At 39.3% G+C, this 57,671-nt stretch carries 58 protein-coding genes (1 of these 58 running past the window's edge); 15 read left to right on the forward strand and 43 right to left on the reverse strand.

Annotated elements, in window-relative coordinates:
• Positions 1 to 60 precede the first annotated feature (60 nt).
• The 10 genes from ABES03_RS07450 to ABES03_RS07495 form a co-directional block, all read right to left on the reverse strand.
• Entirely contained in the window at positions 61 to 345 is a 285-nt protein-coding gene (locus ABES03_RS07450) for a YokU family protein (protein WP_430116475.1), read from the reverse strand.
• Positions 346 to 356: 11 nt separating this feature from the next.
• On the reverse strand, positions 357 to 1,787 hold the full coding sequence (gene ablA / locus ABES03_RS07455; RefSeq protein WP_430116477.1) for a lysine 2,3-aminomutase: 1,431 nt from the start codon (positions 1,785 to 1,787) through the stop codon (positions 357 to 359).
• Between the two features lie 143 nt (positions 1,788 to 1,930).
• The gene (locus tag ABES03_RS07460; RefSeq protein WP_430116478.1) at positions 1,931 to 3,328 is read right to left on the reverse strand and encodes a sigma-54 interaction domain-containing protein; all 1,398 of its coding nucleotides are present in this window, start codon (positions 3,326 to 3,328) and stop codon (positions 1,931 to 1,933) included.
• A 64-nt stretch (positions 3,329 to 3,392) separates the two neighbouring features.
• The gene (gene ablB, locus ABES03_RS07465; protein ID WP_430116480.1) at positions 3,393 to 4,247 is read right to left on the reverse strand and encodes a putative beta-lysine N-acetyltransferase; all 855 of its coding nucleotides are present in this window, start codon (positions 4,245 to 4,247) and stop codon (positions 3,393 to 3,395) included.
• A gap of 96 nt (positions 4,248 to 4,343) precedes the next feature.
• Entirely contained in the window at positions 4,344 to 5,765 is a 1,422-nt protein-coding gene (locus ABES03_RS07470; protein ID WP_430116482.1) for an aldehyde dehydrogenase family protein, read from the reverse strand.
• Between the two features lie 76 nt (positions 5,766 to 5,841).
• Complete coding sequence (gabT, locus tag ABES03_RS07475) at positions 5,842 to 7,176, reverse strand: 4-aminobutyrate--2-oxoglutarate transaminase (protein ID WP_430116483.1); 1,335 nt, start codon at positions 7,174 to 7,176, stop codon at positions 5,842 to 5,844.
• Between the two features lie 15 nt (positions 7,177 to 7,191).
• The gene (locus tag ABES03_RS07480) at positions 7,192 to 8,460 is read right to left on the reverse strand and encodes a peptidase (RefSeq protein ID WP_430116485.1); all 1,269 of its coding nucleotides are present in this window, start codon (positions 8,458 to 8,460) and stop codon (positions 7,192 to 7,194) included.
• A gap of 30 nt (positions 8,461 to 8,490) precedes the next feature.
• Entirely contained in the window at positions 8,491 to 9,156 is a 666-nt protein-coding gene (locus tag ABES03_RS07485) for a 3-oxoacid CoA-transferase subunit B (RefSeq protein ID WP_430116487.1), read from the reverse strand.
• Complete coding sequence (locus ABES03_RS07490; protein WP_430116489.1) at positions 9,141 to 9,833, reverse strand: 3-oxoacid CoA-transferase subunit A; 693 nt, start codon at positions 9,831 to 9,833, stop codon at positions 9,141 to 9,143. The genes ABES03_RS07485 and ABES03_RS07490 overlap by 16 nt, the downstream gene beginning before the upstream one ends.
• Positions 9,834 to 11,255 carry an aspartate aminotransferase family protein gene (locus tag ABES03_RS07495; protein WP_430116491.1) on the reverse strand — a complete coding sequence of 474 codons (1,422 nt, stop codon included), beginning with the start codon at positions 11,253 to 11,255 and terminating at the stop codon, positions 9,834 to 9,836.
• Positions 11,256 to 11,367: 112 nt separating this feature from the next.
• On the opposite strand from ABES03_RS07495, the gene ABES03_RS07500 reads away from it, so the two are divergent.
• Positions 11,368 to 12,729: a TrkH family potassium uptake protein gene (locus ABES03_RS07500; protein ID WP_430116493.1), complete on the forward strand. Its 1,362-nt coding sequence runs from the start codon at positions 11,368 to 11,370 to the stop codon at positions 12,727 to 12,729.
• Positions 12,730 to 12,799: 70 nt separating this feature from the next.
• Here ABES03_RS07500 and ABES03_RS07505 read toward each other — a convergent pair whose 3' ends face one another.
• Positions 12,800 to 14,266, reverse strand: a complete 1,467-nt coding sequence (locus tag ABES03_RS07505) for an NAD(P)/FAD-dependent oxidoreductase (RefSeq protein WP_430116495.1) — start codon at positions 14,264 to 14,266, stop codon at positions 12,800 to 12,802.
• A 188-nt stretch (positions 14,267 to 14,454) separates the two neighbouring features.
• A complete protein-coding gene (locus ABES03_RS07510; protein WP_430116498.1) occupies positions 14,455 to 14,616 on the reverse strand; it encodes a YjcZ family sporulation protein in 162 nt (53 codons plus the stop codon).
• A gap of 118 nt (positions 14,617 to 14,734) precedes the next feature.
• On the opposite strand from ABES03_RS07510, the gene ABES03_RS07515 reads away from it, so the two are divergent.
• Positions 14,735 to 15,334 carry a DUF502 domain-containing protein gene (locus ABES03_RS07515; RefSeq protein ID WP_430116500.1) on the forward strand — a complete coding sequence of 200 codons (600 nt, stop codon included), beginning with the start codon at positions 14,735 to 14,737 and terminating at the stop codon, positions 15,332 to 15,334.
• An 83-nt stretch (positions 15,335 to 15,417) separates the two neighbouring features.
• Here ABES03_RS07515 and msrB read toward each other — a convergent pair whose 3' ends face one another.
• The 3 genes from msrB to rsgA all read right to left on the reverse strand — a co-directional run bounded on the left by msrB (position 15,418) and on the right by rsgA (position 17,577).
• Positions 15,418 to 15,858: a peptide-methionine (R)-S-oxide reductase MsrB gene (gene msrB / locus ABES03_RS07520; protein ID WP_430116502.1), complete on the reverse strand. Its 441-nt coding sequence runs from the start codon at positions 15,856 to 15,858 to the stop codon at positions 15,418 to 15,420.
• Positions 15,842 to 16,333, reverse strand: a complete 492-nt coding sequence (msrA, locus tag ABES03_RS07525) for a peptide-methionine (S)-S-oxide reductase MsrA (RefSeq protein WP_430116655.1) — start codon at positions 16,331 to 16,333, stop codon at positions 15,842 to 15,844. Before msrA ends, msrB begins: the two co-directional genes overlap by 17 nt.
• A 176-nt stretch (positions 16,334 to 16,509) precedes the next feature.
• Positions 16,510 to 17,577, reverse strand: a complete 1,068-nt coding sequence (gene rsgA, locus ABES03_RS07530) for a ribosome small subunit-dependent GTPase A (RefSeq protein WP_430116505.1) — start codon at positions 17,575 to 17,577, stop codon at positions 16,510 to 16,512.
• Between the two features lie 343 nt (positions 17,578 to 17,920).
• Here rsgA and ABES03_RS07535 point away from each other — a divergent pair, with 343 nt between their 5' ends.
• The gene (locus ABES03_RS07535) at positions 17,921 to 18,673 is read left to right on the forward strand and encodes a DUF4397 domain-containing protein (RefSeq protein ID WP_430116507.1); all 753 of its coding nucleotides are present in this window, start codon (positions 17,921 to 17,923) and stop codon (positions 18,671 to 18,673) included.
• A gap of 32 nt (positions 18,674 to 18,705) precedes the next feature.
• On the opposite strand, the gene ABES03_RS07540 is transcribed toward ABES03_RS07535, so the two are convergent.
• From ABES03_RS07540 to ABES03_RS07565, 6 genes are all read right to left on the reverse strand, one after another.
• Positions 18,706 to 19,284, reverse strand: a complete 579-nt coding sequence (locus ABES03_RS07540; RefSeq protein ID WP_430116509.1) for a YpmS family protein — start codon at positions 19,282 to 19,284, stop codon at positions 18,706 to 18,708.
• 6 nt (positions 19,285 to 19,290) lie between these two features.
• A complete protein-coding gene (locus tag ABES03_RS07545; RefSeq protein ID WP_430116511.1) occupies positions 19,291 to 20,115 on the reverse strand; it encodes an SGNH/GDSL hydrolase family protein in 825 nt (274 codons plus the stop codon).
• Between the two features lie 111 nt (positions 20,116 to 20,226).
• Positions 20,227 to 20,805 carry an SCO family protein gene (locus ABES03_RS07550; protein ID WP_430116513.1) on the reverse strand — a complete coding sequence of 193 codons (579 nt, stop codon included), beginning with the start codon at positions 20,803 to 20,805 and terminating at the stop codon, positions 20,227 to 20,229.
• A gap of 81 nt (positions 20,806 to 20,886) precedes the next feature.
• The gene (locus tag ABES03_RS07555) at positions 20,887 to 22,038 is read right to left on the reverse strand and encodes a Ger(x)C family spore germination protein (protein WP_430116515.1); all 1,152 of its coding nucleotides are present in this window, start codon (positions 22,036 to 22,038) and stop codon (positions 20,887 to 20,889) included.
• Positions 22,025 to 23,143, reverse strand: coding sequence for a GerAB/ArcD/ProY family transporter (locus tag ABES03_RS07560; RefSeq protein WP_430116517.1), 1,119 nt, complete (start codon positions 23,141 to 23,143; stop codon positions 22,025 to 22,027). Before ABES03_RS07560 ends, ABES03_RS07555 begins: the two co-directional genes overlap by 14 nt.
• Before the next feature lie 11 nt (positions 23,144 to 23,154).
• A complete protein-coding gene (locus ABES03_RS07565; RefSeq protein ID WP_430116519.1) occupies positions 23,155 to 24,675 on the reverse strand; it encodes a spore germination protein in 1,521 nt (506 codons plus the stop codon).
• Between the two features lie 188 nt (positions 24,676 to 24,863).
• Here ABES03_RS07565 and ABES03_RS07570 point away from each other — a divergent pair, with 188 nt between their 5' ends.
• The gene (locus tag ABES03_RS07570; protein WP_430116520.1) at positions 24,864 to 25,754 is read left to right on the forward strand and encodes an MBL fold metallo-hydrolase; all 891 of its coding nucleotides are present in this window, start codon (positions 24,864 to 24,866) and stop codon (positions 25,752 to 25,754) included.
• A 37-nt stretch (positions 25,755 to 25,791) separates the two neighbouring features.
• On the opposite strand, the gene ABES03_RS07575 is transcribed toward ABES03_RS07570, so the two are convergent.
• The 15 genes from ABES03_RS07575 to ABES03_RS07645 all read right to left on the reverse strand — a co-directional run bounded on the left by ABES03_RS07575 (position 25,792) and on the right by ABES03_RS07645 (position 39,170).
• Entirely contained in the window at positions 25,792 to 26,634 is an 843-nt protein-coding gene (locus tag ABES03_RS07575) for a DegV family protein (protein WP_430116522.1), read from the reverse strand.
• Positions 26,635 to 26,781: 147 nt separating this feature from the next.
• Entirely contained in the window at positions 26,782 to 27,033 is a 252-nt protein-coding gene (locus tag ABES03_RS07580) for a DUF2535 family protein (RefSeq protein WP_308083488.1), read from the reverse strand.
• Between the two features lie 555 nt (positions 27,034 to 27,588).
• Positions 27,589 to 28,590 carry a hydrogenase expression/formation protein HypE gene (gene hypE / locus ABES03_RS07585; RefSeq protein WP_430116523.1) on the reverse strand — a complete coding sequence of 334 codons (1,002 nt, stop codon included), beginning with the start codon at positions 28,588 to 28,590 and terminating at the stop codon, positions 27,589 to 27,591.
• A complete protein-coding gene (gene hypD / locus ABES03_RS07590; RefSeq protein WP_430116526.1) occupies positions 28,590 to 29,702 on the reverse strand; it encodes a hydrogenase formation protein HypD in 1,113 nt (370 codons plus the stop codon). The genes hypE and hypD overlap by 1 nt, the downstream gene beginning before the upstream one ends.
• Positions 29,674 to 29,910, reverse strand: a complete 237-nt coding sequence (locus ABES03_RS07595; RefSeq protein WP_430116529.1) for a HypC/HybG/HupF family hydrogenase formation chaperone — start codon at positions 29,908 to 29,910, stop codon at positions 29,674 to 29,676. The genes hypD and ABES03_RS07595 overlap by 29 nt, the downstream gene beginning before the upstream one ends.
• Complete coding sequence (gene hypF, locus ABES03_RS07600; protein ID WP_430116531.1) at positions 29,901 to 32,192, reverse strand: carbamoyltransferase HypF; 2,292 nt, start codon at positions 32,190 to 32,192, stop codon at positions 29,901 to 29,903. The genes ABES03_RS07595 and hypF overlap by 10 nt, the downstream gene beginning before the upstream one ends.
• Positions 32,177 to 32,836, reverse strand: coding sequence for a hydrogenase nickel incorporation protein HypB (gene hypB / locus ABES03_RS07605; RefSeq protein WP_430116534.1), 660 nt, complete (start codon positions 32,834 to 32,836; stop codon positions 32,177 to 32,179). Before hypB ends, hypF begins: the two co-directional genes overlap by 16 nt.
• Complete coding sequence (locus tag ABES03_RS07610) at positions 32,833 to 33,192, reverse strand: hydrogenase maturation nickel metallochaperone HypA (protein WP_430116535.1); 360 nt, start codon at positions 33,190 to 33,192, stop codon at positions 32,833 to 32,835. Before ABES03_RS07610 ends, hypB begins: the two co-directional genes overlap by 4 nt.
• A complete protein-coding gene (locus ABES03_RS07615; protein WP_430116537.1) occupies positions 33,185 to 33,631 on the reverse strand; it encodes a hypothetical protein in 447 nt (148 codons plus the stop codon). Before ABES03_RS07615 ends, ABES03_RS07610 begins: the two co-directional genes overlap by 8 nt.
• Positions 33,628 to 34,116 carry a HyaD/HybD family hydrogenase maturation endopeptidase gene (locus tag ABES03_RS07620; RefSeq protein ID WP_430116538.1) on the reverse strand — a complete coding sequence of 163 codons (489 nt, stop codon included), beginning with the start codon at positions 34,114 to 34,116 and terminating at the stop codon, positions 33,628 to 33,630. The genes ABES03_RS07615 and ABES03_RS07620 overlap by 4 nt, the downstream gene beginning before the upstream one ends.
• On the reverse strand, positions 34,106 to 34,900 hold the full coding sequence (gene cybH / locus ABES03_RS07625) for a Ni/Fe-hydrogenase, b-type cytochrome subunit (protein WP_430116539.1): 795 nt from the start codon (positions 34,898 to 34,900) through the stop codon (positions 34,106 to 34,108). Before cybH ends, ABES03_RS07620 begins: the two co-directional genes overlap by 11 nt.
• A gap of 11 nt (positions 34,901 to 34,911) precedes the next feature.
• A complete protein-coding gene (locus tag ABES03_RS07630) occupies positions 34,912 to 36,633 on the reverse strand; it encodes a nickel-dependent hydrogenase large subunit (RefSeq protein WP_430116540.1) in 1,722 nt (573 codons plus the stop codon).
• Positions 36,630 to 37,706: a hydrogenase small subunit gene (locus tag ABES03_RS07635; RefSeq protein WP_430116541.1), complete on the reverse strand. Its 1,077-nt coding sequence runs from the start codon at positions 37,704 to 37,706 to the stop codon at positions 36,630 to 36,632. The genes ABES03_RS07630 and ABES03_RS07635 overlap by 4 nt, the downstream gene beginning before the upstream one ends.
• A 407-nt stretch (positions 37,707 to 38,113) precedes the next feature.
• Positions 38,114 to 38,851, reverse strand: coding sequence for a twin-arginine translocase subunit TatC (gene tatC / locus ABES03_RS07640; RefSeq protein ID WP_430116543.1), 738 nt, complete (start codon positions 38,849 to 38,851; stop codon positions 38,114 to 38,116).
• A 124-nt stretch (positions 38,852 to 38,975) separates the two neighbouring features.
• On the reverse strand, positions 38,976 to 39,170 hold the full coding sequence (locus tag ABES03_RS07645; protein WP_066256906.1) for a twin-arginine translocase TatA/TatE family subunit: 195 nt from the start codon (positions 39,168 to 39,170) through the stop codon (positions 38,976 to 38,978).
• Between the two features lie 313 nt (positions 39,171 to 39,483).
• On the opposite strand from ABES03_RS07645, the gene ABES03_RS07650 reads away from it, so the two are divergent.
• Positions 39,484 to 39,723, forward strand: a complete 240-nt coding sequence (locus tag ABES03_RS07650) for a hypothetical protein (RefSeq protein ID WP_430116544.1) — start codon at positions 39,484 to 39,486, stop codon at positions 39,721 to 39,723.
• Between the two features lie 281 nt (positions 39,724 to 40,004).
• Here the strand turns inward: ABES03_RS07650 and ABES03_RS07655 are convergent, their stop codons facing one another.
• From ABES03_RS07655 to fdhD, 4 genes are all read right to left on the reverse strand, one after another.
• Entirely contained in the window at positions 40,005 to 40,715 is a 711-nt protein-coding gene (locus ABES03_RS07655; protein ID WP_430116546.1) for a formate dehydrogenase subunit gamma, read from the reverse strand.
• The gene (locus ABES03_RS07660) at positions 40,708 to 41,535 is read right to left on the reverse strand and encodes a 4Fe-4S dicluster domain-containing protein (protein WP_430116548.1); all 828 of its coding nucleotides are present in this window, start codon (positions 41,533 to 41,535) and stop codon (positions 40,708 to 40,710) included. The genes ABES03_RS07655 and ABES03_RS07660 overlap by 8 nt, the downstream gene beginning before the upstream one ends.
• Entirely contained in the window at positions 41,535 to 44,513 is a 2,979-nt protein-coding gene (gene fdnG / locus ABES03_RS07665) for a formate dehydrogenase-N subunit alpha (RefSeq protein WP_430116657.1), read from the reverse strand. The genes ABES03_RS07660 and fdnG overlap by 1 nt, the downstream gene beginning before the upstream one ends.
• An 85-nt stretch (positions 44,514 to 44,598) precedes the next feature.
• Positions 44,599 to 45,378: a formate dehydrogenase accessory sulfurtransferase FdhD gene (gene fdhD / locus ABES03_RS07670; RefSeq protein ID WP_430116550.1), complete on the reverse strand. Its 780-nt coding sequence runs from the start codon at positions 45,376 to 45,378 to the stop codon at positions 44,599 to 44,601.
• A gap of 554 nt (positions 45,379 to 45,932) precedes the next feature.
• On the opposite strand from fdhD, the gene pdxK reads away from it, so the two are divergent.
• The 3 genes from pdxK to bshB2 all read left to right on the forward strand — a co-directional run bounded on the left by pdxK (position 45,933) and on the right by bshB2 (position 47,982).
• Entirely contained in the window at positions 45,933 to 46,769 is an 837-nt protein-coding gene (pdxK, locus tag ABES03_RS07675; protein ID WP_430116553.1) for a pyridoxine/pyridoxal/pyridoxamine kinase, read from the forward strand.
• A 155-nt stretch (positions 46,770 to 46,924) separates the two neighbouring features.
• Complete coding sequence (locus ABES03_RS07680) at positions 46,925 to 47,272, forward strand: YojF family protein (RefSeq protein ID WP_308081754.1); 348 nt, start codon at positions 46,925 to 46,927, stop codon at positions 47,270 to 47,272.
• A gap of 38 nt (positions 47,273 to 47,310) precedes the next feature.
• Entirely contained in the window at positions 47,311 to 47,982 is a 672-nt protein-coding gene (gene bshB2 / locus ABES03_RS07685; RefSeq protein ID WP_430116556.1) for a bacillithiol biosynthesis deacetylase BshB2, read from the forward strand.
• Positions 47,983 to 48,522: 540 nt separating this feature from the next.
• Here bshB2 and ABES03_RS07690 read toward each other — a convergent pair.
• The gene (locus ABES03_RS07690) at positions 48,523 to 49,266 is read right to left on the reverse strand and encodes a Crp/Fnr family transcriptional regulator (protein WP_430116558.1); all 744 of its coding nucleotides are present in this window, start codon (positions 49,264 to 49,266) and stop codon (positions 48,523 to 48,525) included.
• 240 nt (positions 49,267 to 49,506) lie between these two features.
• On the opposite strand from ABES03_RS07690, the gene ABES03_RS07695 reads away from it, so the two are divergent.
• From ABES03_RS07695 to ABES03_RS07725, 7 genes are all read left to right on the forward strand, one after another.
• The gene (locus tag ABES03_RS07695; protein WP_430116560.1) at positions 49,507 to 49,953 is read left to right on the forward strand and encodes a cytochrome C; all 447 of its coding nucleotides are present in this window, start codon (positions 49,507 to 49,509) and stop codon (positions 49,951 to 49,953) included.
• A 23-nt stretch (positions 49,954 to 49,976) separates the two neighbouring features.
• Positions 49,977 to 51,842: a Sec-dependent nitrous-oxide reductase gene (nosZ, locus tag ABES03_RS07700; protein WP_430116561.1), complete on the forward strand. Its 1,866-nt coding sequence runs from the start codon at positions 49,977 to 49,979 to the stop codon at positions 51,840 to 51,842.
• A gap of 87 nt (positions 51,843 to 51,929) precedes the next feature.
• Complete coding sequence (locus ABES03_RS07705; RefSeq protein WP_430116563.1) at positions 51,930 to 52,508, forward strand: hypothetical protein; 579 nt, start codon at positions 51,930 to 51,932, stop codon at positions 52,506 to 52,508.
• Positions 52,505 to 53,848 carry a nitrous oxide reductase family maturation protein NosD gene (nosD, locus tag ABES03_RS07710; protein WP_430116565.1) on the forward strand — a complete coding sequence of 448 codons (1,344 nt, stop codon included), beginning with the start codon at positions 52,505 to 52,507 and terminating at the stop codon, positions 53,846 to 53,848. Before ABES03_RS07705 ends, nosD begins: the two co-directional genes overlap by 4 nt.
• Positions 53,812 to 54,609, forward strand: coding sequence for an ABC transporter permease (locus ABES03_RS07715; protein ID WP_430116567.1), 798 nt, complete (start codon positions 53,812 to 53,814; stop codon positions 54,607 to 54,609). The genes nosD and ABES03_RS07715 overlap by 37 nt, the downstream gene beginning before the upstream one ends.
• Complete coding sequence (locus tag ABES03_RS07720; RefSeq protein ID WP_430116570.1) at positions 54,606 to 55,283, forward strand: ABC transporter ATP-binding protein; 678 nt, start codon at positions 54,606 to 54,608, stop codon at positions 55,281 to 55,283. Before ABES03_RS07715 ends, ABES03_RS07720 begins: the two co-directional genes overlap by 4 nt.
• Entirely contained in the window at positions 55,280 to 56,182 is a 903-nt protein-coding gene (locus ABES03_RS07725; protein WP_430116571.1) for a FixH family protein, read from the forward strand. Before ABES03_RS07720 ends, ABES03_RS07725 begins: the two co-directional genes overlap by 4 nt.
• Before the next feature lie 301 nt (positions 56,183 to 56,483).
• On the opposite strand, the gene ABES03_RS07730 is transcribed toward ABES03_RS07725, so the two are convergent.
• Both ABES03_RS07730 and ABES03_RS07735 read right to left on the reverse strand, forming a co-directional pair.
• Positions 56,484 to 57,353, reverse strand: coding sequence for a Cof-type HAD-IIB family hydrolase (locus tag ABES03_RS07730; RefSeq protein WP_430116573.1), 870 nt, complete (start codon positions 57,351 to 57,353; stop codon positions 56,484 to 56,486).
• Between the two features lie 72 nt (positions 57,354 to 57,425).
• A protein-coding gene (locus ABES03_RS07735) for a DNA alkylation repair protein (protein WP_430116575.1) crosses the window boundary here: on the reverse strand, positions 57,426 to 57,671 show its end. The gene runs 423 nt beyond the window's last position; the window shows 246 of its 669 coding nt (coding positions 424-669); its start codon lies beyond the right edge, outside the window; its stop codon occupies positions 57,426 to 57,428.

The raw sequence follows: 57,671 nt of genomic DNA on the forward strand, positions 1-57,671 counted from the left end.
CCCACGGAAAGCGAAGTGCCTGGAGCGGAAATCAACAGCCTAGTTAAACAAAGCCATTTATTAAGAGGAAAAATCAAAATAATTCCTTTTCAATAACCTTGGTATTTTCATTAAATCCTCAAAGGTAATTACTTTAGAAACCTGTTTACAATCAATTAAGAATAAGTGATTTTCTATTTCCTTTACTATTACCTCACTTTGGTAAGTCATAGAACAATCTCGACAGAAATAGGTAGGAGTATCTGAGATCTCGATTGCTCTCGTCCCATCAGGTAATTCCCAGTATACCGAGTCTACAATTCTATCTACGTTTGGACTAGCACACCATTCACATTCAATTTTCATACTCCCACCTCTTATTCTTTCATAACATCTACACTAGGTTGTGTTTCTGTGCTCCCCTTTTCCTTTTGGGTAACCGCTTTGAATTTTTTTTCTTTTAATTCATCTCGTTTACTCCGTTTATCCTTTAATGAAGTATGTGTAGGATCTTGATTGTAATCTTTACGGCGGTTTAGCCTTGTTATTCCTTCTGGAACAAGATTAAAATGCTGATCATTCATAATACCCGCAATTCCCGCAACAGATCTTTTTTCTTCCATCTCAGGATAAATTTCTTTAAAATAACCTTCCGCTCTTCCAGGGATGTAGTTTTCCGGCTCAGGATAAGAAGTAATCACACCCTCAAAATTACGAAGTACGACCTTTTCAGGACTTTGAGAAATTAAATAATTGGGCTGTAAAGCAATTTTTCCGCCTCCACCAGGTGCGTCAACCACGAATGTTGGTACTGCGTATCCAGACGTATGACCGCGGAGGCCCTCGATAATTTCAAGTCCTTTAGAGACAGGTGCCCGGAAGTGTCCAATGCCCTCTGAAAGATCACATTGATAAATATAGTATGGCCGTACTCGAATCTTTACAAGATCATGCATGAGTCTCTTCATGATTGGAACACTGTCATTAATACCTGCTAGAATGACAGATTGATTCCCTACAGGTACACCTGCATTGGCAAGCATTTCACAAGCTAGCTTAGAATCCTCTGTAATCTCAATAGATGTATTAAAATGGGTATTCAACCAAATTGGATGATACTTCTTTAGAATGTTGCAAAGGTTCTCTGTAATTCGTTGCGGGAAGACAACAGGTGCACGAGTCCCTATTCTAATTATTTCTACATGGTCAATTTCTCGTAAATTTTTAAGGATATATTCTAAAATATTATCATTTATTAATAACCCATCACCACCAGATATTAATACATCACGAACCTCTGGTGTTTGCCTAATATAGTTAATGGCTGCATCCAGTTGTTTTTTGGGGACACCCATTCCAATTTGACCTGAAAAGCGCCTCCTTGTACAATAGCGGCAATACATTGAACATTGATTGGTGACAAGAAAGAGAACACGATCGGGATAGCGGTGAGTTAATCCAGGGACAGGTGAATCTTCATCTTCATACAAAGGATCTTCAAGGTCATATTTTGTCTTATATATCTCTTTTGATATAGGCACTGATTGCATTCTGATTGGACAACGTGGGTCATCTGGATTCATTAATGATGCATAGTAAGGTGTAATATTTAAGGGGATTGTTTTAGTTGAGATTCTTACCCCCTCTTCTTCTTCTGGAGTTAAATTAATTACTTTCTTAAGATCATCTAAAGTACGAATCGTATTTGTTAATTGCCAGAGCCAATCATTCCATTGCTCTTCTGTTACATCTTTCCAAAGTTCTATATCCTTCCAGTACCTGCTTGGTTTATATAGGAATTGCTTCATATTCATTTCCCCCTATCTGGCTTTACTAAATAATATGCAAGTTTCATGCCAACGTTATAAAACCGCAAGGGAAGTGTTTTTTTCTAAAATTTCATAAATTTCAGTTTTTATAACATGAAAAAATGCCGAAAAATCGGCACTTATTATTCCATCCACTTCTTGATTTTGTATTGTAGTGTTTGTCTAGGAATCTCCAAAAGTTTCGCCGCTTGATTCACATTACCTTCACTCAATTCAAGAGCATTCATAATAAGTTCTCTTTCTAATTTCTCCATATTTTTTCTTAATGATAAACTTTCTAACTGGTGATTAGTCTTACCTTTTGAAGGGGCAGCATGATGTTTCAGCATCATAGGCAATTCTTCAACGCTTAACTGTGTCCCTTCACAAACATTCATCATATATTCAAGCGTATGTTTTAGTTCTCTTACATTTCCAGGCCATTGATATTCAATAAAAAACAACTCAAGTTTCTTTTCCAAACCATAAATATTTTTCTCGAGTTTACGGTTAAATTCCTTCATAAAAAAGTTTGTTAAAAATAAGATATCATCTTTTCTCTCTCTCAATGGGAGAAGAGAAAAAGTGAACACATTTAACCGGTAATAGAGATCAGATCGAAGTTTTTGGTCTTGAAGTGCTATACTCGGATGCACATTCATTGCTGCAATTACACGTACATCTACAGAAATGTTTTGCGAACTTCCGACCCTTCTAACAATTCCGTCCTCTAACACCCTTAACAGCTTTGCTTGTAGTTCAATGGGCATCGTATGTAATTCATCAAGAAATAAAGTTCCCCCATCAGCAAGTTCAAATAAGCCTTTACGGTCCACAGCACCAGTATAGCTTCCTTTAGCTGTACCAAAAAGAATACTTTCTAATAAAGTTTCCGGAATAGCTGCACAATTTTGAGCTATAAATGCACCTCCAGAACGGATGGATTCGTGATGAATCCCCTGTACGAATAACTCCTTACCCGTCCCGGATTCCCCATAAACAAGGATAGGAGAATCTGATTTTGCGAGTTTCTTCCCTTCCTCTTTCGTACTGATAAAAACGGGGTTTACCGTTTTTAAATCCGCAAATGTATAATTTACTTGCTTTATTACCTTTTTCTTGGTGCTCCTCTTTACACCTTTTTGTAAATCTAATAGCCTTTCGGCAAGGAGCTTCATCCGTGAATAGTCTTTTGCAATTTCAACTGCACCGATAATTTCTTTTCCTAAAAAAATTGGTAAAGTGGTATTAATGGTATCAATTCTAGTACCATGGACATTTAGATAAACCTGTGTTTGGTTGTAGATAGGCTTACCCGTTTTAATCACTTTTAATAGAGTACTAGATTCCTCTGTCAGGGAGGGAAATGCATCAATTAAATGCTTCCCTTGTACTTCCTTTACTCCCATGCCATCATGCTTAGCTGCTACTTCATTGTAAAAGATTGTTTTTCCTTCTGTGTTAACAACATGAATACCTTCATCTATACTTTTTAGAATTGCTGATAAAACTTCTTCTGTTAAAGCTGTTAATTGAACCATTAAATCACCTGCCCTTCTTGCCATTTTTCAAGGTGCCAAAAATTCGGCATATGCAGCCGAATTTTTAGCAGGTTGCCAGATTTTTCACCCACATATTCATATTTTCTAACTTATCATAAATATAACAATTATTCATTAATCTTCCACGATAGGAATATCCAAGCTGAAATAAAACAGCATTCATACCGAATGATAACGACCTCGCAATTGAATAAGAACAAAAGATTCCCCTTTTTTTCAATTCACCCTCAAGCTCTTGAAGGAGCATCTTCATTAATCCATACTTCCTGTGTTCGGTTAAGGTGGCACAATCTGTTAATTCTGCATTCTTATAAAAAGAATTTATTTCAGCAGAGGCTGCACTGACAATTTTGCCTTGATGGAAATAAACGTAATAAATCGTCCCATCTTCCATCGTCTTTTTTATATATTCCGGATCATGCAACGGTGTTGGGTAAACCTGAAAAACTTGGCGATACAACGTGGATAACTCATCGACACAATTATCATCTGCCTTCTTCAACTCATATTCCTTAGGTGGAAAAATTTTTTCCATGGTGGGGTCTAATTGATAAATACTATGAATCATTCCATCCTCGGTTATCCAATGATCGTTTTTTTTACGGTCCTGTGAATAAAACTTTGAAAAGAAAAAAGCATCAGAACCCAAAAAATAACGATCTACCATCGCTTCAGGCTGAAGACCATTTTCCATTAATGCCAAAAAATCATTAGTCCTCCCTTTCATGATAAGCTTTTCTGCTTGATGCTGCTGAACTAGCTTCTCTACTTCTTTAAGAATTAATTTTACATTTCCACGATAATCATCAACCCGGATCCTTTTATTAAAAGGGTCTAGACAGACTTCGATAAAATACTTGTTTTCCTTAAGATAAATTGTGGATGCAGTCTGTTTCATTAATCTCTCTCCTTCACCACATAATACCTTCATTATTCCGTTTGTAGACCTATTTGAAAAAATGCCTGGCTTTGGAAGTAGCCAGACATTTTATATTTACTCCATCTTAAAGCTAATTAACTTTAATTCTGTCATTTCTTCAACAGCATACTTAATTCCTTCCCTCCCCATTCCACTAAGCTTTACTCCCCCATATGGCATTTGATCCACACGGAAGGTCGGGATTTCGTTAATCATAACCCCGCCTACTTCGAGTTTTTTAGCTGCTTTCAGCCCATAATGTATATCATTTGTAAAGATTCCTGCCTGTAGACCGTATTTTGAGTCATTTACAAGGTTAATGGCTTCCTCCATTGAGGTGAAGCGGTTAATATGAACAACAGGAGCAAAGACTTCTTCGCAAGAAATCTTCTCGCTAACTGGAACATCTACTAGAACAGTAGGCTGAAAGATTCCATCCTTAAAATTACCACCTGATTTAAGATCTGCCCCATTGGCAATTGCCTCATCAACCCATTCTTTTGTACGTTGAACATCCGCTCTAGTTATAAGTGCGGATACATCAGTTTGTTCGTCAAGTGGATCTCCCGCTTTTAACTTTTTCGTTTCTTCAATAAACTGTTCGACAAACTGATCTATCATTTTTTCATGTACAAAAACACGTTGAATGCTTATACATACTTGACCTTGATAGGAAAATGCCCCCGTAACGATTCTTGGAATGATTTTTTCCAAGCTAACTCCATCATCGACAATAACAGCGGAGTTGGAACCTAATTCAAGGGTTACTTTCTTTAGCCCTGAATTTTCACGAATATATTTCCCCACCTGGGGACTGCCGGTAAAAGTAATCATCTTAATTCTTTCGTCTTTCATCAATAAATCTCCCACCACACGGCCGCTTCCTGTGACCACATTTAAAGCACCCGATGGCAGTCCAGCACGTTTAAAATATTCAGCAATTTTATAAGCGGATAATGGTGTCTGACTCGCTGGTTTTAAGACAACTGTATTTCCTGCAGCAATGGCCGGACCAACTTTATGTGCTACAAGATTCATAGGAAAATTAAATGGAGTAATGGCTGCAATTACTCCAAGGGGTTCCCTAATTGTAAAAGCAAGTCTGCCTTCCCCACCAGGTGCTGCATCCATCGGAACCGTTTCTCCATGGATTCTTCTAGCCTCATGGGCAGCGAACGTGTAGGTCATAATGGTCCGGTCGACTTCAGCTCTCGCAGCTTTAAGAGGTTTTGCTGCTTCCTGAGAAATCAGCCTTGCACACTCTTCTCTTTCGCTTTTTAGAAGACTAGCTACTTTTTCTAATATTTCGGCACGTTTATAGGCAGGGATTTCTTGCATATCTACAGTAGCCTCATGCGCTGCAGTGATGGCTGCCACAACATCTTCCTGTTCAGCAACAGCAATATCAGCTATATGCTCCAGGTTATATGGGTTTTTTAATTTTACATAAGAAAGGGTTGGTCGATATTCACCGCCAATCCACAGTGACTGTTTCAAAAGACATCCTCCAATCTTTTTGTATCTAAATAAAATATTACAGTCTATTCATGCCAAATTAAGGATAGTCTACTAGCTAATCTTGACAACATTCTCCGATGGCATCTTCCAATACATCTAAACCTTCCTTTAATTGGTCATCTGTGATGACAAGCGGCGTTAGTAGTCGAATGATGTTCCCGAACAATCCAGCTGTCATAATAATAAGGCCATTTTGATGTGCTTTATGAATAATTTGTTGAACTAGTTCTTTATTTGGTGTTTTTGAATTTGAATCTGTAACAAACTCGATGGCACACATAGCACCAATATGCCGAACATCACCGACCTGAGGATATTGTTTCTTAAGAGCAGAAAATCGTTCTTGAAAAACCTTCCCTATCATTTCGGCCCGACTTAATAAATTTCCTTCTTCAATCGCTTTTATCACCTCAAGTGCTGCCACACAACCGAGCGGACTACCCCCATATGTTCCTCCAATTTCTCCAACATTTGGTGAGTCCATAATTTCCGCTCTACCTGTTACTGCACTAATTGGTAGACCTGCCCCCAATGACTTTGACATAGTCATTAAGTCAGGAACCACATCAAAATGCTCTATAGCAAACATTTTACCCGTTCTACCAAAGCCAGTTTGAACTTCATCAGCGATAAATAAGATTCCATGTTTTTCACATAGCTCCTTAACCCCTTTTACAAACTGCTTCGACGGGATGACAAAACCGCCTTCCCCTTGTATCGGTTCCATGATTACTGCTGCAATTTCTTCAGGCGGAACCTCACTTTGGAAGAAGGTTTCAAAGCGCTGTAATAAGATTGTATCTAATTGTTCAGGCTTATCGAATTCAGAGCGATAATAATAAGGATAAGCCCATTTATACGTTTCCGGAACGAACGGTCCAAATTCATATTTGTAGGGTTTCACCTTACTCGTTAAGGACATCGCCATGTAGGTACGTCCGTGAAAGCCTCTTTCAAATGATATGATTGCTTTCCTCCCAGTATACTTTCTTGCAATTTTCACAGCATTCTCGACAGCTTCTGCACCGCTATTTAAGAAGAATGTTTTCTTTTGATGGTTACCCGGAGAAATCCGATTAAGTGTTTCCGCTAATTTAACATATGGTTCATACATCATGACATGGAAGCAGGGATGAAGGTAGGCATCAATTTGCTGATGTAGTGCTGCGACCACACCCGGGGGACAGTGACCCACATTTAAGGAACCAATTGCACCTGCAAAATCAATAAAGGTATTGCCATCAACATCCGTAATGAGTGCCCCTTCTCCCTTACTTGCAAATGTATGGATTGTATTAAACGGACCTTTCGGTACATTCTGCGCTTTTCTGGTGAGTAATTCTACCGCTTTTGGACCAGGAATCTTTGTTTTAAGTTGGATTGATCCCATTGGCTTCCCCCTCTTTTATTCACTAACTTCACACCACTTCATCAAGGTTAGAGCAATAATCTCGCTCGCCGCAAACAAATCCTCCAAATCAATGTGCTCATTCGCATCATGAGCTGTTTCGGTAATTCCCGGTCCGAATACGACAACTGGTGTATTACCAACAGTCGAAAGAATACCACCATCTGTTCCCCATGGACTCGCCTCAACGAGCGGTGGGTTCCCTTTCACCTCTATAAAACTCGTAGATAGTTCATTCATTAACGGATGATCACTTTCTAAACTTCCCGGCAGCCACCTGCCTCCAAACCACTCAATTTGAAGAGGATTTACCTGTAACCATTCATCCGATTCATTCAATTCCTGTAGGCATGCCTCCATTTCTAACTTGGCGGCTTGAATCGTTTCTTCTGGTGCCACACCCATTCTGCCCTCAATAATGGCGGTGTCAGGCACCGAAGAAGGCCATTCTCCGCTGTTAATCTTTCCAATATTAATAGGAATGGGAATAGGTGTTTTTTCAAAGAGAGGGTCATTAATCTTAGCATTCCTATCTATCTCTAAATGTTGTAATCTTTGAATGACAAGCATTGATTTTTCAATCGCACTTACCCCTTCATATCTAGTGCCACCATGTGCCGCCCTTCCCTTAATCGTGATTCTGAACCACATTGAACCCTGTTGTTTTGGGAAAAATTTCATATTGGTTGGTTCTGTTATAATTGCTCCGTCCGCCCTGTATCCTCTCAAGACGGCAGCTAGCGTTCCTGCTCCACCACTCTCTTCTTCTATGACACTTTGAAAAATCACATCCCCTTTTAATTTAATTCCGTTTGCAATTAAGGATTCAATTGCCATTAAAAGAGCCACATTCCCCCCTTTCATATCTGTAGCTCCTCTTCCATAAAGCTTACCGCACTCAATCACTCCACTAAATGGGTCATGTCTCCAATTTGATTCATCCCCAACAGGCACAACATCAATATGACCGTTTAAAATAATTGATTTCCCACCGCCTGATCCTTTTAGAACGGCAACTAGATTAGGATTTCCTTCAAAGCTCTGACGGTCACAACAATAGGCTGGATGGTTTTTTAGTTCTTCACCTCCAATTTCCCATATATCGAGGATCAAACCCATTTGACGGCATTTTTCAATAACAATGGCCTGAGTACTACTTTCATTTCCCCTAGTGCTATTCTCCTGTACAAGGATTTGTAACAGTCTTGCCCCTCTCGCTCGATTCTCCTTTAACCAATGCTTGATACGGCTTTCATAGTTTTGCATACTCACTCACTCCTTCGACCTGCGTCCGGTTTAGTACGGAATTTTGCGGATTTGTTCTTCTATTTTGAAATGACATCCAGTTTTGCTTTTCACATCAGCTAAACTGTACGGCGCAAACAGCTCTGTCAAAAGTAACCCCTCTTCATTAACCTTGAATACAGCTAATTCTGTGATGATCAGATTCACACAGCCTGCCGATGTTAATGGTAATGAGCAAGTTTCAACAATTTTTGGTTTTCCATTTTTATCACAATGATTCATAACGACAATGACTTTTCTTGCCTTCTGAGCAAGTTCCATCGCACCTCCCATGCCTGGAACCTTTTTTCCGGGGACAATCCAGTTTGCCAAATCTCCTTTTTGACTTACCTGAAGTGAACCAAGAATGGTAATATCCACTCTCCCTCTTCGGATCATTCCAAAAGCAATAGAACTATCACAATAGGAGCCGCCCTTGTTCAATGTAACGGGAAATCCCCCTGCATTACATAGGTTCTCATCCTCTTCTCCTTTTACCGGGCTTGGTCCCATTCCGGTAATCCCGTTTTCGGCATGGAACATAACTATTGTTTCCTTTGTTAGGTGGTTTGGTACTAATGAGGGAATACCAATACCAAGGTTAACGACCATCCCATTTTGAATTTCCTCGGCAGCTCTTTTTGCAAGTTTATCCCTAAGATCTATTCCCATGCCCATTTCCAATTCACCCCCTTAGTTGGAATGACATAATCAACGAATACTCCTGGGGTAATAATTTCGTCAGGGTTAAGACTTCCCATTGGAACAATTTCTTCTACTTCGGCAATTGTTAAATCCCCTGCCATTGCGACCAGTGGATTCGTATTTCGTGCGCTTTTGTCATAAATTAAATTTCCGTACTCATCAGCTTTCTTGGCATAAACAATAGAAACCTCTGCCGTTAAAGCATTCTCTATCAGATAGTCACTGCCATTTAGATGAATACGAGGTTTATTTTTAGAGACCATTTCATTGTCCATCCCAATATCAGATAAAATGGCTGCTAATCCAACACCTCCAGCTCGAATTCTTTCTATCAAAATACCCTGAGGGGAAAACTCCACTTCAAGCTTCCCTGCATGCATAAGGTCTCCTGCTATGGGGTTAGAACCAATATGGGATGCAATGACTTTTTTAGCTCTTCCACGACTAACTATTTTTCCTATTCCTATATGTGGGAAACCTGTATCATTTCCTATTAAGGTGAGCTCCCGGATTTCCTTATCCAGAATACCGTCAATTAATGTCGGGGGTGTTCCGACCCCGCCAAATCCCCCAAACATGATGGTCATTTCATCATGAAAAAATCTTAGAACAGCCTCTAATGTTGTAATTTTTCCGAACGAATTCTCCATTTAAGCATCACCAACCATTTCAGCATTTCTTACATTTAAAAAGGTTGTAAAAGTATCCTTGAGTAAACCCACAAGCTCTTCAATTTCTCTTTTTGTAATGATTAATGGCGGCGAAATAATGATAGAGTCACCATTCATCCCATCAATTCCTGCACCTGCCGGGTAAATGATTAATCCTTTTTCCTTAGCCAATGCCACCATTTTTTGTGTGACTAAAGCATTTCTTGGGAATGGTGTTTTATCAGTTTGATTTTCGACAAATTCTATACCTAGAAGCAGCCCTTTGCCGCGTACATCCCCAATAAATGAAAATTGACCTTTTAGTTTTTCAATCTGATTTTTCAAATAAATCCCCTTATTTTCTACTTCATTAATAATCTTGTATTTTTCTAAGTATTCAAGAACGGCTAACGCAACTGCACATGATTGGGGGTTTGCGCTTAACGTATGTCCGCTCATTACTGATTTAGAACCAGCCAAAATGGGTTCCATCACCTTCTCACTCGCTACAGCGGCTGCAATTGGTGCATATCCTGCGCCCATTCCTTTTCCAAAAGCTACAATATCAGGGGTTACCTCCCATTGCTCACATGCAAGCATAGTTCCTGTTCGCCCGAAACCTGTCATTACTTCATCCGCAATAAAAAGAATGTCATGTTTTTCACATATTTTTTTAATACTTTTAAAGTAATTTTTTGGTGGTGCAATCGCTCCCCCCGCAGCACCAATAACCGGTTCGGCTATAAAAGCAGCAATTTGTTCAGCACCTATCCTCATGATGGCTGTTTCTAGCTCTTGAGCACATAGATAATTACATGCTGGTGCCTCCAGATTATAGGGACAGCGATAACAATAAGGGGGATTAATTACTGGAAACTCTTCTAATAGTGGAACAAATCTAGCTCTTCTCCCTGTATGTCCGGACATAGAAAGTGCACCTAGAGTAATCCCATGGTAGCTGACCCACCTTGATAACACTTTTAATTTTGTTTTGACTCCTTTTTCCTGCCAGTATTGAATGGCCATTTTCATTGCCGTCTCAGTCGCCTCAGACCCGCTATTAACAAAGAAACTCCAGTTGAGGTCACCTGGTATTAATTCGGCTATTTTTTTGGCAAGTTTTTCTGCAGGTTTACTGGTAAATTGCGAACGATAAACAAACGACACTTTTTTAGCTTGGTCCTGCATGGCATCTATAATTTCCTCCGTACCATGACCAATATTGGCAGTTACTGCACCTGAGGCAGCATCCAAATATTTTTTTCCGTCCATATCAAATAGATAGACGCCCTTACCATAATCAATAACAGGGTATATTTCATCCAACATGGGTTTGATTAGAAATGAATTTTCCACTTTGACACCACTTTCTTTTAGGAAATAAGTAAGCCACTTATATAATTGTATGAAGTGGTTTTTCATTCTATCTCCATGTGTTCAGATGACAGAAAAAAAACAGGCTTTTGAGCCTGCCTTTTACTTTTTATGGGTAATATTATAGAATTACACTTAGACTGCTGAAGGAAATGATTATATGAACACAATAAAAAAGTTACAAACAAAATCCAAAGAGATTTCTACTATTCAATTAATTGTTATCTTTTATTTCTCTGCATTACTTATTTCTACGTTATTATTAAAAATCCCATTTGCACATCGTGAAAATGTGTCATTAAGTTTTATTGATGCCATGTTCACTTCTGCAAGTGCTATAAGTGTGACTGGACTAAGTGTGATTTCTATAAAAGATACATTTAATAACTTTGGCATAGTTCTCTTGTGCATCATTCTACAACTTGGTGGGTTAGGGGTTATGTCTTTAAGTACGTTCTTATGGATTATGCTGGGAAAAAAAGTGGGCCTTAAAGAAAGGCAGCTAATCATGATTGATCAAAACCAATCTAACCTATCTGGATTGGTTCAGCTGGCAAAAAGAATATTTATTATCATTATTTCTTTTGAATTTATTGGCGGTATTATTTTGGGTATACGATTTTTGAAATATTTCGACAGCCCCACATCTGCGTTTAAACATGGTTTCTTTTCATCCATTAGTGCAACCACTAACGCAGGATTTGATATAACTGGAGAGTCCCTTAATCCTTTTAACAATGACTACTTTATTCAAACAACTATTATTATTTTAATGATTGTGGGGGCAATTGGATTTCCAGTAATCGTTGAAGTTTTAGAATTCTTTTTAAGTCGTAAGCAAAAGAAAAAGTTTCATTTTACTCTTTTCACTAAGTTAACAACAGCTACATTTATCATCCTCACAGTAGTTGGAGCGTTGTTCATTTACATATTTGATAGTCGAAACTATTTTGTCAATAAAGAGTGGCATGAAGCCTTTTTTTATTCACTATTCCATTCAGCAACAACAAAAAGTGCAGGTTTAGCTACTATGGATATCAATGAATTCACTCCTAGTAATCAACTTTTCCTTTCTATTTTAATGTTTATCGGCGGCTCACCTAGCAGTGCAAGCGGAGGAATACGAACCACGACATTTGCTATAGCCATATTAGCCATCGTTTTTTACGCACAAGGAAAAAGTACGGTTAAAATATTCAGACGGGAATTACTTGGCGAAGATATTCTCAAATCATTTATCGTAATTACAACCGGTGCGTTCCTTTGTTTCTTTTCTATATTAGTTTTAACGATCACAGAGAAAGGGACTGTAATGGAAGTCATTTTTGAGGTTTCCTCTGCTTTTGGTACAAACGGACTGTCAATGGGGCTAACACCCAGATTAACTACATTTGGTGAGATTTTAATTATTATTTTAATGTTTATTGGAAGAGTTGGAATTATTACTTGTTTGCTTATTTTACGAGGAAAAGCCAGCAAGGAAAAGTTCAATTATCCGAAGGAAAAGGTAACCATTGGTTAAGCTTAATACAAAACGAGGAGGTGTACAATCACCTCCTCGTTTTATATTAACACTCGCAGAAAGCTACGGGTTAAGCCATTATTGTTACTTGTTTTTGTTCCGTTGGTGTTTTTTCAATAATATCTCTAGCGATCCAAACCCCACAAGCACTAGCCTGCGCCAGACCTCGAGTGATTCCTGCTCCATCCCCACCAACATAAAGGCCGCTAATTTCAGACTCGAATCGGTCGTTTAACTTTGGTCTTGCAGAGTAAAATTTTGCTTCCACACCGTAGAATAAAGTATGCTCAGACGCGAGACCAGGAGTAACCTGATTTAGAGCCTCAGTCATCTCAATCAAACTTTTTAATGTATTATATGGAAGGACTAAACCAAGATCTCCAGGGACCGCTTCCTTCAAAGTAGGCTCAAGGAAACCTTCCTTAATCCTCTTTTCAGTCGATCTTCTGCCTTTTAAAATATCCCCGTACTTTTGAACAATTAAGCCACCGTTCGAAAGGGTGTTGGCAAGTCGAGAAATTTCATGCGCATATTCATTCGGCTGATCAAATGGTTCAGAGAAAGTATGGGATACGAGTAAGGCAAAATTCGTATTCGAGCTTCCTAGCTTTGGATCTTTATAGGCATGGCCGTTAGCTAGCATGATACCCGAATGATTTTCCACCACCACATGTCCAGAAGGATTACTACAAAAAGTTCGCACTCTAGTCCCCACTGATGTGTTAAACACAAATTTCCCCTCATATAAATGCTCGTTTATTTCCTGCATAACAATATTGGAGGTTTCCACTCGAACACCTATATCCACTTGGTTACTACTCATTCGTAATCTTCGTGATTTTAATAGATCAGAAAGCCATTTAGACCCATCTCGTCCCGGGGTAATTACCACCTTATCTGCATAAATATTTTGGTCAGCCTTCAGTTTAATTCCTTTAACCACATGTCCATTTGCTGTTTTTTCGGTAATTAAATCCTCTACTTCCGTTTTGAAGGACATCTCGATTTTTGTTGCTAAATATTCAAAAATACTTTTTAAGATTTCTAGATTTTGCTCCGTTCCGAGGTGACGTACTTGGGCACGCAATAATTTAAGCCCCGCAGCATAGCCACGGCGTTCAATATCCCTTACTTCATCCGTTAATGGATCCGTAATACTTTCAGTTGCACCATGCTTTAAATTAATCTCATCAACGTAACGAATTAACTCAACTACTTGGGAATCCGAAAGATAATCAGTCATCCAGCCACCAAATTCACTGGTAATATTAAACTTCCCATCAGAGTACGCGCCAGCACCACCAAAACCATTGGTAATCGAGCAGGCTGGTAAACAGCCCGCAAATTCTTTTCTTCCGGCAGCAGGAGGGCATTTTTCTATTTTTTTCTGTAAGATTGGGCAATTTCTTCGATAAATATCATGTCCTTTATCCACTAATAGCACCTTTGCGTTCGGCATTTTTAGCGTAAGTTCATAGCAGGTAAAAATCCCTGCAGGGCCAGCACCCACTACAATCACATCATATTTCGTATTCATTGTCCAATACCTCCAAAGTCATTTTACTCATCCATTGGTAAATATATCAGACGGTAGGGGTATCGTCAACATTAAAAACGAACTATTTTTTATTAAAATAGTTTAATGTTCGCCTTTTGGTTTATTATCAGAAAAATACCCATAAAAAATGACTCATGGAGAACATCCATGAGTCAGCCCTATTTTATTTAGCAAAAGTTCCAGCTTGCTCCGATGATGATTAATAAGATAAACAATACAACGATTAACGCAAATCCTCCAAAACCAAAGCCAACTCCACATCCAGTTGCAGGGTATGCAGGGTAACCACAGCACCCATCAAAACCACCATATCCGTATCCATGATACATAACATTCACTCCTCGATAATTTGTTTCTTTTCCCTGTTACTTTATGAACTAGATACTTGACCTGTATGTGCATTCGCCTATATTATGAAAGACAATGATAAAAATTGCAGGTGAAACCATGAAGTCAATGATTAAAAGTTTTATTAATGGGATCTTAACGATTGTTCCAATTATTCTTGTTTTCTATGTTATTTATAAGACATTTCTCTTTTTAGACGGCTTGCTTGGCAATAGCTTGAAACCCTTTTTAAAGGAAGATTATATTCCAGGTTTCGGATTACTAACCACCATCATCTTAATTACCCTTTTAGGCTGGCTGTCAACAAAATTTATAACGAGCAAGATAATCAAACTAATTGATCATCTACTGGAAAGAATCCCAATTGTTAAAACCATTTATTCAGTCATAAAAGATACCGTCCAATCCTTTCTTGGTGAAAAGAAAGCCTTCTCCAAGGTTGCACTTGTAGTCATTCCTGGAACTGACATGCGGAGTATGGGTTTTATAACTTCCGAACAGGTAGAGGATTTTTATAGTCCACTAAAGGATCATGTGGCAGTCTATATCCCACAAACCTTTCAGGTAGCTGGATTTACATTTCTTATCCCAAAGGACCAGGTGGAGATTATCGATGTTAAGCCTGAGGACGCAATGAAGTTTATCCTCTCAGGAGGAATGACCTCAACATCGAAACAAAAGGGAAAAGGATTAAAATAAAAAGCCGCTAACGCAGCGGCTTTTTATTTTTATAGGAAAGCTTAGTATTCGACTTCGAGAATTGTCCAGCTCCAGCGCTTTTCTTACTTTGCTTTAAATAATTTTACGAACTCCCCGTACCCCTCCTCTTCCAGTTTTTCCTTGGGAATAAACCTTAAAGCGGCCGAGTTAATACAGTATCGTAAGCCTGTTGGATGGGGTCCGTCATCAAACACATGGCCTAAATGGGAGTCAGCTGTTTTGCTTCTGACTTCCGTCCGAACCATAAAATGGCTGAAATCAGATTTTTCTATGACTTCTTCCTCTTTGATCGGCTTCGTAAAACTTGGCCAGCCACATCCGGCATCAAATTTATCTAACGAGCTAAATAAAGGCTTACCTGAGACAAGGTCAACATAAATTCCGTCTCTAGTTTCATTCCAATACTCATTTCTGAAAGGAGGCTCTGTCCCATTATTTTGTGTTACTTCATATTGAATCGGAGTTAATTCCTGTTTTAACTTATCCTTATTTATCACTTTCATCTCCCCAATGCTTTTGGATAAAACCTGCCCTACCCGAGCCTATATGATATGACTCATAATGAGCGCGATTTTTCTTATAATACTGCTGATGGTATTCTTCAGCCGGATAAAAGGTCTTAGCAGGCAATATTGGAGTAACAATTGGTTTACTAAACCTGCCACTTTCCTGCAACGCTTTCTTGGATTCTTCAGCCAAATTTTTTTGCATTTCGTTATGGTAAAAAATCACCGTTTGATATGATTGTCCGCGGTCATAAAATTGACCACCAGGATCTGTTGGATCAATTTGCTGCCAAAATAATTCAAGCAATTGTTCGAAAGGAAATATTCCAGGATCATAAGTAATTTGAACAGCCTCAAAATGCCCTGTCGTCTCCGAACATACCTGCTGATAGGTAGGATTTTCAACTGTTCCTCCTGTATATCCGGAAACAACGCTTATTATTCCTGGTTGTTCATCAAATGGTTTGACCATACACCAAAAACAACCGCCGGCAAAAGTAGCGACTTCGTAGTTTTTCTCCAAAAACCCCACCCTTTCTGTTGGTTATTGTCTGTAATAAAAGTATACAGAATGTTGATATAAAAATAAAATCTACTGTTTTATACAAAAAAGTCGAAGCAGTTTACACTGTTTCGACTTCATTTTTTCTAATGACTCTTCCGTTGTTTCATCTGTTTATTAATACTTTTCCATTGTTTTCGAACTTCTGCTTGGGCACGTTTATCAGACTTTCTCTCAATAAAAGCCAATTCTTTTTGCAGCTTCTTATAGCTCGTTAGCCTTTCAACTGTAACGAATCCCTCTCCTATCGCATTAACAATTGCACAACCTGGCTCATTCCTATGTTGACAATCACGGAAGCGGCATTGTCCAGCCAATTCCTCAATTTCCGAAAAGGTATCAGTTAAGCCTTCTGAACTTTCCCATAGCTGTAATTCTCTCATTCCAGGAGTATCAATGAGTACACAGCCATTCGGTAAAAGAATCATCTCTCTATGGGTTGTCGTATGTCTTCCTTTATCATCACCCATCCTTATTTCCTGAACAAGTTGCTTTTCTTTCCCTAGTAACCTGTTAGTTAACGTCGATTTCCCCACCCCTGATGACCCAAGCAGGGCAATTGTTTTTCCCGGTTTTAGGTAGGGCTCTAAGCTCGCAACACCAAGACTCGTTTCACAGCTGATTGGAATAACAGGTACAGTGCCCAAGGCAATAGCTTCCACTTCTTTCAGTTTCCCATGGATGTCTGAACAAAGATCAGCTTTACTTAAAACAATTACCGGTGATGCCCCACTTTCCCACGATAACAATAAATACCTTTCAATTCTCCTTAGATTTAGATCCTCATTTAGTGAATTAACTAAAAATACTGTATCCACATTTGTAGCTACAATCTGCTCTTCTGCTGTGTCACCTGCAGCTTTTCTTGAGAATTTACTTTTTCGTTGTAATACGGCCATAATTGTGCCCTTTTCTTCTGAAAATCTAGGTTTCAAACAAACCCAATCTCCTACAGCAGGGAAATCCTCACGGTTCTGAGCTTGAAAGCTAAATTTCCCTGATACTTCACATAGTAGCTCACCTTGCTCCGTCCATACTCGATACAAGTGCTTATGCTCAAGTGCTACACGCCCAAGAATTAATTCTTCACTTGTTTTAACATGATCAAAATCATTTTTTACTTTATCGGTTAATCCCATTGTTACTAAATTCATCCTTAAATTCCTCCAGCGAGAATGTATTTTTTGCATAATAAAAAACCATAGGCACACACAGCCCATGGTTTTACTCACGTAGTGGAATAAAGGGTAGAAATTTCCCTAAATAGAACCTTTTTGGGCTGTGCAAACAATATTCTGATAATGAGTTACACGAATATTTACAATTAACATTGCACTTCACCCGCTTTCAATAGTAATTATTTTAAGTATATGTTTAATTTATCCAATTGTAAACAAAAAATGAAAAATTTCCAACATTCAACAAGAGATGGTAGACACCTACCTAAATAAGCATGAATAAATTATCATGTAAACCAAAAGATAGGAGTTGAAACGAATGTCTGATAAAAGAACCTATACCGATTATCTACAAAGAGCGGCAATGTATGATTTGTTGGCACAATACTATAAATATTCACTCCCAAATCTGCACATGCACTATTATGGCAAACATCTAAAATACATGAATAAAGCCCTGCAGTTTATGCGAACCCCTCCCCCACTATCTCAGAATGAAGCGAAAATACGCATCCTTCATACTTCTCCAGACGCACCCAATTTAGATATCTATATTAATGGGAAGCGAGTAATCAGAGACTTAACATTTAAACAGGTAAGTGATGAACTTTCTTTAAAGGCGGGGAAATATCATATTGATATTTATCCAGCAGGGAACATGGTAGACAGTGTTTTAAATAAAAAAATAACAGTAGAGCCTGGAAAGTCCTATACCCTAACCGCTATAGACTCTGTAAAAAAATTACGCCTGCTGGTGTTTCAAAATGAGCCTTCAACACCATTGAATGAAGCAAAAGTGCGCTTTATCCATTTATCACCTGATGCTCCTCCACTAGATATTGCCGTAAAGGACCGAGATGTGATCTTCCCTAAAGTATCCTATAAACAAGCAACTGAATATTTAGGTTTAACTCCCATGACTGTTGACCTTGAAGCAAGAGAAGCGGGCAGTAAAGAAGTGGTTCTTCCTATTCCAAGTGTCTCTTTTAAACCAAATGAAAGCTACACCATTATATTTCTAGGGTTAGTAAAAGAGAAACCTGAAATCCATTTTATTAGCGTGAAGGAATAAAAAAATAGAGAGGCTGACTATGAGTCAGCCCCCTATTTGACCGGAACTAATATGGTAAATGCGATATCATCTTTCTTTAAGTCAAATTTATTTGCTTTAATTTTCAAATCACTTTTCAACTTTAATTGCTGCATATGAACGTAAACAAGGTGATCATCCGGACGAATATCCACTCCCCTAGGGAGCTTGTAATTGTCACTTATGAATGATAAAACGTAAGCAATGGGGAGATGTAATCGGCCAATTGCCATTGATTTTTGTTTAAGAACCAAATCGCCATTTTTTAACGCTTCAGGTACAAAAGTAAGTTTCATATTAAGTTCTTCACTAAAGAACGGTATTGTTCCATATAGTTCCACTTCATCTCCGAGTACGACCTGGTACTCTATTGGTGAATCTGCAGCTTCTTCCTTCAAGTAATGATTGATTAACCGATTAAGATCATTCTTATTTGATTTTACATGGAAGGATACATGATCCTCCTTTAAATCTTTTTGTTTGCTACTTTCCTTATTACTCGATGGCATCATTATTAGAGTTAACATGATAAATGCGACTAATAGGTTGATTCCTAACAAGAGAAGGAACCCTATCTTCCACTTGTTTTTCATAAATTTCTAATTCTCCTCTGTACTGACTGTATAGGATTTTCTCTCCAGATCAGGTAATACACTTTCTCCTAGTGTCTCATTCAACCTTTGTGCAATCAGTTCATATCCTTTGTTATTTGGATGGAAATTATCTGTGTAAAAAAGGTCTTCAGCTGCATTTAAGAATACATCCTCAATTGGGACAAAAAATGCATGAGGATAATTGGCAATAACCATTTGACCAGTTTGGTTCCAATCGGCAACAATTTGATCCATCTCTTTAATATCTGAAAACCATTTGGAGAAGGGATTATATAGGCCAACTAAAACAATGGATGCATCGGGATTTTCTTGATCAATAGCCTCCATTATTTGAGTTAAATGTTTTTTGTAATTTTCTCTTTCCTTCGTAAAATCAGACACCTGAAGATTAGAGAAATGATCCTTAACAACTTTCATGATGTCATTGCCGCCAATTGTCAGAATTACTAAATCAGCCTTCTTTATTGCTAATTTCATTTCTGGCGATTGAAGTCGTTTTAAAAGTTGAGTGGTTCGATTACCCTTCACACCAAAATTAAAAAAATCAACTTCTTGAATCCCTTTTTCTTTTTCTAACATAGACTCTAAATATGGTAAGTATCCACCTTTACCAGTACTATCCCCAATACCTTTGGTTAAGGAATCACCTGCTGAAACAACCGTTAGTGTACGTGGATAAAAATCCGCTGGAATTTGCTTAAAAACCTGTGCCACTACCTTCTTTTCCTGATGGAATTCTAGAGGGTTAGATTGAGTACATGAACTTAAAAATAATATCGAGAGAATTAGAGCGGTGAAAAACGTTTTCATCTTTATTCACCTGCTTTCTAAACTAATTTTATTATACCACGACCCAAATCATTCAAAACAAATATACACTATATCCTATTCTTGGCAAAAAAAATAGACCATTTCATTGGTCTATTGTAACGATTTTATATCAGAAATTATTTCTTCAAATGGGACATCCTTATAGCCATTATAGGACTTTTTAATATTCCCTTTCTGGTCAACTAAATAGAAAGAGGTTCCATGAACCACTTGATTTCCTTCTTCCGGTTTTTTTACAAGTGCCTTATAGTTCTTCAAAGCAAATTCCTCAATAAACTCTTGAGAATATCCCGTTAGTAACGTCCAGTTTTTAAGATTGGCCCCAAACTGCGTAGCATAGTTTTTTAATGCTTCAGGAGTATCCACTGCAGGATCCACACTAAAAGAAACAAATTCTACGTTATTTAATCCTTCGTCTTTCACCTTTTTTTGTAATTTAGCCATATTAGCAGTCATTGGCGGGCAGACATCTGCACAGCTTGTAAAAATAAAATCTGAGATCCAAACCTTACCTTTTAAATCTTTTAATCCAACCGTCTTTTGCTCCTGACTAGTTGCAGAAAAATCTTTAATAGGCCAATTTACCTCATTTTCTATTACTTTTTTTCCACATCCAGCTATAAGTAGCATACTTACAAAGATTCCAAACAACATCATTCGAGTTTTCATTTAATCACCTGCAACCTTTTCTATTCATTTCGTGAATAGTTTAACAAAGAAAGACAAAAGTGAAAAGAGAAACGGTATTGTTCAATCAATAACGCCTGTTTTCTCAATCCTATTCTTTACTTGCACATCAAATTCAGCCTTTTTGTATAGTTCTCTCCATTTCTCTTTGGATATTTGCTTGCCTCTGTAATGCACTTCATACTCGTTTCCAAAGCCAATAGGATCAATATCTAGTTCCCTTAGATGATAGAGTAGATCCTCTACCTGCTTTTCCATTGCTTTATTTATTTTTTTCTCTAGTAGCTTTACCGTAGCCGGTTTCGCCAAATCTAATGGCTCTGTCATTTCTAATAATCTTGAATCTAATTTTATTTCCACTTTGAATTTAAGGTTCTGCTTGTCAATCAATTTTATTTTAGACTTGCTCCTTATATTATCAATGGTGAGGTAGACTTTATTATACAAAGGGGTTGGTACTAAACCTTCTAACATTATATCTTGAAGTTTCTCTTTTTTGAAACCCATTTCGAGTGTTCCGGCTTTATATTTATCAACTAAAATCTTCAAAAAAAATAGCTGCGATTGCTTCAGCTCATCAACCAATCGATCCTCTCTGAATAGTCCGACGCTTGAGATAACCACGTCCCCACCTTGTATTTTTAAAATGGGAAGAACAGGGTCTTTTCCAATATCGTAGTAATTATGATTAAATTCTTGTAAGGTGGGTGAGATAATCTGCTCTCCTTCGACATTCTGTTTGATTAAATTATAGATATATGTTCCAAGGTTAATATTTGTTTTACTTTGGTCAATTTTCATAATCTCCTCAGCTGTTTGGTCTGCAATTGTTAAATAAACCATGTTCCCAATTGCAGCATCACGGTTTAAAGTATCAACTAGTTGAATAATACCTCTTTCAGCTAGTTCTCTACTATAAACAACCGACCGAAGCTGTCCCGAGACCAGTTTTTGGTTTGATTTAAGATTTTCTGCTTGCCTTAATCCTTTGCTTGTTTTTGAAATGGCACTTATAACCTTTGTTGCTGATTGTGCCATAGGATCAAACTTTTGCACGACTACAATTCCTTTAATTTGTTCCTTCCCTACTAAATCGTATCCAGCAGTAGTAATAAGACCTAACTTTTCAAGCGGCTTTTGTTCCACACATCCAGCCATGATAGCCATGCAACAAAAAAGTAATAAACATAATTTACTTCTGCTACACTTCTGCATTCGATTTCTTCCTCCTCTGAAGCCACTTTTTCACAGAAACAATCACGGAAAGGAGTATTGGATAACAGAACGCTGCAACGAATCCAAGCTTAGCTACGTAATCTGTTACTACATTCATTTGGTATCGTGCTTTAATAAAAAAAGTTCCTATCCAAACTAAAAGTCCAAGAATCCAAATGCCCCTTTTCTGCTTCATTTGAAAGATTCGGTTTATGCCTTTGGAGGCAGCCCATAAATAACCGCACATGTTTGGTAAAATAATTAACATCCAAAAGGAAACTGCAATAAATTCAAAGCGTTCTAAGTTTGGCAGTTTCACAATCTTAAACATCGATAATACCGGCCAAATGGTTCGTGCTAAACCATTTTCTGAGAAAAACGCAATACAAACTAGAGTAATCAAAGTAAATATGGCAGTTGTATAAAGATTTCCTAACTGTGTGTACAGCATAATTTTCTTTTTGTTTTTCACATATGGATAAATAAACATAATTAATTCAAACCCCATGAGCGAGAGAGTGGTTTTGTACATTCCCTTCACTAGCTGCATCATATTAATGTTCATAATAGGCAGTAGATGTTTGAAATCGGAATACCTAATAGGTACAGTGATGAAAAAATTGAGCCAAAAGGTCCCCAATACTGATAGGAAGGCAACGCCTACTATTACACGAATACCTCCATTTACAGCATAAATAGTTAATAGGATTAAAACTAAAGAAATTTGCCAGGTGGGGAGATCAGGGAAGATCCACACTTGGATAATTTCAATATAATTCATAAGGATAATAAAAAAGCTAAAGCTCAAATACAGCATATAAAAAATACTTAATGTATGACCAATCCATTTACCAAAAACATCAAAATGAATTCCATACAAATCAGCACTATCATACTTTCCAAGCATACGCACCATCATGACTAATACAAATGCAGTAAATATCCCCCCAAGAAGGACTGCAAGCCATGCGTCATGCTTGGCTTCCATATAGACAACTCTCGGCAGTCCTACTATACCTACTCCCGTTTGGATGGAATGGACAAAAAACAAGACAAGAAATGCTTCAAATAACAAACTCTCTTTCGGATGTAAATTCACTTTCATCTTGACCGCTCCTATTCATCTACATCCTTCTTTTTCATCGCTTTTTCCTCTTTAAATCGACTACTATCTACTGGATGATTGGTAACTGGTCTAAAAGGCAAGTATTGAACGGGAAATTTAATGATACTGTATCCTAAGTCCCTCCAACGAAAAGGGTAGACAGGCATAAAATACGGGCTCCCTAAGGAGGTTAGTTTTAACAAATGAATTAGAAAAAAGCAAAAAGACAGCATGATCCCAATTCCACCCCAGATGCCCGCTAACAGAATAATGGGGAACCTAATCATTCGAATGGCAGTACCCATGATATAACTTGGAGAGGTAAAAGACCCAAGTGCACTCAGCGCAATAATAATAATTAATATATTACTGGTAAACCCTGCCTGAACAGCAGCTTGTCCGATGACTATACCACCAACGATACCCATGGTTTGACCCACTTTTGTCGGTAATCTAGCTCCCGCCTCTCTTAAGAGTTCAATGACAAATTCTAATAACAATGCTTCAAATACCGGTGGAAACGGAACATTTGCCCTAGATTGCCCTAATGAAACTAGCAAGGGAGATGGGATAACCTCATAATGATAGGTCAAAACCGCCACATACGCTGGCGTTAATAAAACAGATAAAAAAATAGCTACAATTCGCAGCATTCTTAAAAACAGCCCCATATTCCAGCGCATATAAATATCTTCAGTTGATTCAAAAAAGCTAAAAAATGGGGTTGGACCATAAATGGCTGCAGGTGAACGATCCATTAAGATCGCAACTTTACCTCTCATTAAAGAAAGGGATATGCGGTCTGGAAGCTCTGAGGACATGATTTGAGGAAAAACAGTCCAACTATTATCCTCAATCAACTGCCCTAGTACGGTTGTATCTGGAATATAATCAAACTCTAACTCATTTATTCTTTGTTTAAAGGTATTTACATTTTCTTCATCTGCAATATCTCTTATATAAACAATCTTTCCGGGTGTTTTCACTCTGCTTCCTATACTTATATCTTCCATGCACAGCTCTTTATCCTTTAGATTACTTCTAAGAATATTTAAGTTCCCTATAAGCGACTCAGTAAAAGAAATCTTCGGGCCATAGACTAACGATTCTGTTTCCGCTTTTTCTAAAGATCTCTCTACTGTTGTACCAATATTCGCGAGGATTCCATATGACTCACCATCAATATAAATATAGGCATAGCCTTCAATTAAAGAGGAAACGACCTCCTTTAATTGATTGGCAGCTTGCAGTTCACCAATAGGTAAAATCTGCGCTAGATTTTCTGTTGTCCAATCCATCGAATTATTTTGCTGTTGAACAGGTAATAAAATAAACTCGTCAAGACTGGTTTTATCGATCAAGCTACTTAGGAAACAAACCAGAATTTTTTTACCCTCTTTTTTTAAGGTTCGAAAGTTTATATCTGAACATGTTCCCAGTTCATTGTTTAACTGCTCTTTAAGTTCATCTACATTAAAACTATGCTTTTTAAATTCATCTGACTGATTATTTTTGGGTTTTCGCTTAAACATTGTCAGCACCTTTTTAAATACTATTTTTTTTATGTTTACCAAAAATCCTATTTTTACCCATTTTAAAAGGATACCTTTATTTGCATAGTGGTTTCATTACAAAAAACAATATGGTACAATGAATGAGTATTCATTCATTGTACCTGTTTGAACAATCATACAGATTTCTACTTTAAGAGGTGATTTTAATGGATCGAATTGGTCCGATTATGATACTAGAAGGTCCAAATTATAGCAAGGTCCCTTTTTCAAGAAGTCTTTTTATAGATTGTCCTGAAAAAATATTAATAGATAGTGGGGCAGATGCAGATCGACTGTTAGAACTTGATAGGGAATATGGTGTGGAGCTAATCATTAACACCCATTACCACCCTGACCATACTCTCCATAATCATTTGTTTAGGGATGCGACAAAACTAATTAATCCAATTGAGTACGAGACCTCATTAACGATTGAGGGGGTAGCAAGTGTCAATGGAGTCTATCAAGAATGGGGAGCTGAAGGCGTCGAGCAGTGGAAAAAGACACTTCCACAGGAATGGGTTAAAAACCTTGGCGAGATTTCAGGAACCTATGAATATGAGACGAACTATATTTTTGGAGATGTAATAGTACAATTTCTACATACCCCTGGGCATACGATGGGTTTATCTTGCCCTTACTTTCCTGAATTGGGTGTGGTTTTTGCTGGAGACTATGACATGACATCTTTTGGGCCGTGGTATAACGGTAGTGATGGAAATATTGAGGATTTCATTGCCTCTGGTAAACGATTACTTTCCCTTGATGCTGATACGTACATAACTGGACATCAAAAAGGGATTTTCAACAAAAGGGAATTTAAAGAAGCAATGGATAAATTCCTTGCCATCATCGACCGAAGAGACCAGGTAATTGAACAATATATTAAACAAGGCATGAACTTTGAGGAACTTACAAATATCGGGATCTTTTATCCGAATAAATTGTTACAAAACTCTATTCTCAAAACGTGGGAACGCGGAGGAATTCGGAAGCATTTACACCGCCTAGGCTATACAGTTGAAGAATCTTCTCTAGAGCTAGTCAGTAAAAAATAACAGGAGGGTGTCCGGCACCATCCTGTTATTCAATCCTCTATTCATAATAATACATCAGTGCTATTGTACCAGGTCCGGTGTGCGTACTAATGGTTGGACCCGTATAATCAATTGGAATATCCTGGAATCCAGTCAAATCGAAGATGCTCTCTTTTACTTTTACTGCAAGTTCCTGGGCACCAGAATGGACTAGACCAACACCACGAATCGTTTTCCCCTTCACATCTTCCGCAAACTGCTTGGCCAAAAATTTAACGACCTGAGAATGGCTGCGAACCTTTGTAACCGGAGTATATTCTGCCCCTTCAAGTGACGCAATCGGTTTGATATTTAATAGAGAGCCAATGAATGCCTTTCCTTTTCCGATTCTACCACCCTTAACGAGGTTTTCTAACGTATCAACCATGATATATAGTTTGGTATGTTCCTGGATTGTTTCTAATCGGGATAAAATTTCTTTCATTTCCTTCCCTTGCTCTGCCATAATAGCAGCTTCCTTCACTTGAAAAGCCAGAGCGGTAGAAATAAACTTTGAATCGACTACTGTTACCTTGGTATCTGTCATTTGTGCTGCACTTTCAGCTGACCGCACTGTACCGCTCATTTTTCCTGTCATATGTATGGATAATACTTCATACCCGTCCTTCCCAAGCTCGTCGTAAACCTCTAGAAAAACACCAGCGGCAGGTTGGGAACTCTTTGGTAATTCTTTTTCATTGCTCATTTTATCAATAAATTCAGCCGGATCTATATCCACCCGGTCTAAGAAGGTTTCACCTTTTATCGTAACGGATAAAGGTACAACAATAATACCTAGTTGCTTAGCCATTTCTTGTGAAATATCTAAGGTTGAATCGGTTACAATTTTAATTTTACTCATTCAGTCACATCCCTACACTTACTGTTTAGTATTATACAGGTTTCAACTATTGAAAGAAACTATAACTGGACCTTTTCTACTTTTGATCACTGATTTGATACATTTCTGCAAAAATAAAAGAGCACCGTTGTCGATGCTCGAATGGAACTATGCATTATTCTTTAATTCTCCAACTTTGAATAGTTGTTCATAATCTGGCCACTTCATGACCTTTTTCAAGTAATCTTTAAAGGAGTAGCATCTCTTAGGTTTGCTTTCCTGATTAATGGACGTTAAAAACGTCTGTAAACGGACTTGGATCATAAATTTATAAGTACTATCTTCCTCCAATACAGGAATTTCCATGACTTTAACCTTCTGTCCAACAACATTTTTGAACTCTAGGCTTTTGAATAACAAAATATCAATCCTCTTTTTCACCCGTTTGACTATATTATACACCTTTTCGACCTCGAAAAGTGTCTAATTATGCTTACTAGAAAAAAATTTTGTGAATGAATTGCAACAAAAAACAGGATCATTTTATGTCCTGTTTTTAGTCGAATGATTTGAAGGTGTAAGATTTAATTTGGGCATTTAATTGTGGGTTTTCTTGTAGAATACTGTTTTTAATAAGAAATAATCGTGGTCTGCTTTCTTTGCTAGTCTCTGCATCTTGAATATTGAAAAATGTAAGATCATTATTGCACGTTGGACAGATCCATGTACCGGAATCACAACTACTGAAAGATGGTTTGTGGCATTTGGGACAGGTTTTTTTGTACATAATAGAGGCTCCTATCAGCTTTTTGTTCATTATAAAGAATTTATAATTAAATTATATAACTTAATTAAGAACAAATAAAGGTATTAATTTATTATTTTTGTATATATTAAATATGAACTTTTTCTTTAAACTTATTTTTAAATAGTTATATAAAAAAGCCCCCATACAATAGTGTATGGGGGCATCATCTAACATATTCTCGGAAACATTGTTCCTGATAATCTAGTTAATAATCGTTTGGAGCCTAAAGGGGTTTCTAATAGTAACTGACCCTTTTCTTTTCCCATAATAGAACCAATGACTACCGCATCTCTTCCCTCAGGGAATTCTCGTAATATTTCTAACACTTTTTCCTTTTCCTTATCCGCAACGAAAAGAATGGCTTTTCCTTCATTGGCCAAATACAGCGGGTCGAAGCCTACTAAATCACAAACCCCGTGTACTTCTTCTTTTACGGGGAGGTCAAGTTCATTAATTTTAATCGTTAAATGAAAGTCTTCTGCAATCTCAACGAGTGTGGTGGCTAGACCACCTCTAGTTGGATCCCGCATGATTCGTACACCTGAAGTAGAGTTAAGAACTTCCGCTAACATTGTGTTTAAGCTAGCACAGTCACTAATTACGGGCGATGATATACCTAACTCTCCCCTTGCGGCCAAAACAGCGATGCCATGATCGCCAATGGTACCTGACACAATAATAGTGTCTCCATCTTCAAATTCAAGGCTGCATCCTATATTAGGCTCATAGATTCCAATCCCTGTCGTATTAATGTACACTCCATCCGCACTACCGCGTTCCACTACTTTTGTATCACCTGCTACAATTGTAACGCCTGACTTTAGAGCTTCATTAGCCATGTCACTCACTATTTTTTTTAAATCAGTAATAGAGAACCCTTCCTCAATTACAAATCCGCAGGTTAGGTATACAGGTTTCGCTCCACTAACAGCTAAATCATTAACCGTACCTGCTACCGCTAATTTACCGATAGAGCCACCAGGGAAGAAAATAGGCTTAATAACAAACGAGTCTGTAGTCACGGCAATTTTGCCGACTGGTATGTCCACGGAGGCTGCATCAAATAATGCCGAATTTCCATCACCAAAGGCTTCGATGAATACATCTTTGATTAAACGGTGGCTTAACTCACCGCCGTCACCATGTGCTAGACTGATAAATTGATTCATTAAAAGCTCTCCCTCATGTATTGATAATAAGCAGCACAACTACCTTCCGCAGAAACCATACACGGACCGATTGGTTTTTGCGGATTACAGGCTTTACCAAAAAGTGGACATTCATTTGGTGTGATTAAGCCACGAATGACTTCGCCGCAGCGACATTTCGTTTTTCTTGGTTCACCTACTTCTACCGTAAACCTCTTTTTCGCGTTAAATTTATCGTATTCAGGTTTCAAGTCTAGCCCGCTATTAGGAATAACTCCTATTCCCCTCCAGGCTTCGTCACACTTGATTAAGTACTGATCCATCCACTGTTGAATCACTTGATTTCCCGTTTTACTGACAACAGAAGGGTGGTTATTGATTATAGCCGTTTCTCCTTTTATAGCCAAATCAATGCTTTTGTAAATTCCAGACAGCAATTCTGCCGTTTCAAAACCAGTAATCACACCTGAAATATGATATTCATCAACTAAATACTGGTATGAAGCTTCACCTATTACAATCGAAACATGGCCCGGTAGCAAAAATCCATCCAAATGAACCTCTCCAGCATTAAGCAAGTATCGGAGAACAGGTTCAACTAGTTTAGTAGTCATCCAAATCGAAAAATTCTCGATTCCACGTTTTTCCGCTTCTCCCACCATTAGTGTGAGGATAGGAATTGTCGTCTCAAAACCCACTCCAAGAAAGATCACTTCTTTCTTTGGATTTTCTTCAGCAACCTTTACAGCATCCACTGGTGAATAGAGAACACGAATATCCTTACCGGCAATCTTCGAATTCAGCAATGTTTTATTAGAGCCAGGAACTCTCATCATGTCACCGAATGTACAAATGATTCGGTTTTCGCCTTCTGCCAGAGCGATCATGGCATCAATCGAACGTTGGTCCGTGACACACACAGGACATCCTGGTCCGGAAATAAGGTTGACCTCATCCTTTAGACAAGACTTCACTCCTGTTCTAGCTAGAGACATGGTGTGCGAACCGCACACCTCCATAAAAGCAGGCTTGCGTCCAAACTTTTGCTGAAATTCCTTTGCTTTTTCGATAACGGCCTCCACAAGAGGCTTACAGACTTCCGGATTATTGGACTGTTTCAGAATTTCGAGCATCGACAAGCTTCCTCCACTCCTCCACACTCTGTCTTGCATACGTTTCATCGACTATACTCATTGCCTGACCAGCATGTACGATAACAAAATCTCCAAGCTCCAATTCGGGAACAAATATCGTTCCAACGGTTGTTTGCGAACCCATAACATCCACAACTGCACTGTATTCCATTTTTTTCACTACTCTAGCAGGTACGCCTACACACATTGCAAAGCACTCCTTTTTGCCGCGGCAATTGCTAATTGCCCAAATGATAAACCACCGTCATTGCACGGAACCTTCTCTGGTACGAAGACAACAAACCCTCTTTCTATCAATTCTGCTGTCAACCTCTTCCTTAAGAACCGATTATGGAAGCTGCCACCTGAAAGGACAACCTGTTTATTAGCATTGGAGCTTCTAACAAGTAGCTTCTCCATCACTTCTACTGTCGCCTGTACAACTGTTTCATGAAATCTTCCACTAATGAGGGAAACTTCTTTTTCTTCTAAAATTCCCCAAGCAATCTCTTTAAGCATTTTTGAAAAATCAATGGTTAGTACATCCTGTTCATCTAAATCAAATAAATAAGGCTCAAAAATGTGATCTTCATCAGCTAATTCTGCTAATTGAATAGCTGCTTCCCCGTCATAACTAGATATTTTGGTCATACCACAAAGTGCACTTACCGCATCAAAAAGTCTGCCGCACGTGCCAGCGTAAACCGTATTTATATTTTTATCAATCATCTTTTTTAAGGTATCAATCTCTGCTTTATTATCTTCGAAGATAGTTTTCGCCAAAAATTCCCCCTCCGCACCAAGAAGGTAAATAAGCATTGCCGCTGCATTTCTCCACGGCTCATGAATACACTTTTCACCTCCAGGAAGGGGAGTATAGTGTAAATGAGCCATACGTTGAAACTGGCCTGCATCCCCATAGAGAACCTCAAAGCCCCAGATGTTTCCGTCGAGACCATAACCGGTCCCATCTAAAATAATTCCATACGCTTCACCCTTCATTTGGTGCTCTTCCATACATGCAGCCATATGGGCGTGATGATGTTGAACCTCGATTACTTCTTCAAATGGAAATTCTTTTACTAGCTTTTGAATGTGATAGCCGGGATGGGCATCGATTACAGCCAGTTTTTTTGGAATATCAATCCACTTTAACAGATGATTTAATTCTTGTTTGTAATGATTGATTGTTTCGATATTTTCTAAGTCACCGATATGCGGTCCGACAAAAATTTGCTCATTTCGACCAATCGTAAAAGTGGTCTTTTGTTGACCACCAAAAGTGACGATTCCTGTCATATCTCGAGATGTCAAAAACGGATCTGGAACATATCCTCTTGACCTTCGTAGGAAATCGAGCTTTCCATCATTGAATTGGACGACAGAATCATCCACTGGGTGCAGTATTTCCCGATTATGGACAAGATAATAATCAGCAATTCCCTCCAAATATCGACTGGCGTCCTCATCCTTATATAGGATAGGCATTCCTGATGGATTGGCACTAGTCATCACTAGACAAGATAGTTCGGAATCAGTAAATAACAAATGATGCAATGGTGTATACGGAAGCATGACCCCAATCGTGTTCATACGTGGTGCAACGCTTTCAGCCAATTGATAATGTACGATTTTCTTTAACACGACAATGGGAGATTCCGGACTTTGCAAAAGCTTATGTTCTGCCTCATTCAGCTTTGCTATTTGTTCTACGGCTGTCAAAGAAGAAGCCATGACTGCCAATGGCCGTAAAGGCCTTTTTTTTCGTCTTCGCAATTCGGCTACCGCTTTCTCATTACTTGCATCACAACAAAGATGGTAGCCTCCTATCCCTTTAATGGCTACAATCCTTCCTTCTTTTAATAGCTTCACTGTTTCAACCATCGGATTCTCTAGATCTACTTGCTTTCCACTTTGGTTAAGTAACCAGACTCTAGGACCACATGTTGGACAAGCAATCGGCTGAGCATGATGCCGCCGGTTCGTTGGGTCTTCATATTCCCTCCGACAATCCTCACACATAGGAAAGTCCTTCATAGAAGTATAGGGGCGGTCATATGGTAACTCATTAATGATCGTGTAACGAGGACCGCATTGAGTACAGTTAATGAACGGGTATTGGTAGCGAAAATCATTCGGATCTTTCATTTCATTGAGACAATCCTCACAAACTGCTGAATCAATTGGAATGACCAGCATGGAGGTCCCACTGCGTTCACTTGGGATAATTGTAAAGTCTGCGATGTTTTGTGCTACTGTTTCTTCTACTAAAATCTCATTTATTTTTGATAGTCGTGGCGCGTTATTTTTTAATGCAAATAGAAATGCCTTAATTTGACCGGTTTCTCCTTCAAGATAAATTTTTACACCATCCATATTATTTTGGACGGTCCCACTCAACTGATATTTCTCGGCTAGCTGAAAAACGAACGGTCTGAATCCAACTCCTTGGACTCTACCACGGACAACAATTTTCACAGCTGTAGGCATCGCTCATATGCTCCTTCAATCCAAGAAAACCAATCATGCAGTCCTTCTTTTGTCCGGGCTGAGAGAGATATTAATATTGATTCCGGGTTTATTTCCGATAAATCCTTTCTTGCTTCCTCCACACTGAAGTCCAAATATGGTAGCAAATCCATTTTATTTAAAAGCACAAGTTCTGTTCTCATAAACATTTGTGGGTATTTCGGTATTTTGTCGTTACCTTCTGGTATACTTAACACCGCCACTTTATGATGCTGTCCTAAGTCGTAGCCTGAAGGACAAACGAGATTACCGACATTTTCAATAAAGAGAATATCAATTTCATCTAAATCAAATTCACCTAGTGTTGCCGCAATCATACGTGCGTCTAGGTGACAGCCACCATGGGTGTTGATTTGAACAGCTTTTGCACCCATTGCACGAATTCGGTCCGCATCTCTTTCCGTTGCCAAATCCCCTTCGATCACTGCAATCCGATATTTTTTAGATAATGCTCTGACTGTTTCCTCTAATAATGTGGTCTTCCCTGCTCCAGGTGAACTCATTAAATTAATGACCAAGGTTTTTGTATTGTGATATAGCTCTCGATTGAATTCAGCAGCCTTGTTGTTATTTGTTAATACGTCCGTCCTTAAAGTAACCTTCATTGTGTATTACTCCCTTCGTATGATAATACCTGAAACGTTTCCCCACTTAATACCTTTCCAGAAGGAACGAGGCAATTTGGACAAAGAGCAATCTTATGTTCCGGTCTATATTCCATGCCACAAAGAACACAGGAAGCTTTTGCCTTTTCAAGGTGAATGACAAGTTCAGCCGTCTCTTGGAATAAATGAAGATTTTGATCTCGAAATATATCAAATGCCATTTGTAAGGCATCAGGCATAGCGTTAGATATCTCACCGACGATCAATTCTACCTTCTCAATTTTGTAAATTCCCTTTTCTAACGCATCCTCCTGCACCAGCTGAAGAATATCTCCCATCAATGACATTTCATGCATGGCTACCACCCGATTTCTTCTCATACTTCTGAAACCCAATATAATATATATCTTCCTTACGTTTTATTGGAAAGGAAGCAAGTTGTAACTCACCCGAGTGTGACTTAAAATTGAATTCTTTTTGACAATTCAAACATTTTCCACTTGAATATAGTGTTGTTAGAATAATAATATTCGAACATACAGGACAGACTCCATCCATTGCCTGCATGTTCGTTCCATTACGTGTTACTATGACTGGTTTCCCTCTAATAAACTTCATTTCTAGCTCTGAATCGAGTTCAATTTCCTTTATGAAGGGAATCCACGTAATTCCGAGAGCTCGGTCAGCGGCTGATTCCACTTTTTCCAAATCCTCACTAATAAAAGGCTCATAAACAGATTTCACCGTTTGGAAAAGACTGCTGCCCATCTCTTTTATGAAATCCCCCCGTCTCATGAGACCTTTCTCCAGTTAAACACTTGCTCAATCACGGCATTTGCTAGTTCACCCAGTTTCTGTCGGTTGGTTTCCGTTAACTCTACTCCTAATTCAAGTGACGTTGGCTGCATGCCGACCATGACGATTTGCTTGGGATATCGTTCCCTCATCTTGGCCGCTAACAATACCTCTTGGAAGCCTAATTGGTGAATGGACATCTTGATACCGAAATAAGCCGGAATTTCCTCCCCAACAAGTGAGATAATCGTGCCACCCTCTTTCCCGGCATTGATGGCATCAATAATGATTAGATTTTCGGCTTCCTCCACTGGCCCCAGAAGTCTCATACCATCAGTTAAACCCTCAATAATTTCGATATTCTCAACTTCCTTTAGTGCTTCCTCTAATAAAGGTAAAAGGTGGATGCCAACACCCTCGTCTGAGAAGAGGGTGTTGCCAATTCCTAGAATTGTAATCTTTGATTCTACCTTTCTATTTGTCATCCTTTTCACCTACTGATTTCTTCGTAGTTGTTTTGTAGCCTGTAATCATGGATGAGATGGATCCATTTCTCTCAAGATAATCATCACGGAAAGCCATATATACATGTATAAGGGTAAATAACATGAAGCCCCATGCTGCTAGATGATGCCACGAGCGAAGCGTATAACTTTCGCCACCAAATAAATAGGGCACCCAAACAAATAATTTTGCCCAGAAAGACTCTTGCTGCGGTTCAAAATACATATAGAATCCAGTTAACATCACAATCCAGGAACCAAGACCAATAAATATCCAATAGCTCAATTGTGCCAGAGGGTTATGCCCAACATAATGAGGCTTTTTATTTTTCAAAAATAAATAGTACTTAATTGTCTCGAAAACTTCCTTCCAAAATATCCATCTAAGTGGATTAGAGGTGGCAAATTTATTACCTACAGCAACCCAATACAGACGGAATAGGAGGTTCACGACAAATAGGAAGGCCGCAAAAAAGTGAATATAGCGCATCCAGCCCATCAGGTTGGAATAGTAGGCCTCTTCTGGTATGCCTGCCGAAGCAAACGGTTTTCCAATGTAAATTCCCGTTCCCATTAATACAAAGATGGCGAACATATTTAACCAGTGGAAAATCCTAACAGGTAATTCCCAAACATAGGCTCTGACTTCATTTTTTATTCCTTTATAGACAATATGCCTTTCTGTGTGAAACGAATTCTCGCTGTTGATCACCGGTTTATCAGGGAACGGCCCCGGCGTTTGAGTCGGTAATTTTGGCGCAGCCATTTGTTTCACTCCTAACCTAAACGAATTTCGGTCGTATTATTAGTTTCCAAATCGGTTAAGTGGACAGCACATGCAAGACAAGGGTCAAAGGAATGGATAATCCTCATAATTTCTAATGGCTGTTCCTTATTCAACATTGGTGTTCCTTTCAGTGCTGCCTCATATGCACCGATATTGTTTTTATGGTCACGAGGTGAGGCATTCCATGTGGAAGGTACAACGGCCTGGTAGTTATGTGTTTTCCCATCCTTGATATCAATCCAATGGCCTAGTGCACCGCGTGGTGCTTCCATCCAGCCAACACCTTTGGCACGCTCCGGCCACGTACTTGGTTCCCATTTTGTCCGATCAAAAGTGGTTTGGTTTCCACTCTTCACATTTTTTAATAATTCATCCATATCATTACGCAGCCATCCGGAAATTAATACCGTTTCAAGTCCCCTGGCAACGGTCCGTCCTAAAGCTGATTGTAAGGCTTTGATTGGTAAATCCAGCTTTTTCAATGTTTCATCTACGATATTTACAATCTCTTCTTTTCCTGCCGCATAACCTACAATCATCCTTGCAAGTGGTCCTGTTTCCATTGGATGCTCTTTCCAGCGCGGTGCCTTTAGCCAGCTATACTGTTTATTGGTATCCAATGTTTTAAACGGCGCTTTCGGTCCTGTGTAATTAAAGGTTGTTTCTCCTTCGAATGGATGCTTACCTTTTCCGCCCTCATTTCCATCGTAGGTATACCAGGAATGATCAATAAACTCCTGAACATGTTTAGGATCTTTTAAATCAACATCCAACACTTCATTCAAATTGCCATTTAAAACGATTCCTCTTGGCATACGATATAGCTTTGTATCATAGATGTCTCCTGTAGAGAAATCTCCATAGCAAAGGTAATTATTTAACCCGCCACCATACGTCCAATCCTTATAAAATGAGCCGATAGCGAGTAAATCAGGTATATAGACTTGATTCACAAATTCCCGAGCTTGGTCAATTAATTGTGAAACATGCATGAGTCGTTCAGCATGAACTCCATTATCACTCTCAATATCTAACGGTGTCGCCATTCCACCAACGACATAATGTGGATGAGGATTTTTGCCACCAAAAATCGTATGGATTTTAACGATTTCCTTCTGCCAATCTAATGCTTCAAGGTAGTGAGCAACTGCCAATAGATTTACTTCAGGCGGGAGTTTATAGGCCTTGTGACCCCAATAACCGTTTGCAAAAATACCTAATTGACCACTTTCTACCAGTTTTTTCACTTTATTTTGTACATCTGTAAAGTACCCTGGCGAAGATTTTGGCCAGCTTGAAATGGATTGAGCCAGCTTAGATGTCTCTGCAGGATTGGCACTGATGGCACTCACAACATCTACCCAATCCAATGCATGAAGGTGATAGAAATGGACGACATGGTCATGAACAAATAACGCTTCATTCATTATGTCTCTTATTAAATGGGCATTTCTCGGAATCTTTATTTTTAACGCATCTTCAACAGAACGAATAGATGCCAAGGCATGTACGGTAGTACAAACACCACAAATACGCTGCACATATGCCCAGACATCTCTCGGGTCTCGGTCCTTTACAATCAATTCAAGACCACGGACGGCAGTTCCAGAGCTATATGCTTCCTTTATTACACCTTTTTCATCGACATCTACTTCTACTCGCAGGTGGCCTTCAATTCTTGTTATTGGGTCTACTACTATGCGTTCACTCATTCTTCCTCACCCCGTTTGTCATCTCTCTTCTTTTTAATGACCGTTCCAGTTGCATGGACAGCAATACCAGCTGCTGTTAATCCAATAGCTGCTAAACCGACCTCATCAGGCTCAATTGTTGTTTGTGTTCCAGGGATTTTCGCTCTTCTTGTATAGAATGGTCCATTATCCCAGAAATCTTTTTCTGAACATCCAAAGCAAGGGTTACCCGATTGTATGGGATAGCTCACCCCGCCATTCCAACGCATTTCTGCACAAGAGTTATAAGTGGTTGGACCTTTACAGCCTACTTTATATAAGCAATAACCTTGTTTGGCTCCTTCATCGTCGAACGATTCCACAAATAATCCTGCATCGAAATAGGCTCGTCTATTGCATTTGTCATGTATACGGTGACGATAGAAAGCTTTTGGGCGTCCGAACTGGTCCAATTCTGGTAATTTTCCAAATGTAATAAAGTGAGCAATCACTCCCGTCATTACTTCTGAAATGGGCGGACATCCCGGTACAAGAATTGTTGGAGTATCTTTTACAAAGCTTGTAACTGGCTTTGCACCCGTTGGATTTGGGTGTGCAGCAGCAATTCCTCCCCATGACGAACAAGAACCATAAGCGACAATAGCCTTAGCTCCTGCTGCCATTTCTAAGAAAGTTTCTTTTGCCGATTGCCCTGCAACAGTTAAGAACGCATCATCATCAGGAATACTTCCTTCAACAGCTAGAATGTACTCCCCTTTATAATCCTTTAATACTTGTTTCATGGAAGCTTCCACCTGATGCCCTGAAGCAGCGGAAAGAACTTCTGAATATTCCAGTGAAATCATTTCGAGTAAAACGCTTTCAGTCTTTGGTTGTGATGAACGAATGAATGATTCGGAACAACCAGTGCAATCTTGGAATTGCAGCCATACAACCGGTACTCTTGTTTTTGTTTCCATTGCTTTCACAACTTGATCAGACTGCGTGAATTCTAGACCTAATGTAGCAGCAAGTGCAGTACACATTTTTATAAAGTCACGCCTGCTAAAGCCATGGTCGATCGCGGCTTCGTATACTGTTTTCTGTCTCTTCATCCGCTTTCCCCTCCACTTTTCATGAAATTAAATATTACTTGATTTCAAAGAAATTGTAGTATAACACTAGGCCATTCGTCTTGAATTTTCAAAAAAGTACACAAAGTATCCTTAACTGCATTTTTACAATATTTTCTTTTAATAAGTTGTAGATAATGGAAAATACAACCGACTAAATGGTTATGTTAATGCATTATGATGATTTGATACACCTGTTGATTGGAGCGGAAGGCGCGAAGACTCCTGCGGGAGTAGCGGTCACGGGAGACCCCGCAGGAGTGAGCGACGAGGAGGCTCCCGGAACGCCCGCGGAAAGCGAAGCGCCTGGAGTGGAAATCAACAGACAATTTATAGAGCCAATAAAAAAGACCTTAAGAGAAATCATCCCTTAAGGTCTTTACATTTTCCTATGCTTCTATTAATTCATCTTCCGGTTGTTTCTTTAACCGTTTTCGGTAAACAAACTTAGAAAGGTTAATACTTATTTCATAAAGCAGTAACAATGGCAGGGTTACAACAAAATCGGACATAAAGTCTGGCGGTGTAATTACCACAGCTATAATAATAAGAACAAAGTAGGCATACTTCCTAATTTTCGCCAATACAAACGGATTAATAATTCCTAATGAGGTTAAAAACATAACAACAACAGGGAGTTCAAACAACACTCCAAATGGTAATGTCATGTTCATAATAAAACTAAAATATCGATCGGCCGTGAAATTGGTAACAAACATATCACCGCCAATATTCACTAAGAACTTAAGAACCATTGGAAAAATAACAAAATAACCAAATGATAGACCAATTAAAAATAAAAAGAATAAGGCTGGTACGTATGAAAGCGTGATTCTTCTTTCTACTGGTCTTAATGCTGGTTTTACAAACAACCATATTTGCAATGCTAGAACGGGTATCGTCCCAGCAACTGCTACAACAGTTGCTAACATAAAATAAATCCAAATAATGTCACTTGGACCAAGTACCATTAATTTCACTTCAAGGTCGCGAACGAACCATTTATAAATATCATCCACATAAATAAAACCGATGGCAAAAAAGACGATAAAAGCGAGTGCGGAAATAATAATCCGCTTACGTAGTTCTTCCAAGTGATCAACTAAATTTAATTCTTTATCTTCCATGTACTTCCCCTACCAATTTCAAAGGTTAAAAATGTTTCTTATTCTGCATTAAATAACAAGCTTTCTCATGTATTTATAGTTAAAATTCCGAGAAGAAAAGGTGCAAGACACGAAATCTTACACCTTATTTTGTCAAGTTTTTCTTTTCTTCGTCAATATCCTTCATTACATCGTCTGTAAGTTCGCGTGTCGACTTTTTAAATTCCTTTAATGTCTGTCCAAACGCACGTCCAATTTCTGGAAGCTTCTTTGGTCCAAAAATGATAAGAGCAAGAGTTAAGATCAAAATTAGTCCGGGTACTCCGATATTTGAAAACATGGATTTACATCCCCTTTAAGTGTTGTATATTTCTACTATGATTATAGTATTGAAAAAACAATTTGCGTTAAATATCCAATAAAATTCATAGTAAATTCACAAAATCGTATAAAACTAACAGCAGAGTGATTTTTAGCATTTCCAACTTTGTTTTATAACACTATAGACAATTTAACAATTACCTCTATTTAAGTCAATGACCATTTTTATGATAGAATTTTTAAAATATTTTGACAACTATACTTTTTTTGCATATAATTTGAACCATAAGGACATATACTAAAGGAAATTATATGGAATGGATGTGATGAGGATGGAATTTTCACTATGCAGTTTTGATGGAGCTCTCCCTGTTGAGGTAACTGTTGATGATGACAATGGCAGATATACCATTCGAAAAAGTGATCGAAGTGGGGAATATTTTAATAGCTCAAATGAATTAATTGCTTGGGTGAAAAAGCACTTTCATGAAGATGAATTTTGCCATCCACATGAATTTAGAGGTATGCTTGCAAAATTAGCAGAATACGAAGTGAATGGTTCCTATTTTTAATAGAAAAAAAGAAAGCACCAGCAAAAGTTGCTGATGCTTATTTTTTATTTTGTCTTTGTTAAACTTGTCTGTTGAATTACGCTCCAGGCACTTCGCTTTCCGTGGGCGTTTCGGCGAGCCTCCTCGGCGCTTGCGCCTGCGGGGTCTCCCCTGAACCGTACTCCCACAGGAGTCTTCGTGCCTTCCGCTCCAATCAACTCATAGCAAATAACATATCCACTATTAATAGCAAGAGGCTGTCATGTTACTGACAGCCATTGCCCTGATTTACATATCGGCTATCAAGCGCCTTTTTTCTTCTTGTTGCTAGGATCATCTAGTTTAGGGAAGTTGCCTTTTTTCACTTCTTCTTCATACCATTCGGTGTAGTGTTCTTTAGCCCACCAAGCAGGAACCTTTCCTGTGACAACTCCGGAGTAGCCTGGTCTTGAGTTCTTATGAACAACACTCAAATAAATATGTCCGACAACAACAGCGATTGCTAGGCCAAAGCCGAAGTTGTGGAAAAAGTAGCCCCACTGAACGACAGCTCTTGGGAAGAATTGTGGGAACCACATTGGAAATCCAGATCCAATAATCATAATCGCCGTAACAATTTGGATGATAGAGTTAATCTTCTCACCAGCGTTAAAGAATGTTTGTCTAACATGCTTAAATTTAAAGCCGAAAAGTTCTTTAACAAATTCAGTAAAAAATTGAAGATCTCTTTTTTTCCAGGTAATAAGCTCTCTCATCCAGCGCTTAAAGCCTTTAAAGTCAAAAATTACCCAAATAACTGTAGGTGTAACAAATGCAACTGCAAAGATTCGGTGAAGAAGACGTGCTCCTTCTGGACCGCCTAAAACGGGATATAACCAATCGAAGAATTCCGTGTACATAGGCAGTGCCGTAATATAGAGTGCAAAGAATGATATGGCATTGACGGCGTGTGCCCAGACAAAGGCCTTCGAAAACCGCTTTACTTGAACGGCTGGCTTTTGTTTTTTACTCATGGCTACCACCTCCATCTTGCTTCTCGTCTTTGCCTTCTTTATTAAATAACCGATTGGTAATGAACGCACCCACAACAGCCATGGTTGTCGCCCCAAGCATCATTTTACCTATTGGCTGTGCGTAATCCTTCCAAGCCACTGCAGAGGTAGGAACCTTTGGATTTTCCGGCAACCCATAAACAGATGGTTTCTCCGCTAGCACATAAACAGTGTGTGTGCCGCCTACCCCTTGTGGGTTGTATACCATGGCATTAGGGTAACGATCCTTGATTTCCTTCACGCGCTTTTCTGCTTTTTGAATCATAGCCTCCGCATCACCAAACTCCATCGCTCCCGTGTGGCAGGTGGTTACGCAGGCAGGTTGAAGGCCTTCATCTAAACGATCCGTACACATCGTGCATTTATGCGACTTCTTGTACTCTTTACCATTTTTATCTTTATAGGTCTTTAAAGAAATCACTTCAAATGGACAGTTTTGAACACAATATCCACAGCCTACACACTTGTCTTGATCGATAACCACTGAGCCATACTTTGTATAGCTGATGGCGTTCTCCGGACAAACCTTTTCACAGGCAGCATCAGTACAATGGAAGCAGGATGAGTGACGGAATAGATATTCTAAATCCCCTTTTCCATTTTCATGCTCAATATACTGTAGGACATTCCATGTATCTGCTGTTGTTTTCGCATGGGATTGAACACTTCCTAAGAACTCCGTTGGCTCCGCCGGAAGGTCGTTCCAGTTTTTGCAGGCAACCATACAGGCACGGCAGCCGTCACACTTGGTTACATCGACGTATTTTACGTATTTAGTCATTAGTCAGCCCTCCTAACATCGCAGAGGAATGCTTTATACTCAGGGATCATGGTATTGGCATCCCCAATGTGCGGAGTCAGGCGGTTGGCTGTATCTCCTGTAGCAAATCCTTTATAGCCAAAATGCCATGGCATTCCAATCTCATGAACCTTTCTACCGTTAGTGACAATTGGCTTAAAGCGCTTTGTCACCATCGCAAAGGCTTTAATTTCTCCACGTGCAGAGCTGACGATGATTTTGTCTTTGTTCTTAATGCCTTTTTCTTTAGCAAGCTCTTCGCTCATTTCAACAAACATATGACCAGCTAATTCAGAAAGCCATTCCTGGTTCCTTGTCATGGAACCTGACTGCCAATGTTCACTAACACGGTAGGTGGTTGCTATAATCGGGAATTTCTTTTTATCGCCTTTTTTATTGAAGTCACCTTCAATGACCACTACTGCTGGGTTTAATTGAACCTTAGAAAAAGCATTCGCCACCGGGCTTTCGAATGGCTCATAATGCTCTGGGAAGGGACCATCATTCAAGGTTGGTGCAAACAATAGACCGACACCATCCTTATTCATAATAAACGGACCAACACCACCTGGTTCAGTAGGTGCTACGACTGGTTTAAAGTCTGGAACGTCATTTCCGACCCATTTCTTCTGAGCAGCATCCCACCAAATGACTGCTTTTTCCTTACTCCACGGCTGACCGCTAGGATCGGCAGATGCACGGTTGTAAAGAATCCGGCGGTTCATTGGCCATGCATAAGACCAGTTCAAGTAGTTCTCGCCGCCCGTATCTTTGTTATCGCGATTTTTGGATTTATTTTTACCCTCTTCTGGATAGAAACCAGAGTAAATCCAATTACCACTAGAAGTAGTTCCATCATCTAATAAAGCCCCAAAACCAGCGATCAATTTACCTGTTTTTAAGTCATATCCATTGATTTCTTTGGCAACAAGATCAATATCAGGAATTTCTCCTGTTCCATAGTTCCAATCAAGAGCTAGGAACGGTTTGTCTGCTGATTTAGGACTGTTTGCATATAATGCTTTCAACTTTAAGGCTAATTCGTGAATAATATCAAGGTCTGGTCTTGCCTCGCCTCTTGATTCAATAGCTTTCCAGCGATATTGCATCCAACGTGAACTGTTCGATACACTTCCTTCTTTTTCAAAAGAAGCAGAGGCTGGAAGTAGGAATACTTCTGTATTAATTTTTGCTGGGTTACTTCCCGCTTCTTTTTGCCAGAACGCAGACGTTTCAGTTTCCCATAGATCGATTGCAACCAACCACTTAAGGTTGCCTAATGCTTCTTTTTCTTTTCCTGCATTCGGTCCGCCAACTACTGGGTTCGTTCCGAATAGGAAAGCACCATCTAGCTCACCCTTATACATCGCATTAAATAAATTGATGTGGGAGTAGTTTTTGTTTCCTTTTGGCAGGAATTGATAGCCAAATTCATTTTCTGATGTTCCATTGGCGCCATACCATGCTTTTAGTAAGCTAACAACAAATTTCGGCTTATTGCTCCAGTAACCTGTTTTTGGTGTTTCTTTTTCTAAGTAGCCTTTAAGCGTGGCATGCTCAGGAACCGTTGCTTTTGGTGCGCCCAGATAACCAGTTAAGTTATCAAATAATAATCCAAAGTCTGTTGAGCCTTGAACGTTGGATTCACCGCGCATTGCGTTAATTCCGCCGCCAGGTAATCCAATGTTTCCTAATAAAAGCTGTAGGATGGCATAGATACGGACGTTTTGCGAGCCCACAGTATGCTGAGTTGTTCCCATTGCATACATGATGGTACCTGCTTTTCCAACCTTACCTGTTGAACAGAAGGCTTCACACACCTTTAAGTAATCTTCTTTTGGTGTTCCTGTTACTGTAGTTACTGTTTTCACATCATAACGAGAATAATGTTTCTTCATTAGTTGGAAAACAGAGCGTGGATGAGTTAACGTTTCATCCTTTACTGGCTTCCCATCTTCTGTTGCTTCAATTGCCCATTTTGTTTTGTCATAGGCTCTTTTAGCTTCATCGTATCCGGAGAAAAGGCCTTCATTAAAGTCAAAGCCCTCTTTCACGATGAATGCTGCATTTGTATATTTAGCAACATACTCTTTGTGGATGAGATTGTTTTCTATTGCATAATTAATCATCCCGCCGATGAACGGAATATCCGTACCGGAGCGAAGCGGAGCATATACATCAGCCTGTGCAGACGTTCTTGTGTAACGTGGATCCACACTGACGATTTTGCCTCCGTTTTCCTTTGCTTTTGTCAGCCATCTAAAGCTAATCGGATGATTTTCTGCAGGGTTTGCGCCAATAATCAACGCACAATCAGTATGCTGCAGATCATTCCAATGGTTAGTCATTGCTCCACGACCAAATGTAGGTGCCAGACCGGCAACCGTAGAACTATGTCATATTCGTGCCTGGTGCTCTAAGTAGGTGACACCAAGCCCTCTCATTAGTTTTGCGAGCAAATAGGTTTCTTCATTATCAAGTGCTGCGCCGCCAAGGCTGGCAATCTTTTCTGTCTTATTAACAGTTATTCCATTTTCTTTTTCAACAAATGAACTGTCTCGAGTTTCTTTTGTTCGTTTGGCAATGGTGTCGAGCATCCAATCCCATTCTTTTTCTTCCCACTTATTGCTTCCAGGAGCACGATAAAGTGGTTTGGTCAACCGTTTTTCAGATGTATATAGCTGTCTTAATGTCGTTCCTTTACTACAAAGCTTACCTTCATTAATTGGGTTATCCGGATCCCCTTCCGTATAAACCACAGTATTATTTTTGGTGTGAACGAGGATTCCGCATCCGACACCACAGTAGCAGCAAATGGTTGGTGTTACAGTAGCTTTAGCAATTTTGAATTCTTTTGACTTCGCATAGGCCTTCTTTTCATTAAAGCCTAGTTCCACAACAGCAAGAGTTGCTGCAGTCGCACCAGATAGCTTCAAAAACTGCCGGCGATTTAAGTTCATTTCAACCATCACTAATCTCCTTCCCATAAATTGATTAGAACATCCCAAATATATCTCTCTATCATTTACACTGTTGAACTCTTAGTTATGGATTCCCCCCTTCAATGCTTCTCTCTAAAGGCAGCTCGGCCGTTATATCATTAATCACTCGGCCATTAGTGGTATAGATGGTGGCCATTTTCCCTCTTAAATAGCCAATCACCTCAATATTTAAAAACTTTGCCAGCTGTACGGCCTGCTTGGTGGCTGCCGTACGTGATCCGATAACAGGAAAGCCAAATTTGGCTGCTTTTGAGAGCATTTCATATGAAACCCTACCGGTTGTAAGTAAAATTAACCTTTCAGGTTGTAACCGTTTTCTTATTGCGTAGCCAATAATCTTGTCTACTGCATTATGTCGGCCAATATCTTCGCGAATGGCCATATTACCGTCTTCATCGATAATACAGGCTCCATGCATACCACCTGTCTCCAAGTAAAGGTCTGAATTCTGAGCAAACTCACTTCTCTTTTTTAAGAGATAGCTTAATAGATAGGTTTTATTCGAGGTTACTCTGTCAAAATTCTTCACATCAGTCATAGAAAAGAAGGTGACCCCCCTACCACAACCAGCTGTATAATGCTTCTTTTTTGAAAAAACTTGTTCTTCGTCAAAATGGGAGCTGAGAGAAACGTGAATGCTGCCCATTTCCTCATTGATTAAGATGGATTCAATATCACTTGCTTCCTGAATAAATCCTTCAGAAAACAAATATCCATAGGTCCAATCCTCTAGGTCGTATTTTGTTAATTGAAAAACGGCTATTTCATATCCGTTAATGATCAAGGAAATTGGATACTCATCAGGACAACCCTTGCGGTTCATTGTTTTCCCTCCCCATCTAGATTTTCTTTATTTATTCATTGTAAAAATAGGACCAATTACCCTCAGCGACATTTGTCACTTTGTCGAAAAGTGTAACTACGCCAAATTGGGTTATTCCTGTTAGCTCTTGAGCATAAAACTATTTCGCTTCTTGAAACAGTAGGGTTTCCTTGTTCGTTTCAGATTTGTGTCAGATTTCTAACATTTTTGCAAATCAACAAGTTAACCAATGTATTTATATTATTTTGCAGGCGTTCGTAAGCGGTTACAATTTAGTTCCTTCCCTATATTCTCATCGTACTTTCCTAGTTTTTTTTTGAAAGTAATATTTATCACGCTGCATGCATGCAAATAGTACAAATGGGCTAATTGTCATTTTTCTGTCAAGGATTAGCAATTTAAAATCATACACCTGAAAGGGAAATCACATTTATGTTATATTTCTGAGAATGATTTATAATAAGAAGAGTAGAAGCGCCTTGGTCAGACCCGAGGGGCTAGGCGCTGGAACTGGACAAAATAGAAAGGCTTCAAATCAAAAGGAGGATTACATAATGACTATTAAAAAAGTAATGACGATTGCCGGTTCAGATACGAGCGGCGGTGCAGGAATTCAAGCAGATTTAAAAACATTCCAGGAGCTTGGTGTCTACGGAATGACGGCACTGACAACAATTGTAACGATGGATCCAAAGGACTGGCACCATAGTGTGTTTCCCATTGCAGTAGATACATTAGAGATTCAATTGGAAACCGTTCTATCCGTTGGAATTGACGCGATGAAAACAGGCATGCTTGGAACCGTTGAAATTATTGAATTAGCTGCAAGAAAGATTGACGAAAACAAATTAGAAAAAGTAGTCATCGATCCGGTAATGGTTTGTAAAGGCGAAGACGAGGTATTGAATCCGGAGACAACCGATGCAATGCGCGAATTTCTTTTACCACGTGCCTTAGTCGTTACGCCTAACCTTTTTGAAGCAGGACAGCTTGCTGGAATGAAGACACCACGCACTGTTGAGGAAATGAAAGAAGCGGCTGTGAAAATCCATGAGCAGGGCGCTAAATTTGTGTTAATTAAGGGCGGCAGCAAGCTTCACTCTGAAGAAAAAGCGGTTGACCTGCTGTATGATGGAAAAGAATTTAAACTTTACGAGTCAGAAAAATTCGAAACGACATATACGCACGGTGCAGGCTGTACGTATTCGTCAGCTATTACCGCTGAGCTTGCAAAAGGGAAATCCGTTTATGATGCAGTGGATGTGGCCAAGGAATTTATTACAGCCGCCATCCAACAAGGATTCCGCTTAAACCAATTCGTCGGTCCGACTTGGCACGGTGCCTACCGTGGTACCGAATCTGTAACAGAATTCTGCGACGATTGTGAGTAAATAATATGGAAGGGCTGACTCAATTGCCAAAGAGTCAGCCCTTTTCAAGCAATCATTTCGCATTTTTTAAATGATTTTAGTATGATAGTTACATTATTAAATAAGAATAGTTTATAGATTCTGCTTTTGAAACGAAGGGAAGGAGGTCATTAGGCATGGAGTTAGTGGAGTTAAGCCGTGTCCAAGAGGCCATTAATGGCTTTGCAAACAAAGATGTTTATATTCACCTTGAAACAACCAATGGTGCTTATGCATCACATAAAGATCAATCTTTCTTTTCCGCTGGAGCCTATATTCGTAACGCCCTTGTCCGTTATGAATTGGGAAAGATCACAGGAAATGGTCCGTATCGCGTCGGTCTAAAAATCAACCTCGGTTGGATTTACGCAGAGGGGATTACCCACTTTGAAATCGACGAAGAGAACCATCTATTATTAGCCGGCCATGACCACGAAGGAAAGCTGGCCGTTGCCCTTGAAATCAGCCATACTCCATTTGAGTAAGGAGTGCTGAACAGTTATCTCGGAAAGGAGAATGAACTATGAAAAAAGAGCGCCATGTCTTGGTTGTTTTTCCTCACCCTGATGATGAGGCTTTTGGTGTATCAGGTACGATTGCGACTCATGTTCAGAATGGAACTCCTGTTACCTATGCTTGTTTAACATTAGGGGAAATGGGAAGAAATATGGGCAATCCCCCTTTTACCAATCGGGAAAATCTGCCTAAAATAAGAAAGCAGGAATTGAAGGAGGCTGCCCGGGTGTTGGGTATTCAAGACCTTCGCATGCTTGGTTTCCGTGATAAAACGATTGAATTTGAAGATGATGAGAAGCTGACTAACACGATGTCAGCCTTAATAGACGAACTAAATCCATCCTTAATTATCACTTTTTACCCGGGTTATTCGGTTCACCCTGATCATGATGCCACCGGTGCGGCGGTCGTTAGAGCGGTTGAGAAGATGCCTGCCGCTGCAAGGCCGACCTTACACTGTGTCGCCTTCTCTAATAATTGTGTCGAAGAGCTTGGGGAAGCGGATATTATCAACAATATTGCCCCAGTGGGCCAAACAAAGCTCGCAGCCATCCAAGCACACCGTTCGCAGACAGAGCAGATGTTCATTGGTATGGAAGAGAAGCTGAAAAATCAAGACCCGCAAATCATGATTTGGATTAATAACGAACGTTTTTGGACCTATAAGTTTGCAAACTAACAGCCCTTCGCGCACGAAGGGCTTTTTTCATTGTGTTTATGTTACTTGTTATTCTTTCCTTGTCTATTTGAGTAACGTAGTCTGTTTCTATGTTACCCCTATCTTACCCTGTTCGGTCTGGGAGACTGCTTCTACGATCTCACCGAAGCCAAAGCGAAAAAAGAAAAAGGGCGCGTAGAGGGGGGTCTATGCGACCGGTGTTAACGGGAAAAAAGGAATAACGGTTCATAGAGAGGGACTATGCGACCGGTTTTAACTGAAATAAAGAAAAAACGGTTCATAGAGGGGGGCTATGCGACCGGTGTTAACGGGAAAAAAGAAAAAACGATTCATAGAGGGGGGCTATGCGACCGGTGTTAACGGGAAAAAAGGAATAACGGTTCATAGAGAGGGGCTATGCGACTTAAGCCAAAGGGAAAAAGGGTTCCCTTTTCCCTTTTTCTTTCCCTGTTCAGTCACGTAGACCGCCTCTACGTTACCCGTTCCTCACTTTTCTTCCCTGTCAGTTCACGTAGATCAGCATCTACACCCTCGCCTATTCTAATACTCCCGATGCAACAAAGTACAAAGACCGCACCAATCCAAAATAACAATTTTTCTAGACTTTAAATCAATTAATCCTTCTTTCTTCAACTTTGAAAACACGCGGCTGACGCTTTCCCTTGTTGTTCCCACTACCGTCGCAAACTCCTGAACGGTCAATGGAATCTCAATATCCCACCGGGCTCTCCCTTCATTAAACTTCTCACCTAGCCGTTCAAGAGTCTTCACCGTTTTTGCATACACATCCAGCAAAGCAACATCCCTTAGCTGAGACGTCATGTCCCTTAAACTATCACTCATATAACGAATCATTTGCATCGCTAGCTCAGGATCATTGTATAAATCCTTCTCTAATTCCAACTTATCCAAGAACAGAATCACGCCGTCCTGCAGCATCGTGGCCGTTGCCGGATACTTAGCTGTTTTTTGCGTAAACAAGCCTGCTTCGGCAAACACATCCCCTTTTTGCTTCACACAAACAATGATTTCATTGCCATTCTCATCCTGCTTTGTCAGTTTTACAGCTCCGGAACGGACAAAGTAAACCCCTCGTGCTACTTCATCCTCTGAAATAATCTTTTTCCCCTTATTAAAAGTAAATGTCTGAATCCGTTTTTCAATTACTTGAAGGGATTTATGTGATAAATCCTTAAAGATGACAATTTTCCGCAGTAAGTCGAGATGCTTCCCCTCTTGATAAACCGATAAATGCAAATCCTTTACACACTCCGACTGATTCACTTTACCCACCACCTCTTCATTCACTCATTTCTACCATTCATTGTAATTAAGTTCCAACCCTGATGTAGTGACGAGATTCACAAAACGTTCAATTTTTTAAAACCGCGACAGTGCGAGGCTTTACCATCCCAGTCACAAAACGTTCATAAAGAAAAATAAAACTGTGCTATACATCACAATTTTCTACTGGCATTCCATTTAGGATGAAGGTGTTCATTTGAAAAAAAAGGAGGGGACAGAATGAATAAGGCAATTTTAAGCTTTGCTATAAGCCTATTACTCGGCTTTGGTGTTGGCTACCTAGTTTTCGGCGTCATTATGGGCGCTTCTGATCAGCCATCTCAAACAGCCCAAACAGAAACAAAGGCCACAACCGAAACCAAAGAAGAAAGTACTGCTGCTAAAGAAACAAGCAGTGCATCTGTTAGCGAAGACAATATCCTTAACAAAAAGGGATGTCTTGCTTGCCACAGTGTGGAATCTTTAAATATTAAAGCTGGTGCAGTAGGACCAGACCTTTCACAGGCATTTGTTAACGTTGAAGGTAAGCACGGCAAGCCAATTGAAGAATTCTTGAAACAACCAACATCAGCTGTTATGTCTGGTGTTATCAGCAAAAACCCATTAACAGACGATGAGCGCACGCAGGTTTTAGATCTTCTTAAACAAGCATCTGAAGCAAAATAATTAACAAGGTGGTGTCAAAGTATATGAAAAAATGGATTCCGATTGCGTCGGGATTACTCGCTGGGTTTGTAGCAGCTACGATTTCATTTGCTGATTTTTCAACAAAGACAAACACAGAGGCTGCATCTAGCACCAAGAGCGACGCTGAAAAGGTATATGTTCCATTTGGTCAAAAAGATGATTATTATCTTTTTGCCTCTGGAGGTCACTCTGGACAAATGTTTATTTACGGTGTTCCCTCCATGCGTAAAATAAGAACCATTCCTGTTTTCTCACAAGATTCTGCAACGGGTTATGGCTTTGATGAACATTCAAAAAAATTAATGGGTGGTTACACTTGGGGAGATCTTCATCACCCAGCCTTCTCAGAAACAAAGGGTGACTATGATGGAAAATGGATGTTTGCAACAGATGTAGGTAATAGCCGAGCAGCAGTTGTCGATTTAAAAACATTCACAACAAAAGACATTATTAAGGTGCCAAATACGGCTGGCCCTCACTGTGCAGCCTTTGTTACCGAAAACACAGAGTATATGTTCTTACCAACTCGTTTCGCTGTACCGCTTGGGCAGAAGTATGAATCCCTTGATGATTACAGTACTAAATATCGCGGTGTCATGTCTGCCGTTACGTTTGACGAGAAAAATGTAAAGCTAAACATTGGTTACCAAGTTGCTCTTCCACCATGGTCCTATGACCTTTCCGATGCAGGGAAAAAAGGCTCTGCTGATTGGGCAGTTATGACAACTTATAACACGGAAGAATCAACAACAACAATGGAAATTAATGCATCACAGGCAGACCGTGACTATATCGTTCTTTTCAATTGGAAAGAGCTTGAGAAGATGGTCAAGGAAGGTAAGTATGAAGAAGTTGATGGCCAAAAGATGATTTTCCCAGAAAAGCAAAAGGGTGGAATCTATTTAGTGCCTGTTGCGAAATCACCACACGGTGTGGACGTTACTCCTGATGGAAAATACTTCATTGCTTCAGGAAAACTTGCACCTTCGATGACGGTTTTCTCTTTTGAAAAAGCATTTAAAGCGGTTGAAAATAAAGACTTTGCTGGTGAAAGAAACGGAATTCCTATTCTTAACTATAAATCTGTGATGGAAAGAGAAGTAAACCCAGAAAATGCTCTTGGACCACTTCATACTCAATTTGATGATAAAGGTATGGCTTATACAACCATGTTCATTTCATCTGAGATTGTTAAGTGGGACCCTAAAACAGGTAAAACATTAGACCGTGTACCTGTGCAGTACTCTCCAGGACACTCTGTTTCCGCTGAGGGAGATACCGTTGCACCTGATGGTAAATGGCTCATTGCATTAAACAAGATTGCCAAAGATACGTACTTGTCAGTTGGTCCTTCACATCCAGAATCCATGCAATTAATTGATATTAGCGGCAAGATGAAGGTCATCATGTCTGCACCAGTTGATCCTGAACCACACTATGCTCAGATGATTAAAGCAGACAAAATCAAGACAATTAATGTATATCCAAAGGATACGAAGAATAAAGATGCTGTTTACAAGCAAAGTGATACAAAAATTGTTCGTAAAGGAAACGAAGTACATGTGTATGGCATTGCCATGCGCTCAAGATTTATTTTTGACGCAAAATCCAAACGCCCTGACGTCATTGAAGTGAATCAAGGTGATCATGTATTTATCCATTTAACCAATATCGACTTCGATGAGGATATTACCCACGGTTTTGCCATTAATAGCTATGACTTAAACATGGAAGTACAGCCAGGTCAAACAAACACAATGGAGTTCACCGCTGATAAAGCAGGAACCTTCCCACTCTATTGTACGAACTTCTGCTCTGCACTGCATCAGGAAATGAACGGCTACTTCCTTGTTAAGCCGAAGAACTAATGTCATGAATGGCGAGGCTGACTTAACTGCAACGTGGTCAGCCCGCCTCCATTTTATTTAGCTAACTGCATTTTAGGAGTGATTAACTTGAATGATAGAAAGAAAGAAAAGAAATTGTCGGTTATTTCCTCTTTATTGATTGCATTATCTGCCGTTTTGATTGTTATCTCCATGTTTTTCCCTTGGTGGAAAATGGTTTTTTACGCACCACAATATCCCGAAGGGTTAAATATTATTGTTTATCCAAACAAGCTTAAAGGAGAAATAGACATTATCAACGGCCTAAATCACTATATTGGAATGTCAAATTTCAGTGAAAAGAATTTTCCGGAACTCTCCTACCTTATTTATATTATCGGCGGACTAGCTGGCCTAACTCTTTTAACTGCTATTCTTCGAAACAAGAAAGTCCTTTATGGATTAATAGGAATCATTGCCCTTGTCGGTGTGACTGGAATCTTAGACCTCCACTTTGCACTGCAACGATACGGAACAAACTTGAGTCCAAAAGCTCCCATCAAAATCGATCCATTTGTCCCTCCGATTATTGGGGAAAACACGGTTGCCAATTTTACCACACACAGTATGCTTGGCACAGGGATCTATTTTGTGATTGCTGCCTTTATTTTATTACTAATTCCTTTATGGAAGGATCGAGTAAGATGAAAAAATTAGCGCTCCTACTTCTCATTTTTTCTCTCTTTTTACTTATGAAACCTGAGAAAAATATGGCGGCCGAAAACTTACAAGCGTTGATCGACAGCATGAAAGAAGGAGCGGTATTAAAGCTCGAGGATAAAACGTATGTAGGTAATATTGTCATTAATAAACGCATGACAATAGTAGGTTCAAATAAAACCGTGATTAAAGGAGACGGAACGGGGAATGTCATTTCAATCAAATCCCCCCATGTGAAGCTGAGCCATCTTACCGTTACAAATAGTAGTATGAATCGAAACTCTGCAGAAGAGTATGCAGCAATCAAGGTTTATACCAACAATAATGTGGTTGAACACATCCATATCCGTCATTCCTTTCATGGGATTTATTTAAGCCAGGCTCACCACAATACCATTCGATATAACGATATTAAAGGAATGGGCAAAGGAGAGATCGCCGCACAAGGAAATGGCCTGCACATTTATTACGCAAAAGATAACTTACTTTCTCATAATACAATTGAAGGCACGCGTGATGGCATGTTCTTTGATTATGCTAATAATAATAAAATCTTGGATAATAACATTAGTAATACTAGATATGGCTTACATTATATGTACTCTGATGAAAATATTTTTAAACGGAATATTTTCACCATGAACACAGGCGGCGCAGCCGTCATGAACTCGAATCATCTAAAACTTGAAGACAATCAATTTATCGTTAACTATGGAAATCAATCGTTCGGCTTATTACTCCTACAAGCCAATGATAATTATATAGACAATAATACGTTCTACATGAACCAACGGGGCATGTATATTGATCAATCAACCAAAAACATCATTATAAAAAACAAAATCATCCAAAACCAAATTGGAATTGAGCTTTGGGCTAGTTCCAATGACCAAATTTTCTCGCTAAACCAGATTACTGAAAATACGCTGCCTGCTGTCACCCTTGGCGGTCATGGAGACAGCAACTTTTGGAGTAAAGATGGGAAGGGAAATGATTGGGGAACGGCTTTTCCACTCACTGATTTAAATCAAGACGGAATTGGCGATTTTAAGGTAACCTATCATTCTTCTCTCCATCAGCTGATCGAGGACCAGGAATTAACCCATTTATTTTTAAAAAGCCCAGCCATTAAAATCTATGAAAAAATTAATGCCACTTTAACAAACGACGAAGTTATGTTTACGGACCCACATCCGTTAGCAGCTAAAAAAAGTAGTCATTTACCTGTTCTACTCGCTGTTATCGGTCTGCTGATGGTGGTTTTAATTTTAATAAAAGGGAGACATCTACTATGCATTACATTTGGAAGGAATGGAAGGAAAATATAAGGGGAAAAGGACTATGGCTTTCATTAAGTATCATTGTTCTCATTTCGATCAGTATATTGTTTCGCTCCTCTGTCCTTTCATTTGATAAAGGCTTTTATGTTCTCTTAATTAATCTATTTGATACGATTATATACTTTATCCCGATCCTTTGCTTATTCATCGGGGCCTTCTCCATCTTTCAGGAAAAGGAACAAAAAACGTTAATTATGCTGCTTACGAAGAAAGACAATTTTTCCACCTTCTTCGTAAAAAAAAGTCTGGGGCTGTATACCGTGGTTTTAGTCCCGCTTCTAGTTTGGTTTTTCTTGTATCTATTATTATTAAAGTTTAACTTCCAACTAGATATGAAGGGCTATCTCATCTTTGTAGTAACCATTACCTGTTTGGCACTCGTGTTTTTACAAATGGGGGCGGCCATCGGCAGCTTTAGCCGTTCACGGATGCAGATTATCGGCTATACGATTTTCGTCTGGTTTTACTTTTTCTTTTTACACGACTTTATCTTGCTCTCGTTTTTACCAGACGTGACCCATGAAAATGTAAAACTCTTTTCATCCGCTTACTTTTCAAATCCATTACAAGCAGGGAGGATGTTCCTCGAAACAGGAATGGGCGTGTATTCCTTCGGCCATATGTCACGACTCTTGCAGGCCTTTATGTGGACGAAGCCCGTATTCTTTTTACTGGGAAATCTCGTATTTTGGCTATTTGTATCGTATACGACTGCGATTCTTTTCAACCGTAAGGAGGGGTATGAATGATTAATGTTACGAATTTAGACCAATCCTTCGGGAAAAAACTAGTATTAGATGCGGTTACTCTAGAGATTCATAAAAATGAAATTTGTGCCCTTGTCGGCCGCAATGGGGCCGGTAAATCAACCTTTATAAATAGTCTTCTAGGGCTCTTACCCATTAAGCAAGGGTCAATTTCCATTAATGGGGTTGAGGTCACGAAGAAAAACAATGAATGGAAGAAGGCCATTGCTTACTTACCGGAAAAATTTATGCTCTATCCCATGCTGACAGGTCTTGAGAATATGACCTTTTTTGCAGAAGCTGTCTTTAAAACAGCAAACACGGAGCGAATCCAACAGGTACTGACCTCTGTGAGGCTATGGGACGACCGTGATGTCCAGGTGAAGAAATATTCAAAAGGAATGCTACAGCGTCTTGGCCTAGCGATTACCTTGTATCAAGATTCAAACATTCTTATTCTCGATGAGCCGACAAGTGGGATTGATCCCATGGGAAGAAAGGAAATCTTAGAGGTGTTAGGCTCCCTTCAGGATAAAACCATTTTGCTTTCCTCTCACCATCTGGATGAAATTAAACAGGTGTGTACTCATGTGGCTTATTTAAATGATGGAAAAATGGAAAAGTATACAGTAGAGGAATTTTTAAGCACTCATAACCTAGGAGGAATCGGCTCATGAAGACACGGCTCACGCTCGTCTTACTTCTGTTGATTAGTGTACTAACCGGCTGCAGCAGCGGCCCTGATTATAAGATTGATGTAACAAAGGAGCTTTACTATCAAAAGGATACTGCAATGCCGTTTGAAATAAAGGTTATGGAAAACAAGAAGGCTGTTAAAGGCCTGAAGGTTACCGCACAATTATCGATGACTAATATGGATCATGGGTCGTATGATGTAACGTTTGCGGAAGGCAAAAATGGTATGTACTCTAGTAAAGTGAATCTACCTATGGGCGGCAAATATGAAGCTGCGTTTGTAATTGAAAAAGACGGAAAAAAGACAGAAAAGGTTATCGACATCAACGTAACGAAGCCTAAAGGTGTTGCCAAAATTAACGGTGACTGGATTACAAATGAGGATGTAGCGTTTTATAAGTTTATTAATGAACTGCAGCTTGAAATCAACCGCGAGGCCGCTAAGAAGAAGTACACAGGCAAGCAATTAGAGGAAGAGTTGTCCTACTTAGAATCGCAGGAGAAAGTAAATGACAATAAGAATCAAATAGTAACACAAATTATCCGACTCCGCTCAATGGCAATGCTTGCGAACGAAAAAGGGCATCAGGCAACGGCTACCGAAGTGGATGCGGCCTTGGGTAAAGCCCGCGAACAGTATAACCAGTATGAATCTGCTAAAAAGTTAATTACCGAATATGGAGAAGAGAAGTTTTGGACGACTGAAAAACAGCAATACCAGATGATTGTTCTTGCGCAAAAGGTCCAAAAAGACCTGATTGCAAAGGTCAAAAAAGAAAATCCTACGTACGGCGAGCAGGAGGTCTATTTCCAAGCCCAAAAACAATACGAAGAACTCCTCGTCTCCCAAGTGTACTCGTTGAAAATTGAGATCCTGTAAGGTGTCAGGAACCTAAAAATCCCGGGAGACTAGCCTGATGAAAGACAAACCTTCCGGGATTTTACTATATAATGTCCTTCATCCACCTTATGAAGGACAAAATTACCTTTGATTATACCAAAAATGTCCTTCATCCACCTTATGAAGGACAAAATGACCTAGAGTTCTACCAAAAATGTCTTTCATCCACCCTATGAAGGACAAAATGACCTAGAGTTCTACCAAAAATGTCCTTCATCCACCTTATGAAGGACAAATCTACCTGGGTTTTAGCCAAAAATGTCCTTCATCCGTTAAACCACTAATTTAAATCATTCAGCAAAACCTCGAGAATTACCTTCGCTACACCATGTTCATTGTTGGTATCCGTCACTGCATCACAAATGGACTTTATGTACGAGCCCGCATTTCCCATCGCAACCGATCTTCCTGCTGCTTCAAACATCGAGACATCATTAAAGTTATCGCCAATCGCCATTGTCTCCGATAACTCGATTCCCTTTGCTTTCACAAAAGCTGCAAGCGCAATTCCCTTTTGAGCATTCTTATTGGTAATTTCCAAGTTCTCATGACCTGAGGTGGATACAGCCAGATCATCCAACTCAGCAAGAGATTGGTTAGCTGTTTCCAATTTGTCTTCGTCAAAATCAAATGCAAGAAATTTATAGATTTGATAGTCATCGCTTTCAAATAAGACCTCATAATCCTCAATGGTATGAATTAAGCCATCTCGTATTCTTGCCCCGGCCGCCTCCACAATCTCTTGGACATTTGCCTCTGGATTCGCACTGACAACAATGTCCACTAAAATGGAGACTGCCTTATCCGCATCAATTGTATAGGCACCTTTGTCCGTATACACTTCGAAATAAACCTCTTTTTCAATCAGCTTTGCCGCTACTTTTCTAGCCAATTCTTTGCTGATTGGAGTGGAAGCAAGAACTTCACCGTCCTTTGAGCGCACCTCTGCACCATTCACACCAATTACGGGGCATTTTAAACCGGCTTCAGCTAACACATAGGTCGCCTCTTGATAGGACCTTCCTGTCGCCACAACAAATTCAATTCCTTGTGCCTGTGCTTTTAAAATCGCCTCTTTATTTTCTTCACTGATCGTTTGTGTGGAATTCAATAATGTTCCATCCATGTCTGATGCAATACATTTAATCATGCTGTCTCACCTTCCATAATTTTTCATTATGCCCATTCTAACATGAATAGTTATACAGTATCGTTTTAATGCTCAATCTACGTATTTGCTTCCTTCCCTTACACTTAACGGGGCAAGGCTGTTTTCATTGATAAACTGCTTCACCGAGGCCGGGTTGGTTTTGGAGTATTCCCGGAGTGCCCAGCCAATGGCCTTTTGGATAAAAAATTCCTTACTGCCAGAATTGCTCTTTATGTATCCGTACAGCCGCTCTTCATCGGTTTTCTCTTTGTATTTTAACTGAAAAAGAATCGCAGTTCGTCGCAGCCACATATTGTC

It is taken from the genome of Neobacillus rhizosphaerae (assembly GCF_050477885.1).
GTDB lineage: Bacteria > Bacillota > Bacilli > Bacillales > Cytobacillaceae > Neobacillus > Neobacillus rhizosphaerae_A.

Bases quoted from the DNA above. Each gene is read 5' to 3' on its own strand.
- ABES03_RS07730 (WP_430116573.1), bottom strand. From the start codon at position 57,353: ATGATTAAATGTATTGCATCAGACATGGATGGAACATTATTGAATTCC.
- bshB2 (WP_430116556.1), top strand. From the start codon at position 47,311: ATGAAAAAAGAGCGCCATGTCTTGGTTGTTTTTCCTCACCCTGATGAT.
- gabT (WP_430116483.1), bottom strand. From the start codon at position 7,176: ATGGGATCAATCCAACTTAAAACAAAGATTCCTGGTCCAAAAGCGGTA.
- ABES03_RS07490 (WP_430116489.1), bottom strand. From the start codon at position 9,833: ATGGAGAATTCGTTCGGAAAAATTACAACATTAGAGGCTGTTCTAAGA.
- ABES03_RS07725 (WP_430116571.1), top strand. From the start codon at position 55,280: ATGAAGACACGGCTCACGCTCGTCTTACTTCTGTTGATTAGTGTACTA.
- nosZ (WP_430116561.1), top strand. From the start codon at position 49,977: ATGAAAAAATGGATTCCGATTGCGTCGGGATTACTCGCTGGGTTTGTA.
- pdxK (WP_430116553.1), top strand. From the start codon at position 45,933: ATGACTATTAAAAAAGTAATGACGATTGCCGGTTCAGATACGAGCGGC.
- ABES03_RS07555 (WP_430116515.1), bottom strand. From the start codon at position 22,038: ATGCAGAAGTGTAGCAGAAGTAAATTATGTTTATTACTTTTTTGTTGC.
- tatC (WP_430116543.1), bottom strand. From the start codon at position 38,851: ATGGAAGATAAAGAATTAAATTTAGTTGATCACTTGGAAGAACTACGT.
- ABES03_RS07505 (WP_430116495.1), bottom strand. From the start codon at position 14,266: ATGAATACGAAATATGATGTGATTGTAGTGGGTGCTGGCCCTGCAGGG.
- ABES03_RS07460 (WP_430116478.1), bottom strand. From the start codon at position 3,328: ATGGTTCAATTAACAGCTTTAACAGAAGAAGTTTTATCAGCAATTCTA.
- ABES03_RS07560 (WP_430116517.1), bottom strand. From the start codon at position 23,143: ATGAAAGTGAATTTACATCCGAAAGAGAGTTTGTTATTTGAAGCATTT.
- msrA (WP_430116655.1), bottom strand. From the start codon at position 16,333: ATGGTCAAACCATTTGATGAACAACCAGGAATAATAAGCGTTGTTTCC.
- ABES03_RS07540 (WP_430116509.1), bottom strand. From the start codon at position 19,284: ATGAAAAACAAGTGGAAGATAGGGTTCCTTCTCTTGTTAGGAATCAAC.
- ABES03_RS07570 (WP_430116520.1), top strand. From the start codon at position 24,864: ATGGATCGAATTGGTCCGATTATGATACTAGAAGGTCCAAATTATAGC.
- ABES03_RS07565 (WP_430116519.1), bottom strand. From the start codon at position 24,675: ATGTTTAAGCGAAAACCCAAAAATAATCAGTCAGATGAATTTAAAAAG.
- ABES03_RS07695 (WP_430116560.1), top strand. From the start codon at position 49,507: ATGAATAAGGCAATTTTAAGCTTTGCTATAAGCCTATTACTCGGCTTT.
- ABES03_RS07650 (WP_430116544.1), top strand. From the start codon at position 39,484: ATGGAATTTTCACTATGCAGTTTTGATGGAGCTCTCCCTGTTGAGGTA.
- msrB (WP_430116502.1), bottom strand. From the start codon at position 15,858: ATGAAAGTGATAAATAAGGATAAGTTAAAACAGGAATTAACTCCGATT.
- ABES03_RS07635 (WP_430116541.1), bottom strand. From the start codon at position 37,706: ATGAAGAGACAGAAAACAGTATACGAAGCCGCGATCGACCATGGCTTT.
- nosD (WP_430116565.1), top strand. From the start codon at position 52,505: ATGAAAAAATTAGCGCTCCTACTTCTCATTTTTTCTCTCTTTTTACTT.
- hypD (WP_430116526.1), bottom strand. From the start codon at position 29,702: ATGCTCGAAATTCTGAAACAGTCCAATAATCCGGAAGTCTGTAAGCCT.
- ABES03_RS07595 (WP_430116529.1), bottom strand. From the start codon at position 29,910: ATGTGTGTAGGCGTACCTGCTAGAGTAGTGAAAAAAATGGAATACAGT.
- rsgA (WP_430116505.1), bottom strand. From the start codon at position 17,577: ATGAATTTAGTAACAATGGGATTAACCGATAAAGTAAAAAATGATTTT.
- ABES03_RS07620 (WP_430116538.1), bottom strand. From the start codon at position 34,116: ATGACAAATAGAAAGGTAGAATCAAAGATTACAATTCTAGGAATTGGC.
- ABES03_RS07535 (WP_430116507.1), top strand. From the start codon at position 17,921: ATGTCTGATAAAAGAACCTATACCGATTATCTACAAAGAGCGGCAATG.
- ABES03_RS07680 (WP_308081754.1), top strand. From the start codon at position 46,925: ATGGAGTTAGTGGAGTTAAGCCGTGTCCAAGAGGCCATTAATGGCTTT.
- ABES03_RS07610 (WP_430116535.1), bottom strand. From the start codon at position 33,192: ATGCATGAAATGTCATTGATGGGAGATATTCTTCAGCTGGTGCAGGAG.
- ABES03_RS07655 (WP_430116546.1), bottom strand. From the start codon at position 40,715: ATGAGTAAAAAACAAAAGCCAGCCGTTCAAGTAAAGCGGTTTTCGAAG.
- ABES03_RS07645 (WP_066256906.1), bottom strand. From the start codon at position 39,170: ATGTTTTCAAATATCGGAGTACCCGGACTAATTTTGATCTTAACTCTT.
- ABES03_RS07495 (WP_430116491.1), bottom strand. From the start codon at position 11,255: ATGAAAAACCACTTCATACAATTATATAAGTGGCTTACTTATTTCCTA.
- hypE (WP_430116523.1), bottom strand. From the start codon at position 28,590: ATGAATCAATTTATCAGTCTAGCACATGGTGACGGCGGTGAGTTAAGC.
- ABES03_RS07720 (WP_430116570.1), top strand. From the start codon at position 54,606: ATGATTAATGTTACGAATTTAGACCAATCCTTCGGGAAAAAACTAGTA.
- fdhD (WP_430116550.1), bottom strand. From the start codon at position 45,378: ATGAACCGCAAGGGTTGTCCTGATGAGTATCCAATTTCCTTGATCATT.
- hypF (WP_430116531.1), bottom strand. From the start codon at position 32,192: ATGCCTACAGCTGTGAAAATTGTTGTCCGTGGTAGAGTCCAAGGAGTT.
- ABES03_RS07545 (WP_430116511.1), bottom strand. From the start codon at position 20,115: ATGAAAACGTTTTTCACCGCTCTAATTCTCTCGATATTATTTTTAAGT.
- ABES03_RS07480 (WP_430116485.1), bottom strand. From the start codon at position 8,460: ATGCAAAACTATGAAAGCCGTATCAAGCATTGGTTAAAGGAGAATCGA.
- ABES03_RS07615 (WP_430116537.1), bottom strand. From the start codon at position 33,631: ATGAGACGGGGGGATTTCATAAAAGAGATGGGCAGCAGTCTTTTCCAA.
- ABES03_RS07660 (WP_430116548.1), bottom strand. From the start codon at position 41,535: ATGACTAAATACGTAAAATACGTCGATGTAACCAAGTGTGACGGCTGC.
- ABES03_RS07515 (WP_430116500.1), top strand. From the start codon at position 14,735: ATGAAGTCAATGATTAAAAGTTTTATTAATGGGATCTTAACGATTGTT.
- ABES03_RS07485 (WP_430116487.1), bottom strand. From the start codon at position 9,156: ATGGGCATGGGAATAGATCTTAGGGATAAACTTGCAAAAAGAGCTGCC.
- ABES03_RS07575 (WP_430116522.1), bottom strand. From the start codon at position 26,634: ATGAGTAAAATTAAAATTGTAACCGATTCAACCTTAGATATTTCACAA.
- ABES03_RS07510 (WP_430116498.1), bottom strand. From the start codon at position 14,616: ATGTATCATGGATACGGATATGGTGGTTTTGATGGGTGCTGTGGTTAC.
- cybH (WP_430116539.1), bottom strand. From the start codon at position 34,900: ATGGCTGCGCCAAAATTACCGACTCAAACGCCGGGGCCGTTCCCTGAT.
- ABES03_RS07715 (WP_430116567.1), top strand. From the start codon at position 53,812: ATGCATTACATTTGGAAGGAATGGAAGGAAAATATAAGGGGAAAAGGA.
- ABES03_RS07450 (WP_430116475.1), bottom strand. From the start codon at position 345: ATGAAAATTGAATGTGAATGGTGTGCTAGTCCAAACGTAGATAGAATT.
- ABES03_RS07500 (WP_430116493.1), top strand. From the start codon at position 11,368: ATGAACACAATAAAAAAGTTACAAACAAAATCCAAAGAGATTTCTACT.
- ablA (WP_430116477.1), bottom strand. From the start codon at position 1,787: ATGAAGCAATTCCTATATAAACCAAGCAGGTACTGGAAGGATATAGAA.
- ablB (WP_430116480.1), bottom strand. From the start codon at position 4,247: ATGAAACAGACTGCATCCACAATTTATCTTAAGGAAAACAAGTATTTT.
- ABES03_RS07630 (WP_430116540.1), bottom strand. From the start codon at position 36,633: ATGAGTGAACGCATAGTAGTAGACCCAATAACAAGAATTGAAGGCCAC.
- hypB (WP_430116534.1), bottom strand. From the start codon at position 32,836: ATGAAGGTTACTTTAAGGACGGACGTATTAACAAATAACAACAAGGCT.
- ABES03_RS07550 (WP_430116513.1), bottom strand. From the start codon at position 20,805: ATGAAAACTCGAATGATGTTGTTTGGAATCTTTGTAAGTATGCTACTT.